Source organism: Pseudomonas sp. UF-293, from assembly GCF_058245595.1.
In genome coordinates this window covers 1-51,035 of sequence record NZ_JBSICA010000035.1, presented here as the reverse complement: position 1 = coordinate 51,035, position 51,035 = coordinate 1, and the positions used below count along the sequence as shown (strand labels likewise).

Sequence of the window (51,035 nt, the reverse complement as noted above, 5' to 3'; positions counted from 1 at the left end):
CTGAGCGCTCTGAAATTAAGGGCGCAATGGACTAGCAACCGCAAGACCAAGGCGACAGTTACCTTGACACGTACCGGCTTGTAAAAAAGTAAGTCGCCGTAAGGGCGAAACCCTAAGCCGCCGTTACCGCAGCAACGGATATACACACCAAACCAACCAATAACCGCCCACAAAAAAAACGCCCCAATCTCTCAACCAGGGCGTTTTCTTGAAGCTTGCAGCTTGAAGCTTACATCTGATCTCTTAGTGCGAAACCGCCCCACTCGCCCCCAACCCAGTCTGCGAACGCACAAACTGCGGGAAGAACAGCGCGCGCTCGTTATCCGCAGCCGCCGACTTGTCAGTGATCGAGAAGAACCAGATCCCCACAAACGCAATGATCATCGAGAACAGCGCTGGATACTCGTAAGGGAAGATCGCCTTCTCGTGATGCAGAATCTGCACCCAGATGGTCGGGCCGAGGATCATCAGACCAACAGCACTGACCAGACCCAGCCAGCCACCAATCATCGCGCCGCGAGTGGTCAGCTTCTTCCAGTACATCGAAAGCAGCAGTACCGGGAAGTTGCAACTCGCCGCGATCGAGAACGCCAGGCCAACCATGAACGCAATGTTCTGGCTTTCGAACAGAATACCCAGACCAATCGCCAGTACCGCCAGCGCGATGGTGGTGATCTTCGACACGCGAATCTCATCCTTCTCGTTGGCCTTGCCCTTCTTGATCACACTGGCGTACAGGTCGTGAGAAACCGCCGAAGCACCCGCCAAAGTCAGACCGGCCACCACTGCCAGAATGGTTGCGAACGCCACCGCCGAAATGAAGCCGAGGAAGATGCTGCCGCCGACCGCGTTGGCCAGGTGCACCGCCGCCATGTTGTTGCCGCCGAGCAAAGCGCCCGCTGCATCTTTGAACGCCGGGTTGGTGCTGACCAGCAGGATCGCGCCGAAGCCGATGATGAAGGTCAGAATGTAGAAGTAACCAATGAAACCGGTAGCGTACAGCACGCTCTTGCGCGCTTCCTTGGCGTCACTCACGGTGAAGAAGCGCATCAGAATGTGCGGCAGGCCAGCGGTACCGAACATCAGTGCCAGACCCAGCGAGAACGCCGAGATCGGATCCTTGACCAGACCGCCCGGGCTCATGATCGCTTCACCCTTGGCATGCACCTTGATCGCTTCGGAGAACAGCGTGTTGAAGTCAAAGCCGACGTGCTTCATTACCATCAGCGCCATGAACGAGGCACCGGACAGCAGCAGCACAGCCTTGATGATCTGCACCCAAGTGGTCGCGAGCATGCCGCCGAACAGCACGTACATGCACATCAGCACACCGACCAGAATCACCGCAACGTGGTAATCGAGGCCGAACAGCAGCTGGATCAACTTGCCGGCACCGACCATTTGCGCGATCAGGTAGAACGCCACCACCACCAGCGAGCCACAGGCGGACAGGGTGCGAATCTGGGTTTGCCCGAGGCGGTAGGACGCCACGTCGGCAAAGGTGTATTTACCCAGGTTGCGCAGGCGCTCGGCGATCAGGAACAGAATGATCGGCCAGCCGACGAGGAAGCCGATCGAGTAGATCAGGCCGTCGTAGCCGGAGGTGAACACCAGGGCGGAAATACCCAGGAAGGACGCCGCCGACATATAGTCACCAGCGATCGCCAGACCGTTCTGAAAACCGGTGATCTTGCCGCCCGCCGCATAGTAGTCGGCGGCCGAGTTGTTTTTCTTCGAAGCCCAGTAGGTGATGTACAACGTCGCGCCGACGAAGGCCACGAACATCAGGATCGCCGGGATGTTCAGCGGCTGCTTGGCCACCTCCCCCGTCAACGCGTCAGCCGCCCAGACACTCGGCGCGAAAGCCGCAACACTCAATAGAGCCAGTAGACGCCGGATCATTGCTGAGCCTCCTTGAGAATCGCATTGTTCAGGTCGTCGAACTCGCCATTGGCGCGGCGCACGTAGATGCCGGTCAGGACGAAGGCTGAAATGATCAGGCCGACACCGATCGGGATGCCCCAGGTGATCGAGGATTCAGGACTGAGTTTCGCCCCGAGCACGTGCGGCCCGTATGCGATCAGCAGGATGAATGCGGAGTACAGCCCAAGCATGATTGCCGAGAGAATCCAGGCGAATCGTTCCCTTTTCTGAACCAGCTCCTTGAATCGGGGACTGTTTTGAATCGAGAGGTAAATGCTGTCGTTCATTGTTTTTATCCTCGCAGCACAAATTATTGTTGGAACGTAGCTAATGTATGCGGCTGCGAGAGAGGTTCCAGACGACCTTAGTAGTAGATGGCCATGATGTTCTGGCCATTTTCAAGCACACACAAAAACAACTGTGGGAGCGAGCCTGCTCGCGAAGGCGTCCTATCGGTCGATATCGCATCAACTGACAGATCGCATTCGCGAGCAGGCTCGCTCCCACAGGTGCGTGACGGTGTTTAAATTATTTGGTCCAGTCAGCTACACGATCCGGGTGTTTGGCCACCCAGTCCTTGGCGGCTGCATCAGGCTTGGCGCCGTCCTGAATCGCCAGCATGACCTCGCCGATTTCATCTTTCGACGCCCACTGGAAGTTTTTCAGGAACTTGGCCACTTCCGGCGCCTTGGCTTCCAGGCCTTTGCTGCCGATGCTGTTCACGGTTTCAGCCTGGCCATACACGCCTTTCGGGTCGTCGAGGAAGCGCAGTTTCCACTTGGCGAACATCCAGTGCGGCACCCAACCGGTGACAGCGATGGATTCGTTTTTCTTCTCGGCGCGGGTCAGCTCGGCAATCATGCCGGCGCCGGAACTGGCCTTGAGGCTGTACTTGTCCAGACCATAATCCTTGATCGCCTGATCGGTCTTGAGCATTACGCCTGAACCGGCATCGATACCGACGATGCGGTTTTTGAAGCTGTCGTCGGTTTTCAGGTCTTCAATCGATTTGGCTTTGACGTACTCGGGCACGATAAGGCCGATTTTTGCATCCTTGAAGTTCGGGCCGTAATCGACGACCTGATCCTTGTTTTTCGTCCAGTAGTCACCGTGGGTCACGGGCAGCCAGGCCGACAGCATGGCGTCGAGTTTGCCGGTGGCCACGCCCTGCCACATGATCCCGGTGGCGACGGCTTGCAGCTTCACGTCATAACCGAGTTTCTGCTTGATCACTTCGGCCGCCACGTGGGTGGTCGCGACGCTGTCGGACCAGCCGTCAACGTAACCGATGTTCAGGGTCTGTTTTTCAGCGTTGGCGAAAGTGGAACTCATCGCAAGCACCAGAGCGGCACCTGCGCCTAAAAGTCGTCGCATCTTCATCGTTTACTTCCCCGAAATGCTGCGCCCGACGGATGCCGGGCATCGTCAACGTATTGTTATGGTGCACAGCGCCCCCATCACGCCGGACCTCACACACCGAACATCAGCCGATTTTTCAAAAAGGGTACTGATGGTTTGATCATCAACCTCAAGCGGCAGTCGACCTGCTCTGTCAGCGACCTCAAGGCAGCGAGAAACGACATCAGAAAGCCATTAATCAAGCGAGATTAATTGACGCCAGACAATCCGCCCGAACTTTGCATGTACAACGCCAGCCAGCCACCTGCCCTTCTATAAATGCAGGTAACATGCGTCGCTTTGCAGCCACTCGGCCTGACCATGTCCGCGACGTCCCGATTTCCTTTTTTTCCTTATCTGTTCGCCTGCCTGCTCGGGCTGTTGGCCCTTGGCGGTTTCTGGTATGGCCTCGGCCAACCGGTGATCCTGCCGGACGCTGCAACGCCGACACACAAATTGCAGTGCGCTTCCTATACGCCGTTCGACAAGGACCAATCGCCGTTCGACGTGCCGTTCAAATTGCGCCCCGAGCGCATGGACGCCGACCTCGCGTTGCTGGCGACGCGCTTTGAATGCATCCGCACCTACTCAATGACCGGCCTCGACGCCCTGCCCGATCTTGCGCGCAAACACGGTCTGAAGTTGATGATCGGCGCCTGGGTCAATAGCAACCCGGTCGACACCGAGCAGGAAGTCGAGTTGCTGATCAAATCGGCCAACGCCAACCCCGACGTGGTTTCAGCCGTAATCGTCGGCAACGAGGCACTGCTGCGCAAAGAGGTCACCGGCGCGCAATTGGCCCGGCTGATCAACAAGGTCAAAAGCCAGGTCAAGCAACCGGTGACTTACGCCGACGTCTGGGAATTCTGGCTCAAGCACCCGGAAGTCGCGCCGGCTGTGGATTTTCTGACCATCCACTTGCTGCCGTACTGGGAAGACGATCCGTCGAACATCGACGTGGCGCTGCGGCATGTGGCGGATGTGCGTCAGGTGTTCGGCCACAAATTTGCGCCCAAGGACGTGATGATTGGCGAAACCGGCTGGCCGAGCGAAGGCCGTCAGCGCGAGACCGCCGTGCCGAGCCGGGTCAACGAGGCGAAATTCATCCGTGGATTCGTGGCGATGGCCGAGCAGGAAGGCTGGCGTTACAACCTGATCGAAGCCTTCGATCAACCGTGGAAGCGCGGCAGTGAAGGCGCCGTTGGCGGCTATTGGGGGCTGTTCGATGCGGATCGGCAGGACAAGGGCGTGCTCGCCGGGCCGGTGAGCAATGTGCCGCACTGGAAAGAATGGCTGGCGGTCGGCGGATTGATTTTCCTTGGCACGCTGATGCTTGGTGGACGCGTGCGCAGCACACGTTCGGCGCTTGTCCTGCCACTGCTGGGCGCTGTCGCGGCGTGCTCGATTGGCGCCTGGGGCGATCTGGCTCGATTGACCACACGGTTTGCCGGTGAATGGCTGTGGGTCGGCTTGCTGACCGGGTTGAATCTGTTGGTCCTCGCGCATGCGACGTTGATGTTGAGCGCGCGTAACGGTTGGCGGGCAGGCGCATTCGACTTCCTCGAACGGCGCGCCGGCTGGCTGGTCGCGGCGGCCGGTTTTGCCGCTGCGGTGATGATGCTGGAGATGGTCTTCGATCCGCGTTATCGCAGTTTCGCCAGCACGGCGTTCGTCCTGCCGGCGCTGGTCTACCTGTGCCGCCCAGTGAGCGTGCCGCGTCGGGAGATTGCTCTGCTGACCTTTATCATCGGCGCCGGGATTGCACCGCAGTTGTATCAGGAAGGGATTCTGAATCAGCAGGCGTGGGGTTGGGCGCTGGTGAGTGGCTTGATGGTGGTGGCGTTGTGGCGCTGCCTGCGGGTGCGTAGAGGCTGAGCAAGAGCAAGAGCAAGAGCAAGATCAAAAGATCGCAGCCTTCGGCAGCTCCTACAGGTGTACGGCATGCCACTGTAGGAGCTGCCGAAGGCTGCGATCTCTTCTGTCACGCGCTGCGTGAAGATCTGACCAGGCGCAACCCGGCAATCACCACCGCAAACACTGCCAGGGTCGTGTTGTACAACGCCAGCGCCGGCAGACCGAACACCAGCGCCAGCACGGCCAGCCACCACCCTGCCCGTCCAGACACGACAAACGCCAATACTGCCGCGCCCACCGCCGCCCAGCCCAACACCTTGAAATGAATCATCAGCCCCAGATTCGAACGCACCACGCATTGCCAACGACTGGCCTCATCGACACAGATGCCCACCCACTGCCCGTCTTCCATGAAGCCATAGCGCGCGGCATAACTGGCGGCCAGCCACAGCGGCAACAAAACGAGCAGCACAATCACGGGCAAGCGGCGGGACATGGAGCACTCCAATCTACGGAAATCGGCGGCCAGCTTAATCTGCCGACCGGCATTCGCAAGCACTAACAACTGTTAACTGTTCAGCAAGCCCTCGCAACGTGTATCGTCCAGCTACTATTACCCCGAATTCCGCCTGTTTGGTGCCGCAGCATGGCACTTTGGCGCACGGCCGGTGGTCATAGCCTGCGAACTTCAATCGGCACCTTCCTCTAAGGGATCTAGTCATGCTCCGTTCCTTGCGCTTCGCCGCGCTGTTCAGCGGCCTTATCTTGAGTGCGTCCGCGCTGGCGGTGGATATCGACGCCGCCAGCTATGGCTACCCGCTGACCAACCCGTTCGAGGCGACGATCGCCACGACACCACCGGACCTGCGTCCGGAGTTGCCGCTGGACGACGACATCAATCAAACGGACCGCAGCCTCACCCTGCGCCCGGAGCGTGAATTCCAGCTGCCGGACAATTTCTGGGCAGTGAAGAAGCTCACTTACCGCATCGCCACGCAGGACAAACCGGCGCCGCTGATCTTCCTGATCGCCGGCACCGGTGCGCGCTTTGACAGCACGCTCAACGAATACCTGAAAAAGCTGTATTACAAGGCCGGCTATCACGTCGTGCAGTTGTCGTCGCCGACCAGCTTCGACTTCATCAGCGCCGCCTCGCGTTTCGCCACTCCGGGCGTGACCAAGGAAGATGCCGAAGACATGTACCGGGTGATGCAGGCCGTGCGGGCGCAAAACCCGAAACTGCCGGTCACCGAGTATTACCTGACCGGTTACAGCCTCGGCGCCCTCGATGCTGCGTTCGTCGCGCATCTGGACGAGACCCGCCGCAGCTTCAACTTCAAGAAAGTCCTGCTGCTCAACCCGCCGGTCAACCTCTATACCTCGGTGACCAACCTCGACAAGCTGGTACAGACCGAGGTCAAGGGCATCAACAACAGCACGACGTTCTACGAACTGGTACTGACCAAGCTGACCCGCTACTTCCAGCAAAAAGGCTACATCGACCTCAACGATGCGCTGCTGTATGACTTCCAGCAGTCCAAGCAGCATCTGACCAACGAGCAGATGGCCATGCTCATCGGCACGTCGTTCCGCTTTTCGGCGGCCGACATTGCCTATACCTCGGACCTGGTCAATCGTCGCGGCCTGATCACCCCGCCGAAATTCCCGATCACCGAAGGCACCAGCCTCACGCCGTTCCTCAAGCGTGCGCTGCAATGCGACTTCGACTGCTACATCACCGAGCAGGTTATTCCGATGTGGCGCGCGCGCACCGACGGCGGCAGCCTGCTGCAACTGATCGATCAGGTCAGCCTGTATGCGCTCAAGGATTACCTGCACGACAGCCCGAAAATCGCCGTCATGCATAACGCCGACGACGTCATCCTCGGCCCTGGCGACCTGGGCTTCCTGCGTAAAACCTTCGGTGAGCGCCTGACCGTTTATCCACTGGGCGGCCACTGCGGCAACCTTAACTATCGCGTCAACAGCGACGCCATGCTGGAGTTCTTCCGTGGCTAAATATCTCCTGCTGATTGCAGCGTTCCTCTGTGCAGGCGTGGCCCAGGCCGACAACAGTAAAGCCGACGCACCGGTGGTGGTCGACAGCGACGGCTTCAAGGAACCGCTGACCAAACTCAAGTTCAACCCGGGCCTGGACCAGCGCGAGTTCGAACGTTCGACGCTCAACGCGCTGAACGTCTATGACCCGCTGGAATCGTGGAACCGCCGGGTCTACCACTTCAACTATCGCTTCGACCAGTGGGTGTTCCTGCCGGTAGTCGACGGTTACCGCTACATCACGCCAAGCTTTGTGCGTACCGGGGTGAGCAACTTCTTCAACAACATTGGCGACGTGCCGAACCTGGTCAACAGCTTGTTGCAGTTCAAGGGCCAGCGCTCGATGGAAACCACCGCGCGCCTGTTGCTCAACACCACGATCGGCATCGCCGGCCTGTGGGACCCGGCCACCGCCATGGGCTTGCCACGGCAGAACGAAGACTTCGGTCAGACCCTGGGCTTCTACGGCGTACCGGGCGGCGCCTACTTCGTACTGCCGATTTTCGGGCCGTCGAACATTCGCGACACTGCAGGTCTGGCCGTGGATTACACCGCCGACACCGCGATCAACTTCCTCAATGTCGCCGAAGTCAGCTCCAACCACCCGGAAGTTTGGGCCTTGCGTGCGATCGACAAGCGTTACCAGACCAGCTTCCGCTACGGTCAGATGAACTCGCCATTCGAGTACGAGAAAGTGCGTTACGTGTACACCGAAGCGCGCAAGTTGCAGATTGCCGAGTAAATCGGCTGCCGCAAATCACTGTGGGAGCGAGCCTGCTCGCGAACGCGGAGTTTCAGTCAACATCGATATTGACTGAACTACCGCATTCGCGAGCAGGCTCGCTCCCACATTTGTTATGTGTTGCTGATTAACCCTTCAGCGCTTTCCACAGCTTGCCGACAACCGAAACCACCGCCAACACCACCGCGCCGGCAATAATCCCCGCAACGCCATTGAGCAACATCGGCACGGCAAAGCCGGCACTGCCCGCCGCTGCGCCGACGCCTTCGATCCAGTGATGCAGCACCGGCACGCCGTGGGTCAGGATGCCGCCGCCGACCAGGAACATCGCCGCCGTGCCGACCACCGACAGGGTTTTCATCATGTACGGTGCGGCGCTGAGAATGCCGCCGCCGATGTTTTTCGCCATCTGCCCCGGTTTCTGCGTCAGCCACAGGCCCAGATCGTCGAGTTTGACGATGCCCGCCACCAAACCGTAAACGCCCACGGTCATGACGATGGCGATGCCGGACATGACCACCACTTGCTGAGTCAGCGAGGCATCTGCCACGGTACCGAGGGTGATGGCGATGATTTCCGCCGAGAGAATGAAGTCGGTGCGAATCGCGCCTTTGATCTTGTCCTTCTCGTACGCCACCAGATCGGTCGCCGGGTCGGCCACAGCCTCGGTCAGCTGCGCATGGCCGGCTTCGTCTTCCTCTTTGCTGTGCAGAAACTTGTGCGCGAGCTTCTCGAAACCCTCGAAGCACAGGTACGCACCACCGACCATCAGCAACGGCGTCACCAGCCAGGGCACGAAAGCGCTGATCGCCAACGCCGACGGCACGAGGATCAGTTTGTTGACAAACGAGCCCTTGGCTACCGCCCAGACCACGGGAATTTCCCGCTCGGCGCGCACGCCCGAAACCTGCTGGGCATTGAGCGCAAGATCGTCACCGAGCACCCCAGCGGTCTTCTTCGCGGCCATTTTTGTCATCAATGCAACGTCATCCAGAACGGTGGCGATGTCATCGATCAGCACCAGCAAACTGCTTCCTGCCATGAATCCTGTTTCCTTCTGTGTATGAATGTTGCCAAGCATAACGCGACCGCCGGCCACAGGCTGCATTGTTGAGCGCCGCTCAAGGCCGGTGCTACCATGCGCCACCGCCAGAACAGGCAAGGAACCACCGGGTTTATGAGCACAATCCGCGAGCGTAACAAAGAACTGATCCTGCGCGCCGCCAGCGAAGAGTTTGCCGACAAGGGCTTCGCGGCGACCAAAACCAGCGACATCGCCGCCAAGGCGGGATTGCCCAAGCCCAACGTCTATTACTACTTCAAATCCAAGGAAAACCTCTATCGCGAGGTGCTGGAAAGCATCATCGAGCCGATTCTGCAGGCCTCGACTCCGTTCAACCCCGACGGCGTGCCGAGCGAGGTGCTGAGCGGCTACATCCGCTCCAAGATCCGCATCTCCCGCGACCTGCCCTACGCCTCCAAGGTGTTCGCCAGCGAAATCATGCACGGCGCCCCGCACCTGAGCGCCGACCTGGTCGAGCAGCTAAATGCCCAGGCCAAGCACAACATCGCCTGCATCCAGAGCTGGATCGACCGCGGCCAGATCGCCCCGATCGACCCCAACCACCTGATGTTCAGCATCTGGGCCGCGACCCAGACCTACGCCGACTTCGACTGGCAGATTTCTGCGGTGACCGGGAAAGACAAGCTTGATGAGGCCGATTATGAAGCGGCGGCGCAGACGATCATCCGACTGGTGTTGAAGGGGTGTGAGCCGGATCAGTGAGATCGGGGGAACCGCTTCGCGAGCAGGCTCGCTCCCACAGGGGTTGTAGTGTTCAGACATTTTGTGTCCAACCCAAATCCACTGTGGGAGCGAGCCTGCTCGCGAATGGCCGCACCGCAGATCTCGACTCATAACCAAATCGAATCCCACAACGGATAGTCGCCAAGGCTTTCGACCAACCCGGCCCGTAATGGGTTGGCAATGACATACCGAGCCATCATCACCAGATTCTCTTCCTTACGCAGTGCGCGGTCATGGAAACCAGGTTGCCAAAGGCTGGACTTTCGACCGGTCGAAAGCTTTACCGCTTTTGTACTGAGGGACTTCGTTCGCTGCATCAATTCGCCGAGCGAGCCGTTCTTCAATTCAATCAGCCAGTGAAAATGATCGGGCATTACGACCCAAGCCAGAGAATTGGCCAGTCCCGTTTCCTCAGCTGCCCGGAATTGACTTACGAGCAATCTGCCAAGGAAGAAATCGCTGAATACGGGTTCTCTCCCGGCAGTATTGGCGGTCAGAAGGTAAATGCGGTTGTGTTCTGAATAGCGTCCGATGCGCAAGCGATGTGAAGCAGATAAACCCGGCATTCCGTTGCCTTTTCATATGTTGATCATAAGAAGGCTAGCCGTGGAGATGGCGAAGGGAGTGCCAAGTTTTTAGCAAGATATGTAGCGAGGATCGTATTCGCGAGCAGGCTCGCTCCCACAGGGGATTTTTGGGGTTCAGACATTTTGTGTCCAACCCAGATCCAGTGTGGGAGCGAGCCTGCTCGCGAAAGCGCCTATTCAGAAACTGACATTCAAACAGCCACCCCGCCATCCGCCCGCAAATCCAGCGCCTCCACCGCTCTTATCGCGACCTGCTCATCCACATCCGACAAGTCCCCGCTGATCCCGATCGCGCCGAGCACTTCACCCGCCTGATTGCGAATCAGCACGCCACCCGGTGCCGGCACTACGCTGCCCTGCCCCATGCTGTTCAACGAAGAAAAAAAGGCCGGGCGTTGCTGGGCGTCCTGGGCGAGCAGGCGTGAGCCTTTGCCCAGGGCGATGGCGCCCCAGGCTTTGCCGATGGCGATGTCCGGGCGCAGCAGGCTAGCGCCGTCTTCGCGTTGCAGGGCGATCAGGTGGCCGCCGGTGTCGAGCACCGCGATGGTCAGCGGCGCGGCGTTGATGCCGCGTCCTGCGTTGATGGCTTCGCTGACCAGGTTGACTGCGACTTTCAAGGTTAAAGCGCTCATGGTGCCGTCCTCATTTTGTTATAGGGAAAGTCGTGGGACTGCGCGTTTGTGCCGCAGTCCAATGACACAAATAGAACACAATGAGTTATTTTTTTGTATACAATAATTCTCGAAAAGCGCCACATGCGACGAAAAGCCACAGCACAAAGGGCTTCCGACGAATGAAACAGGCGCTTGAGAAAATGGATTGACCTGCGCCGTCCGCCGTGAATACACTCTGCGCAAAGCCACTTGTATACAATTACAAAACGTAAAGAGGCACAAAACCATGAGCAAAATGAGAGCAATCGAAGCCGCCGTTCTGGTGATGCGCCGTGAAGGGGTTGATACCGCTTTTGGCATCCCGGGCGCAGCGATCAACCCGCTGTACTCCGCCTTGCAGAAGGTCGGTGGCATCGATCACGTCCTTGCTCGCCACGTTGAAGGCGCCTCGCACATGGCCGAGGGCTACACCCGCACCAAGGCCGGCAACATCGGCGTGTGCATCGGCACGTCCGGCCCGGCCGGCACCGACATGGTCACCGGGCTCTACAGCGCCTCGGCCGACTCGATTCCAATCCTCTGCATTACCGGCCAGGCACCCCGCGCCCGGATGCACAAGGAAGATTTCCAGGCTGTCGACATCACCAGCATCGTCAAGCCAGTCACCAAGTGGGCAACCACCGTTCTCGAACCGGGCCAGGTGCCTTACGCGTTCCAGAAAGCCTTTTATGAAATGCGCTCCGGGCGTCCAGGCCCGGTGCTGATCGATCTGCCGTTCGACGTGCAGATGGCCGAGATCGAATTCGACATCGATGCTTACCAACCGCTGCCACTGGCCAAACCGACCGCGACCCGCGTGCAGGTCGAGAAGGCTCTGGCTCTGCTGGACCAGGCCGAGCGTCCATTGCTGGTAGCCGGTGGCGGCATCATCAATGCCGACGCCAGCGACCTGCTGGTCGAGTTCGCCGAGCTGACCGGCATCCCGGTCATCCCGACCCTGATGGGCTGGGGCACCATCCCTGACGATCACCCGCTGATGGTCGGCATGGTCGGTCTGCAGACGTCGCACCGCTACGGCAACGCGACGATGCTCAAATCCGACGTGGTGCTGGGCATCGGTAACCGTTGGGCCAACCGCCACACGGGTTCGGTTGACGTGTACACCGAAGGGCGCAAGTTCATTCACGTCGACATCGAAGGCACGCAGATCGGCCGCGTGTTCACGCCGGATCTGGGCATCGTTTCCGACGCCGCTGCCGCGTTGACCGTGTTCATCGAAGTGGCGCGTGAATGGCAAGCCGCCGGCAAGCTGAAGAATCGCAGCGCCTGGCTGCAGGATTGCCAGCAGCGCAAGGCCAGCCTGCATCGCAAGACCCACTTCGACAACGTGCCGGTCAAACCACAGCGCGTTTACGAAGAAATGAACCAGGTGTTCGGCAAGGACACCTGCTACGTCAGCACCATTGGTCTGTCGCAGATTGCAGGCGCGCAGTTCCTGCACGTCTACAAGCCGCGTCACTGGATCAACTGCGGCCAGGCCGGCCCGTTGGGCTGGACCATTCCGGCGGCGCTGGGCGTGGTGAAGGCCGATCCGAACCGCAAAGTCGTGGCCCTGTCGGGGGACTATGATTTCCAGTTCATGATCGAAGAACTGGCGGTCGGCGCTCAGTTCAAACTGCCGTACATCCACGTCGTGGTGAACAACTCGTACCTGGGCCTGATCCGTCAGGCCCAGCGCGGGTTCGAAATGGACTACTGCGTGCAGCTGTCCTTCGATAACCTCAATGCGCCGGAACTCAACGGTTACGGGGTTGACCACATCGCAGTCGCCGAAGGCCTCGGCTGCAAGGCACTGCGTGTGTTCGAACCGTCGGAAATCGCCCCCGCCCTGCGCAAGGCCGAACAGATGATCGAAGAGTTCAAGGTGCCGGTGATCGTCGAGATCATTCTGGAGCGTGTGACCAACATCTCCATGGGTACCGAGATCAACGCGGTCAACGAATTCGAAGACCTGGCACTGGTCGGCAATGACGCGCCGACGGCGATTTCGTTGCTCGATTAACTGCTGACTGCTCTCCCTGTGGGAGCGAGCCTGCTCGCGAAGACTGCTTCATATCCGACAAGGATGTCGGCTGACAGATCGCTTTCGCGAGCAGGCTCGCTCCCACAGGGGACCTCACAAGATTTACGGGAGACCACCATGCCGCGTTTCGCAGCCAACCTGTCCATGCTGTTCACCGAACAGGATTTCCTTGCCCGTTTCGACGCCGCCGCCAAGGCCGGTTTCAGTGGCGTGGAATACCTGTTCCCGTACGACTTCAGCTCGGCTGAAATCAAGGCAAAACTCGAGGCCAACGGGCTGACCCAAGTGCTGTTCAACCTGCCGGCCGGTGACTGGGCCAAGGGCGAGCGTGGCATCGCCTGCCTGCCGGACCGGGTCGAAGAGTTCCGCGCCGGGGTCGATCTGGCGATCGCCTACGCACAAGTGCTGGGCAACACCCAAGTCAACTGCCTGGCCGGTATCCGCCCGCAAGGCGTTGACGATGCCACGGTGGAAAAGACCTTTGTCGCCAACCTCAAATACGCCGCCGACAAGCTGCAAGCGGTGGGTATCAAACTGGTGATGGAAGCGATCAACACCCGCGACATTCCCGGTTTCTACCTGAACAACACGGCGCAGGCCCTGTCGATTCGCGAACAGGTCGGCAGCGCCAACCTGTTCCTGCAATACGACATCTATCACATGCAAATCATGGAAGGCGATCTGGCCCGCACCCTGCAATCGCACCTGGGCGAGATCAACCATGTGCAGCTCGCGGACAACCCGGGGCGCAACGAGCCGGGCACCGGTGAGATCAACTACCGCTTCCTGTTCGAACACCTTGATCGCATCGGTTATCAGGGTTGGGTTGGCTGCGAATACAAGCCGTTGACCACCACCGAAGCGGGCCTGGGCTGGTTGAAATCGCACAACGCAATCTAAGAAACACAGCAAATCCCCTGTGGGAGCGAGCCTGCTCGCTCCCACATGAAAAGTAGCTCCCCTATTTGCTTGAGCACGACAAAAACAAGAGGATTTTCTCATGGCTAAAATCGGATTCATCGGCACCGGCATCATGGGCCACCCAATGGCGGCGAACCTGCAGAAAGCCGGTCACAGCCTGTTCCTGTCGCAACACCACGACGCCGCGCCGGCCGATCTGCTCGCCGCTGGCGCCGTCGCCCTGGCCAACCCGCGCGAAGTGGCGCAGGAAGCCGAATTCATCATCGTCATGGTTCCGGACACCCCGCAGGTCGACGACGTACTGTTCCGCGCCGACGGCGTTGCGGCCGGTATCGGTAAAGGCAAAGTGGTCATCGACATGAGCTCGATTTCGCCGACCGCGACCAAAGCCTTCGCCGCCAAGATCAACGAGAAAGGCGCGCAATACCTTGATGCACCAGTGTCCGGCGGTGAAGTCGGCGCCAAGGCCGCGACCCTGAGCATCATGGTCGGCGGCGACGCCGATGCCTTCGAACGCGCCCTGCCGCTGTTCCAGGCCATGGGCAAGAACATCACCCTGGTCGGTGGCAATGGCGACGGCCAGACCGCCAAAGTGGCGAACCAGATCATCGTCGCCCTGAACATCCAGGCCGTGGCCGAAGCCCTGCTGTTCGCTTCGAAGAACGGTGCCGATCCAGCCAAGGTGCGCGAAGCACTGATGGGCGGTTTCGCTTCTTCGAAGATCCTTGAAGTGCACGGCGAGCGCATGATCAAGGGCACCTTCGACCCAGGCTTCCGCATCAGCCTGCACCAGAAGGACCTGAACCTGGCCTTGCAAGGCGCCAAGGAACTGAACATCAACCTGCCGAACACCGCCAATGCCCAGCAAGTGTTCAGCACCTGCGCGGCCATCGGTGGCAGCAACTGGGACCACTCGGCGCTGATCAAGGGCCTGGAACACATGGCCAATTTCTCGATTCGCGACAATAAATAAAGCCTGCACAAAACCCTGTGGGAGCGAGCCTGCTCGCGAAAGCGGCTTAACATTCAACATCCATGTTGGCTGACATACCGCGTTCGCGAGCAGGCTCGCTCCCACAAGGGACCTGAGTCGCCCATTCGAATAACAAGAATTCCGGGAGCCCGCCATGTCGGTCGATCCGCAACAACTGCTGCGCGAGCTGTTTGCCACAGCCATCGACGCGGCCCATCCGAACCAAGTCCTCGAAGCCCATTTGCCTGCCGATCGCAGCGGTCGCGTCATCGTCATCGGTGCCGGCAAAGCCGCTGCCGCCATGGCGCAAGTGGTCGAGCGCTGCTGGGAGGGTGAAGTCACCGGCCTGGTGGTGACCCGCTACGGCCACGGCGCTCCGTGCGAAAAAATCGAAGTGGTCGAAGCCGCGCATCCGGTGCCGGACGCCGCCGGCCTGGCTGTGGCCAAACGCGTGCTGGAGCTGGTCAGCAATCTCAGCGAAGACGACCGCGTGATCTTTCTGCTCTCCGGCGGCGGCTCTGCCCTGCTCGCCCTGCCAGCCGAAGGCATCACCCTTGCCGATAAGCAGTCGATCAACAAAGCCCTGCTCAAATCCGGCGCAACCATCGGCGAGATGAACTGCGTGCGCAAGCACCTCTCAGCGATCAAGGGTGGGCGTTTGGGCAAGGCCTGCTGGCCGGCGACGGTTTACACCTACGCGATTTCCGATGTGCCCGGCGACCTCGCCACGGTCATCGCGTCCGGGCCGACCGTGGCCGATCCAAGCACTTCGGCCGAAGCACTGGCGATCATCAAGCGCTACGGGATCGACATTCCCGCCTCCGTGCGCACTTGGCTGCAAAGCCCGGAATCGGAAACGGTCAAACCCGGCGACCCGAGTCTGGCGCGCAGTCATTTCCAGTTGATCGCCCGCCCGCAGCAATCGCTGGATGCCGCTGCGGTGAAATGCCGTCAGGCCGGTTTCAGCACCTTGATTCTCGGCGACCTCGAAGGCGAGGCCCGCGAAGTGGCGAAGGTCCACGCCGGCATCGCCCGACAGATCATCAATCACGGCCAGCCACTGGCGGCGCCGTGCGTGATTCTTTCTGGCGGTGAGACCACGGTAACCGTGCGCGGCAATGGCCGTGGCGGGCGTAACGCCGAATTCCTCCTCAGCCTGACCGACAGCCTCAAGGGCCAACCCGGCGTCTACGCGCTGGCCGGCGACACCGATGGCATCGACGGCTCGGAAGACAACGCCGGCGCGATCATGACCCCGGACAGCTACGCCCGCGCCGCCGCCCTCGGTTTGAGCGCCAGCGACGAGCTGGATAACAACAACGGTTATGGCTACTTCCAGGCGCTCGATGCGCTGATCGTCACCGAGCCGACCCGCACCAACGTCAACGACTTCCGCGCCATCCTGATCCTTGAGAACTGCAAATCATGACGCCTGATAAAAAGGTCAAAATCCTCGCCACCCTCGGCCCTGCCGTCGACGGCATCGACGATATCCGCGAGCTGGTCGAGGCCGGGGTCAACATCTTCCGCCTGAACTTCAGCCACGGTGATCACGCCGACCACGCCAAGCGCTATCAGTGGATCCGCGAAGTCGAGCGTCAGCTCAACTATCCGCTGGGCATTCTGATGGACCTGCAGGGGCCGAAACTGCGCGTCGGCAAGTTCGCTGACGGCAAGGTGCAATTGCATCGCGGTCAGGCGTTCCGCTTGGATCTCGATGCGACACCGGGCGATGAGCGCCGGGTCAACCTGCCGCATCCGGAAATCATTGCCGCGCTGGAAGCGGGCATGGATCTGCTGCTCGACGACGGCAAGCTGCGCCTGCGCGTGGTCACCAAGTACGCCGATGCGATCGACACCACCGTACTCAACGGCGGCGAACTGTCCGATCGCAAAGGCGTGAATGTGCCGCAAGCGGTGTTGGACTTGAGCCCGCTGACCGCCAAGGATCGCCGCGACCTGAGTTTCGGTCTGGAACTGGGCGTGGACTGGGTCGCGCTGTCGTTCGTACAGCGCCCGCAGGACATTGTCGAAGCCCGCGCGTTGATCGGCGACAAGGCATTTCTGATGGCGAAAATCGAGAAGCCTTCGGCAGTCGAGCAACTGCGTGAGATTGCTGAGTTGAGCGACGCGATCATGGTCGCGCGAGGAGATCTGGGCGTTGAAGTGCCGGCGGAAAGCGTGCCGCAGATTCAGAAAAACATCATCACCACCTGCCGAGAACTCGGCAAACCGGTGGTAGTAGCGACGCAGATGCTCGAGTCGATGCGCTTCTCCCCTGCCCCGACCCGCGCCGAAGTGACCGACGTCGCCAACGCCGTCGCCGAAGGCGCCGATGCGGTGATGCTCTCGGCGGAAACCGCGTCCGGCGAATACCCGCTGGAAGCCGTGCAGATGATGAGCAAGATCATTCGTCAGGTTGAGAACGGCCCGGACTATCAGACCCAGCTCGACGTCAGCCGGCCGAAAGCCGAGGCGACGGTTTCCGATGCGATCAGTTGCGCAATCCGCCGGATCAGCAACGTGCTGCCGGTGGCGGTGCTGGTCAATTACAGCGAGTCCGGCGCCTCGACGCTGCGTGCATCGCGCGAGCGGCCAAAAGCGCCGATCCTCAATCTGACGCCGAACCTGCAAACCGCGCGGCGCTTGAGCGTGGCGTGGGGCATTCATTCGGTGGTCAACGATCGCCTGCGTCAGGTCGACGAAGTCTGCTCGACGGCGCTGGAGATTGCCCAGGCGCAAGGTATGGCCGAGCGTGGCGACACATTGCTGATTACCGCAGGCGTACCTTTCGGGCAGCCGGGGTCGACCAACTCGCTGCGCATTGAGACGTTGATTTAGCGCCTGTACCGGCCTCTTCGCGAGCAGGCTCGCTCCCACCGTTGATTTGTGTGCACCACAAACTCAATGACTGGACGCAGATCCATGTGGGAGCGAGCTTGCTCGCGAAGCAGGCGCCTCGGTTTCCCTGACTTTCAGAACTGCCATGCCTGCCAATCATTTCAACACCCACTGCCCCGACTGGGCCGAGGCTTTGCTCAACGGTTTCAGTCAGATTTTCTTCCAGCGCCATCCGCTGTGCGGCCTGCTGTGCCTGTTGGCGATTCTGCTGACCGCGCCGGTACTGTTCGCCGGCGCGCTGCTTGGTGGCGTTGCTGGTCTGCTCACCGCGCAGCGGCGCGACTACGCCAAGGCCGATCGCCAGGCCGGGTTGTTCAGCTACAACGGCGTGCTGCTCGGCCTGCTGCTGAGCCTGTATTTCCCGTGGTCGCCGCTGCTGCCGCCGTTGATTCTTGCGGCGGGCGGCTTGAGCGCGATGCTCACTCAGCAATGGCTCAAACATGTGTACCGCAGTCGCTCCATACCGGCCTACACCTCGCCGTTCGTGGCGATCAGTTGGGTGCTCCTGATGTTTGCCGAACCGGCCACGCCGATGGCATCGCCCGACCTGAACACGACAAATCTGCTGGCCGCTGAACTGCGCGGATTTGGCCAGGTGATGTTTCTTGACCATCCATTGGCCGGAGCGTTGATCGCCGGGGGTTTGCTGCTCGCCGATCGCCGCGCTTTTTGCTGGGCATTGCTGGCTTCGGCGATCGGCCTCGGCTCCAGTCTGCTGCACCACGAAGCGTCCGCCGCATTGCTCGGGCTCGGCGGCTACAACGCCGTACTCGCAGCCCTCGCCTTCAGCGCGCAACGGCAACATCCGTGGCTGCCGCTGCTGGCAATTGTCCTGGCGTTGCTGGTGACTCCGTTGTTTGCTGCCATGGGACTGGCGACGCTGACCGCGCCGTTCATCCTCGCCTGCTGGTTGATCCGGGCTGGCATTCAGATGTTGGGCAAAGCGTCGCTGGCGCATGAGCCTTGCGCTCACGGGGACAATCACCCTAGGCTGCGCTGATCTTCGATTCAGGCGTTATCCATGGACAGCAGCAACAATTGGCGCGAACGGCTCTACGTCATGATTTTCCAGAGCGACACCCCGGCCGGGCGTCGCTTCGACGGCATCCTGCTGTTGATCATCCTCGCCAGTCTGGTGATCGTGATGCTCGACAGTATCGACAGCATTCATCGCAATTACGCCGACGTTCTGGCCTATATCGAGTGGGGCTTCACGGCGATCTTCCTCGGCGAATACATCCTGCGTCTGTACTGCTCACCCAAGCCGCTGCGCTATGCCTTCAGCTTTTATGGCCTGGTGGACCTGCTGGCGATCGTGCCGGGCATCCTCGCGCTGTACTACAGCGATGCGCAGTATCTGCTGATCATCCGCATCATTCGGATGCTGCGGATTTTCCGTGTGCTCAAGCTCAGCCCGTATCTCAAGCAAGCCAACTATCTGATGTCGGCGCTGCGTGGCAGCAAGCAGAAAATCGTCGTGTTTCTGGTCAGCGTGTGCACGCTGGTGACGGTGTTCGGCACGCTGATGTACGTGATCGAAGGCCCGGAACATGGCTTCACCAGTATTCCCAAAGGCATCTATTGGGCGATCGTCACCCTGACCACTGTGGGCTTCGGCGACATCGTGCCGAAGACGCCGCTGGGCCAGGTGATTTCCTCGCTGGTGATGATCACCGGTTACTCGATCATCGCCGTGCCCACGGGGATTTTTACCGCTGAGCTGGCCAACGCCATGCGCGGAGAGCAGCTGCAACATGACTGCCCGGGCTGCCAGAAAAAGAGCCATGAACAGAGCGCAGCGTTCTGTTCGCGCTGCGGCAGTCAGCTGTTCAAGAAAGTGGAATAAGCACAGAGCTTTTTAATCTTTAAGCGACTATGCGAGGCCCGCTATAGTCGCTGGCAAATCGCCTCATTATTGACACGACACCCCACAGAACAAGGAATGCGCAGTGAAAAAACTCTTTGGCGCCTCACTTCTCGCCGCCGGCCTGGCCTTGGCCAACATCGCTCAGGCAGCACCGACGCTGCTAAACGTTTCCTACGACGTGATGCGTGATTTCTACAAAGACTACAACGCTGCTTTCCAGAAGCACTGGCAAGCCGAGCACAACGAAAACATCACCGTGCAGATGTCCTTCGGCGGCTCGAGCAAGCAGGCGCGCTCGGTGATCGACGGCCTGCCGGCTGACGTCATCACCATGAACATGGCCACCGACATCAACGCCCTCGCCGACAACGGCAAACTGGTCCCGGACAATTGGGTCACGCGCCTGCCCAACAACAGCGCGCCGTTCACCTCGGCGACGGTGTTCATCGTCCGCAAGGGCAACCCAAAGGCCTTGAAAGACTGGCCAGATCTGCTCAAGGATGGCGTGCAAGTGATCGTGCCCAACCCGAAAACTTCGGGTAATGGCCGCTACACCTATCTGTCGGCCTGGGGCTACGTGCTGAAAAACGGCGGCGACGAGAACAAAGCCAAGGACTTCGTCGGCAAGCTGTTCAAGCAGGCGCCGGTGCTCGACACCGGTGGCCGCGCCGCCACCACCACGTTCATGACCAACCAGATCGGCGACGTGCTGGTGACCTTCGAAAACGAAGCGGAAATGATCGCTCGCGAGTTCGGTCGCGATCAGTTCGAAGTCATCTACCCGACTGTCTCCGCAGAAGCCGAGCCACCGGTTTCGGTGGTCGACAAAGTGGTCGACAAGAAAGGCTCGCGTGCTGCAGCTGATGAGTATCTGAAGTACCTGTGGTCGCCGGAAGGGCAGGAAATCGCGGCGGCCAACTACCTGCGTCCGCGTGATCCGGCGGTGCTGGCGAAATACACCGACCGTTTCCCGAAAGTGGATTTCCTCTCGGTGGAAAAGACGTTTGGTGACTGGCGTACGGTGCAGAAAACCCACTTCAATGATGGTGGGGTGTTTGATCAGATTTATACCGGGCAGTAAGGCTTGATCTGAAAAATCAAAAGGCGACCCACCGGGTCGCCTTTTTGTTGCATGGGAATACCGGTCATTACACTGCGTAATAACAGTTATCATCCGAAAACGTCTTCTGCCATCCCACGTTGTCCATTAGCCTCAGCGCTTTCCTGTGCCCGACCCGAGATTCCCTATGACCACCACTCCTCACGCATTGACCCGAGGCATGGTCCTGCTGTTCGCGTTCTGCTGCGGCGCCATCGTTGCCAACATCTACTACGCACAACCGATCATCGGCCTGATTGCGCCGGACATCGGTCTCTCCGACACCATGGCCAGTTTCATCGTCTCGCTGACCCAGATCGGTTACGCGTTGGGCCTGTTCTTTCTGGTGCCGCTGGGGGATCTGCTGGAGAACCGTCGGCTGATGATCATCACCACGGTCGTGGCGATCGCCAGTCTGCTTGGCGCCGCGTTCACTGAACAGCCGAACGTATTTCTGCTGATCTCGCTGCTGGTCGGGTTCAGCTCGGTGTCGGTGCAGATCCTGATTCCGCTGGCGGCGCATCTGGCGCCGGAAGAGTCCCGTGGTCGCGTGGTGGGCGGCATCATGGGCGGTTTGCTGCTGGGTATTCTGTTGGCGCGACCGGTGTCGAGCGTGGTCGCCGATCACCTCGGCTGGCGCGCCATGTTCATGATCGCCGCAGCATTGATGGCGGCTATCAGCGTGGTGCTGGCGCTGACCGTGCCCAAGCGCCAGCCGGATCACAGCGCCACCTATGGCCAGTTGATCGGCTCGCTGTGGACACTCCTGCGCCAGCAACCGGTACTGCGTCAGCGGGCGTTTTATCAGGGCTGCATGTTTGCCACGTTCAGCCTGTTCTGGACCGCCGTGCCGCTGGAACTCGCGCGCAACCATGGCCTGTCGCAAAGCGAAATCGCCATCTTCGCTCTGGTGGGGGCCATCGGTGCCATCGCCGCGCCAATCAGCGGCCGCCTCGCCGATGCCGGTCACACACGCATCGCCTCGCTACTGGCCATGCTGTTTGCCAGCCTGAGCTTCCTCCCTGCTTTCATTCACCCGGCCTACAGCGTCATTGGCCTTGCCGTGACCGGCGTGGTGCTCGACTTCTGCGTGCAGATGAACATGGTCCTGGGCCAACGCGCGGTGTACTCGCTGGACGCGAAAAGTCGTGGCCGCTTGAACGCGCTGTACATGACCAGCATCTTCATCGGCGGCGCCTTCGGCTCGTCGGTCGCCAGCGCGGTGTACGAGCATGGCGGCTGGTTGTGGATCGTGATTGTCGGCAGCGTCTTTCCGCTGTTGGCGTTGCTGCGGTTTTTGAGCACTTCACGACGCGCTTCATTGGCCACCGCTTAAGGCGTCAAAAGCTTCGCGAGCAGGCTCGCTCCCACAGGTTTTGGGTGACTTCCAAATCACTGCAATACACAAAACCAGTGTGGGAGCGAGCCTGCTCGCGAAGGCGTCAGTTCAGATCATGTTTGCACCGACTGACACACCGCTTTCGCGAGCAGGCTCGCTCCCACAATTGGACGTACCTTCAATACCGAACCAGTTTTTCCATCGCCGCATCCGCCAGAAACGAGGAGCGGCTTTTGACGTTATGCTCGCGTACATAGCGATCAATACGCTGAATCACATAGCCGGGCAGCGTAACGTTGACCTTTTCGGTCTTGCCCAGGTACGGCGAGATATCCAGCTCCAGCATGCCCCAGCCCATCTCGGCAAAATCCGGATGATTGCGATGCGCCGCTGCCGAGGTCGGCATCGGAATCGCCTGACCGGCCGCCGCGATCTCCTGCAGCATGAGGTGAGCCACTTCCACGGCCGCGTTGTAGGCCTCCTCAAAGCTGTCCCCGGCCGTGACTGCGCCGGGAATATCGGGGATCTGAATGCCGATGGCAGTGTTCTCGTCACCCCACTCGATGCAGATGGGATATTGCATTACGGATCTCCTTCATGACGGTTTGGCGGGCTGAATAACCCCGCGCGCCGCCGAATGCTTTTGACTGTCCCCAGCGGTAAATCCTTTTTCGGATGCGGGACGGCAATCGTGTTCGGGTTGTAACGATGAGTGAAGATGTGATGACTGCCCGCAACCCGATCCAGCGTCCAGCCCGCCTCCTCCAGCTCCTTCATCAATAGCCTGCTCTGCACCAACCGCCTCCTTGGCCTGGCCCATTAAAAGTAACTCTAGAGTTATCTTTACTCAAGCACAGAATGGGACGGGGTGATGGTTGGTAGTTTTACAAGGTGTGATTCAAACGGCAAAAAAAACGGCGATCCCAGGATCGCCGTTTCTCTCACTGCCCGAACTTCTTCCCCAACCCCGGCGGGACGCCGTGGATGTTGGTGTCTTCCCACGGGCCGTTGGGGCTGACCGAGCGGCTCCAGCCGTTGTTCCAGCGGTAGTAGGTGCGCTGGCGGTAGAAGGTGTTGGTCTGGTCGTCGAGGACGTAGACGCCGAGCTTCTGGTCCCAGTGGCTGTTGCCGCCCGGTGGCGGGGCGAAGCTGGCTGAGGTGCGGGGCACGGGCTTGGCGGGTTTGGCCGGGATGCTCTTGCCGGGAGTCGGCGAGGTCGACGGGGTCGGGCTCGGTTGCGAGGGCGGGATCGGCGGCAGGCTGGTGGTCGGTTCCGGGCGTTGTACCGCACATGCACTCAAGCCCAGGGCCAGTGTGAGGACTGTGATGCGGGCGATGGTGTGCATGGCGGTGCTTTCCTGTTGGGTCCGGTTACTTGTCCGGGCTGTCGATAGTCAGTTTTTGTGGCGCGGTAGTGCTGCTGGCCAGTGGGCCGCTGCGACCGATCCACTCACCGGCAGTCGGTTGACCGGCTCGTGAGATGCGCGCAACCAGTTGGACTTCAGGGAAGTTGGACAGTTTCAACTGCGGCATCATTGCATCGGCATCGCCCAGTTCGACGGTCACCGGCAGGTCAGCCACGGTCAGGCGTTTGGCCGCCAGCGGCGCCGGTGGGCCAGAAGTGGCACGGGCGAAGATGAACACACTGTCGCCCGGTTGCACCTTGCTCTTGAGTTCGCTGGCCAGATCAACGCTGACTTTCAGCAATGCAGCTTTCGGCGCCGGTGCCTCGGCAACCTTGCCACCGCTGGCTTTCAGGCGTTCGGCGGCACGTTCGATGCCGCCTTGCAGCGCAGCGCGAGAGTTGTCATCCGGCGGCAGTTGCGCAAGCAGGCGATTCCAGTAATCGATGGCTTCTTGATAACGCTCGCCTTCGAACGCAGCGATGCCGAGCAGGCCGAGGCTGGTGACTTCTTTCGGATCGGCCTTCAGCGCTTCGTCGGTCAGTTTCTGAATCTTTTCCGACCACTTTTTACCGTCAGCAAAATACTGCGCCTGCGCCCACTGGCCGAGCAGCTCCGGCTGGCGACCGGCGAGGTTGGCGGCGCGTTCGAACATCTTCGCCGCGTCTGCCGGGCGGTCCTGAGCCATGTAGGTACGGCCGAGGAAATACAGACCTTCGGCGGAATCCGGTTGTGCGGCAACCGCACGCTCCAGACGCTGGGTCATCTGTTCCATCGACTGCGGTGCCTGAGCGAATTCGCGGGTCAGTTCGACCTTGTCGGCGGCGCCGAAATGCAGGTACAGACCGAGGCCCAGCACCGGCACCAGCACGGCGGCCAGCAGCGGCAGCGGCTTACCCAAGCGCGAGACACGCGGCGCGGCGGCGCCTTCGGTGTCAGCGAGCAATTCACGCGCGGCTTCTGCGCGGCCGCTGTCCAGTTGCGCGGCGTCGAGCACGCCTTCGGCCTGCTGCGCTTGCAGCTCGGCAACCCGTTCCTGGTACAGCGCAACGTTCAACGCGGTGCGATCTTCTTCCCGCTGAGCGCGGCGTTCGCGCAGTACCGGGATCAGCAGAAAACTCAGGGCGACCAGAAGCAAAAGCCCTGCGGCGAGCCAGAAATCAATCATTCTTGGTTTTTATCCAACAGTTGGTCGAGGCGCTGACGTTCTTCGGCAGACAGCGATGACGGCGTTTCGGCGCGTTGCCCGCGCCGCCTGCGCACGATCAGCGCGATCACCACGAAACCACCGAGCAGCAGCCCGGCCGGGCCGAACCACAGCAGCGCAGTCTTGGCATTGAGCGCCGGTTTGTAGCGGACGAAATCACCGTAGCGATCGACCATGAAGTCAATGATCTGCTGATTGTCCTTGCCCTCCCCCAACATGCGGAAAATCTCTTTGCGCAGGTCGGCGGCGATCGGCGCGTTGGAGTCGGCAATGTCCTGGTTCTGGCATTTGGGGCAGCGCAGTTCCTTGGTCAGTTCGCGGAAACGCTCGCGGTCGCCCTCGTTGGCAAATTCGTAGGTATCGATGGCCGCGTGGGCGACACCGGCCAGGCTCAAACCCAACACGACCGCAGCGAGAAAACGCTTCATGGCTTGGCCTCATCGACCAGCGCCTGATACTTGGCCGCGAGTTTTTCGCGCCAGACCTGCTCGTCGATCACTCCGACGAACTTGTCGCGGATGATGCCTTTGGCGTCGATGAAGAAGGTTTCCGGCGCGCCGTAGACACCGAGGTTGAGGCCCAGCGAACCTTCGTCATCACGAATATCCAGCGCATACGGATTGTGGAACTCGGCCAGCCACTTCAACGCGTCGGCGTTGGTGTCCTTGTAGTTGATGCCGTAGATCACCACACCGCGCTCGGCGAGCTTGTTCAGCACCGGGTGCTCGACCCGGCAGGAAATGCACCAGGTGCCCCAGACATTGACCAGCGCCGGTTTGCCGAGGATGTCGGCTTTGGTCAGCGTCTTGTCACCCTGCACACTCGGCAGGGAAAACTCCGGGAACGGCTTGTTGATCATCGCCGACGGCAGCTCTGCCGGATCCAGGTACAAGCCCCGATAGAGAAACACCGCCACCAGCAGGAAAATCGCCAGCGGCAACAACATCAACCAACGTCTCATACCGCCGCTCCCGTCATGCCCAGTGCTTCGCGAACTTTGCTTTTCACCTTGACCCGATAACGCCGATCCAGCGCCGCCAGCAAACCACCCAATCCGGTGAGCAAGCCGCCGAACCAGATCCAGCGCACGAACGGTTTGACGTGTACGCGCACGGCCCAGGCGCCGTTATCCAGCGGCTCGCCGAGGGCGACGTAGAGATCGCGGGTGAAACCGGCATCGATGCCGGCTTCGGTCATCACCGAGTTCTGCACGGTATACAGACGTTTTTCCGGGTGCAGTACGCTGATTTCCTTGCCGTCGCGAATGACGCGGATGGTGCCTTTGTCGGAGGTAAAATTCGGCCCCTCGAAATGCTTGGCGCCTTCGAAGACGAACTGATAGCCGGCCAGATCCATCGACTCGCCCGGCGCCAGACGCAGGTCGCGCTCGGCACTGTTCTGGCTCGACAACACCACGCCCAGCGCGCACACGGCGATGCCGAGGTGGGCGATCTGCATGCCCCAATAGCTGCGGGTCAGCGTCGGCAAACCTTTGATCAGACCTTTGTGGCGAGTCTTGTCGAACAGATCGCGCACGCCAGCGAGCAACACCCACGCCGCCAGCAGGAACGTCGCAATCACTGCCCAGTTGAAATCGCCGTAAGCCACGCCGGCCACCACGGCCAGTGCAACGCTGCCGAGCAGCACCGGAGTGAGCATGCTCGCCAGCCATTTCACTGGGGTGTCCTTCCAGCGCACGATCACACCGATCGCCATGACCAGCATCAGCAAGGCCATCAACGGAATGAACAACGCATTGAAGTATGGCGGGCCGACCGACAGCTTGGCGCCGCTGATGGCATCAAGAATCAGCGGATACAAGGTGCCAAGGAGGATCATCGATGCAGCGACAACCAACACCAGGTTGTTGCCCAGCAGCAAAGTCTCGCGTGACCACAGATTGAAACCGACCTGACTTTTCACCACTGGCGCACGCAGTGCGAACAGCGTCAGTGAACCGCCCACCACGAACAGCAGGAAAATCAGGATGAACACGCCGCGCTCGGGATCCGAAGCAAACGCGTGCACCGAGGTCAGCACGCCCGAGCGTACGAGGAAAGTGCCGAGCAGGCTCAACGAAAACGCGGCGATCGCCAGCAACACCGTCCAGCTCTTGAACACGCCACGTTTCTCGGTGACCGCCAGCGAGTGAATCAGCGCGGTGCCGACCAGCCATGGCATGAACGAGGCGTTTTCCACCGGGTCCCAGAACCACCAGCCGCCCCAGCCGAGTTCGTAATACGCCCACCACGAACCGAGGGTGATGCCGATGCCCAAAAACGCCCAGGCGACGATGGTCCACGGCCGCGACCAGCGCGCCCACGCCGCATCGAGACGCCCGCCGAGCAGCGCGGCGATGGCAAATGCGAAGGCCACGGAGAAACCGACATAGCCCATGTACAGCATCGGCGGATGCACGATCAGGCCGATGTCTTGCAGCAACGGGTTGAGGTCGCGACCGTCAGCGGGAATCTGCGGCAGGATCCGCGAAAATGGGTTCGAGGTAAGAATCAGAAACAGCAGGAAACCGGTGCTGATCATGCCCATCACCGCCAGGACGCGGGCGAGCATGACTTGCGGCAACTGCCGGGAGAACACCGACACAGCGAAGGTCCAGCCGCCGAGGATCAACGCCCACAGCAGCAGCGAACCTTCGTGGGCGCCCCACACCGCGCTGAATTTGTAGTACCAGGGCAGCGCGCTGTTGGAGTTCATCGCCACGTAGCCGACGGAAAAATCGTCGGTCATGAACGCGTAGGTCAGGCAGCCAAAGGCAAACAGCAGAAAGGCAAACTGGCCCCACGCCGCCGGTTGCGCCAGGCTCATCCACAAGCGGTCGCCGCGCCATGCGCCGAGCATCGGCACCACCGCTTGAACCAGTGCAAAACACAGCGCAAGGATCATCGCCAGATGGCCCAGCTCAGGAATAAACAGTGCGGCGGCCATCGATCAACCCTCCTTCACAGGCGTCGGTGCGGATTGACCGCTGTCCTTCAGCGCTTTGGTCACTTCCGGCGGCATGTACTTCTCGTCATGCTTGGCCAGCACTTCATCGGCGACCACCACACCATCGGCGTTGAGCTTGCCGAGGGCGACGATGCCCTGCCCTTCGCGGAACAGATCCGGGAGGATGCCGCGATAGGCGATGGTCACCGATTTGTTGAAATCGGTGACGACGAATCTGACGTCCAGCGAATCCTTTGAGCGTTGCAGCGAACCGGCCTCGACCATGCCGCCGGCGCGGATGCGCGTGTCCTGCGGCGCTTCGCCGTTGGCGATCTGCGTCGGTGTGTAAAACAGATTGATGTTTTCCTGCAGCGCGCTCAGGGCCAGGCCGACAGCAGCGCCCACTCCGACCAGAATCGCCAGAATGATGATCAGACGTTTTTTGCGCAGCGCATTCACTTGCCGTTCTCCCGGCGCAGACGACGCGCCTCTTGTTGCAGATAACGCTTGCGCGCCGCAATCGGCGCCACCACGTTCAGGGCCAGCACCGCCAGGCAGATGCCGTAGGCCGACCAGACATACAGGCCGTGATGGCCCATGGCGAGAAAATCGCCGAATGAAGCAAAACTCATCGCGCCGCCTCCAGACTCTGCTGCACTTCGGCTTTTACCCAACTGGCGCGGGCTTCGCGTTTGAGCACTTCAAGACGCATGCGCAGCAACAGCACAGCGCCAAAGAAGCAGTAGAAGCCCAGCACCGTCAGCAGCAGCGGCAACCACATTTCCGCCGGCATCGCGGGTTTTTCCGTAAGGGTGAACGTCGCGCCCTGGTGCAGGGTGTTCCACCACTCCACCGAATATTTGATGATCGGAATGTTGATCACGCCAACGATCGCCAGCACCGCGCAGGCCTTGGCGGCGCTGTCACGGTTGCTGATGGCGTTGCCAAGCGCGATCACGCCGAAATACAGAAACAGCAGAATCAGCATCGAGGTCAGGCGCGCATCCCACACCCACCAGGAGCCCCAGGTCGGTTTGCCCCAGATGGCCCCGGTGACCAGCGCCACGGCGGTCATCCACGCACCGATCGGTGCGGCGCATTGCAGAGCAACATCGGCGAGTTTCATCTTCCACACCAGCCCGACCACGCCGCACACTGCGAGCATCACGTAGATCGATTGGGCGAGCATCGCTGCAGGTACGTGGATATAAATGATGCGGAAGCTGTTGCCTTGCTGGTAATCCGGCGGCGCGAACGCCAGGCCCCAGACCACACCAATGCCGATCAGCAGCAACGCTGCGATGCTCAACCACGGCAGGAACTTGCCGCTGATGCCGTAGAACCACTTGGGCGAGCCGAGCTTGTGAAACCAGGTCCAGTTCATACTGTTTCCATCACGGTTGCCGCTCATCATCGCGAGCTGGCAAAGGGTCATGCCTTTCTTCTGGAAGAAGTGGTCAATTTTTGACCAGGCCTCATTATTATTCGCCGACGCTGATTTTCAGGCCAGCGGCTATTGCAAAGGGTGTCAGGGTGATCGCCAGCGCTGTGAGGCTGGCCATCCACAACAGGTAGCCGGTCGCCGGCATGCCTTGCAGCGCCGCTTGCAACGCGCCGCTGCCAAGGATCAACACCGGGATGTACAACGGCAGAATCAGCAGCGCCAGCAACAGCCCGCCGCGCTTCAGGCCGACCGTCAGCGCCGCACCGACTGCGCCGAGCAGGCTCAACACCGGCGTGCCGAGCAGCAACGACAGCAGCAGCACCGGCAGGCACGCGGCCGGCAACCCGAGCATCAACGCCAGCAACGGCGACAGCAGCACCAGTGCCAGACCGGAGAACAGCCAGTGTGCCAGCACCTTGGCCAGGACCAGAAGCGGCAGCGGGTGCGACGAAAGGACCCACTGTTCCAGCGAGCCATCTTCGAAATCACTGCGAAACAGTCCGTCCAGCGACAGCAGGACCGACAACAACGCCGCCACCCAGACTAACCCCGGGGACAGGTTTTGCAAGACTTGAGTTTCCGGGCCGACGGCCAGCGGGAAAAGTGCAATGACGATGGCGAAGAAAATCAGCGGATTGGCCAGCTCCGCCGGGCGGCGGAACAGCAGTCGCGATTCGCGGGCAAGCAGCAGGCCGAAGACACTCATAGCGCCCATTTCCCCAGATCGACGTCGCGGTAACCGGCCGGCATGCGGCTCAGCGTATGGTGGGTGGTCAGCACCACCAGGCCGCCGCGTTCGCAATGCGCGGCCAGATGTTCTTCCAGCTGGGCGACACCCTGCTTGTCCAGCGCGGTGAAAGGTTCGTCGAGTATCCACAACGGCGGGCTATCCAGATACAACCGCGCCAGCGCCACACGGCGCTGCTGGCCGGCGGACAGGCTGTGGCAGGGAACGTCTTCGAAACCGCGCAATCCTACCGCTGCCAGCGCCTGCCAGATCGCCTCGCGTTCGGCGGGATGATGCAGGGCGCAGAGCCAGGAAAGGTTTTCTTCAGGAGTGAGCAGATCCTTGATCCCGGCGGCGTGGCCGATCCACAACAGATTGCGCGCCAGTTCGCTGCGTTGTTCGTTCAGCGGCTGACCATTGAGCAGCACCTGGCCGTCGGTGGGTTGCATCAAACCGGCGAGCAGACGTAAAAGACTGGTCTTGCCACTGCCGTTGGGGCCGCTGATCTGCACCATGTCGCCGCTCGCCAGGCGCAATTCGAGGTTTTCGAAAAGCAGCCGCAGATCGCGTTCACACGCCAGGGCAACGGTTTGCAGGACAGGACTGGTCAAGGGATCACGGGCCTTATACGGTTCAAGTCGGCTCTAGAACGGCCGTTAAAGAGATGCAGCATAGATGCTTTGATCGCTCGATCTGACGAGCTGGATCAAACAATTGCCAGGTTTTTTGAACGAAGCGCACGACGCGCGGCATTATACATGCCGTGCCTTACTCTCAAGAGCGCAATTTCCTCAGGTTGTGTCCGCGTATGACAGGCGAAATGAACATCCTCCCGCTCCCTCCGACCGCGCCGGCGAGCGCTCGCCCGCAGATGGGTGAGCTGCTCAAGCTGCTGACGCCGGTCGAGGGATTGATAGGCGCCGGGCAAAGCGCCAAGGCCGAGGTGTTGTCGCTCAAGCAGGCCGATCAGACCTTTGAATTACTGCTCAAAGTGACCCTCGACAGCGGCCGCCAGACCACCGTGCAGGCCAGCAGCAATCTACCGTTGCCGCAGGGCACCAATCTGGCGATCACTCAGCCGTCGGCCGGCAATCTGGCGATCACCGTACAGCAAGCGATCGCCAGCAGCGTCGCCACCCTCACCCGCATCGATACCGCGCAATTGCCCGCCGGCACCTTGCTGCAAGGCAAAGTCGTGACCTCGCAGGCCCTGCCGCAGACGCCGGGGCAAGCGGCGGTATTTCGCTCGATGGTCACCCTCCTCAACACCGCGTTGAGCGGCAGCACCTTGACCGTCGACAGCCCGCAACCGCTGCGCATCGGCACCCTGTTGTCGGCGCAGGTGCAGGATGCGCAAACCCTCAAATTCGTGCCGCTGAGCAGCCGTCAGGAGCAACTGGCGGTCAGTCAGCAGTTGCTCGGCCAGCAAAGTCGCCAGGGCTCGCTCGATGGTCTGCTGAAGATGTTGCAAAATCTGCCGCCGGCCACTGACCAGACCTCGGCCGATCTGCGCGCGGTGGTCGACAAGTTGCTCGCCAGCCTGCCCGACTTGCAGCAAATGAGCAGTGCCAAAGGCATGGCGCTGGCCTTGGCGAATAGCGGTGCGTTCCTCGAAGCGAAACTGCTCGGCGGACAAAACCCTACCCTCGCCCCGGACATGAAGGCCGACCTGCTCAAGCTGATCGCGCAACTGACGCCGGGCCTGCCGAGCAATACCAGTTTCAACGCGATCATCGCCGCCAACACCTTGGCGCAGGCGCTGCCAAGTTTCGTCCGGAACGCCCTCGGCACCCTCGGCCAGGTCAGCGCCAAACCGCTGCCGAGCAGCTTTCCGCTGCCCGAACGACTGCTGGCAAAACTGGAAGGCGAAGGTGATCTCGAACAACTGCTGCGCCTCGCTGCCGCAGCGGTGTCGCGCCTGCAGAGCCATCAACTGTCTAGCCTGGAACAGACCGGCGTCACTGACGATGGCCGCCTGCTCAGCACCTGGCAGCTGGAAATCCCCATGCGCAATTTGCAGGACATCGTGCCGCTGCAGGTCAAGTTCCAGCGTGAAGAAGCGCCGGAGCGCGAACCGCAATCGCATGAGCGCCGCGAAGAACGCGAACCGAAACAGCAACTGTGGCGCGTCGATCTGGCCTTCGACATGGAGCCGCTCGGGCCGCTGCAGATTCAGGCGCAACTGATCGCTGGCAGCCTGTCCAGTCAGCTGTGGGCTGAGCGTCCGTACACCGCCGACCTGATCGAAAACAATCTGTTTGCCTTGCGCCAGCGCTTGCTCGATTCCGGGCTCAACGTCGGCGACCTCGACTGCCACCACGGCACCCCGCCGCAAGGCAACCAAACCCGCCTCGAACACCGCTGGGTCGACGAAACCGCATGAACGATTCCACTGCCCCACGCCAGGCCATCGCCCTCAAATATGACGGCAACCACGCCCCGACCCTCACCGCCAAGGGGGACGATGAACTGGCCGAAGAAATCCTGCGCATCGCCCGCGATTGCGAAGTGCCGATCTACGAAAACGCCGAACTGGTGCGCCTGCTGGCGCGGATGGAACTGGGCGACAGCATCCCCGAAGAGCTTTATCGCACCATCGCCGAGATCATCGCGTTTGCGTGGAATCTGAAAGGCAAATTCCCCGAGGGACAAGCCCCCAACGCGCCGATGGTCGAGAAGGACATCACCGCGCGCGGGGATGATTATTGAGGTTTCAAAGACGCCTTCGCGAGCAGGCTCGCTCCCACATTTACCGTTAACAAATGTGGGAGCGAGCCTGCTCGCGAATAGCGCTTTTGATATTGCTTGAAGCTTGCCGCTAGAAGCTTCTAGCTGCTCTTGTGCAACTTGCGCATCAACTCCGCCTCAGCCTGGGTCAAGCCGCACGACTGAGTCAGTTCATCGACGCTGGCGCCCATGCCCACCAGTTTCGCCGCTTGGGCGAATGACAGGCTCGATGGGTCGCGTTGTTCCAGCGCAACGATCTTGTCCGGCAACGGGCTCACCACTGCGCGCAACTCGTGCAGGGCTTCGCCCATGCGCACGTTACCGTTCTGGTAGTCGTCGACGCGTTTGGCCAGCTCCTTGATGCGCTGATCACGCAGCGCATCACCCTGGGCCTGCTGCGCAGCGATTACCCGCTGCGCCTTGATGTACGAGACGAACATCGCCAGCGTACCGGCCCAGAACAGGAACAGAACAATTACCGCAACCTCGAGAATCAAATCAGATGCTCTCCAGTTCCGACCATTCTTCTTCGCTCATCATCTTGTCCAGCTCGACCAGAATCAGCAGCTCGTTGTTCTTGTTGCACACGCCCTGGATGAACTTGGCCGATTCTTCGTTACCGACGTTCGGTGCGGTTTCGATTTCCGACTGACGCAGGTAAACCACTTCGGCGACGCTGTCGACCATGATGCCAACGACTTGCTTGTCGGCTTCGATGATGACGATACGGGTGTTGTCGCTGATCTCGCCGCTGTGCAGGCCGAAGCGCTGACGGGTGTCGATCACGGTGACCACGTTGCCGCGCAGGTTGATGATGCCCAGCACATAGCTCGGCGCACCCGGTACCGGGGCGATCTCGGTGTAGCGCAACACTTCCTGCACGCGCATCACGTTGATGCCGTAGGTTTCGTTATCCAGTTTGAAGGTCACCCATTGCAGGATCGGATCTTCAGAACCTTTTGCATTCGACGCCTGACTACTCATACCCTGACCCCTCGAAAAAACCGCCCTGGGCGGTGTGTGTTCTGTGTGGTGGCGTTGAAAAATGCCATCGCCTGATTGTTATGTCGGCTGCTTTGTCGGTTTATGTAGCGGCTTGTTGCCGCTCAAGTGCTTTGCCCCGCCGCTGGCGATCAACTCGGCCAGCGCGGACACGTCAAGCAATGCACACATGTGCTCGATCACGGTGCCGGCGAGCCATGGCCGCTGACCCCGGTGACTTCTCCATTTGATCTCATTCGGGTCCAGGCGCAACGAGCGGCTGACCTGATGCACCGCCAGCCCCCACTCGTAACCCTGTACCGAAATCACGTATTGCAGGCCCTGTCGGAAGTCATCGCGGTAGCGATCCGGCATGACCCAGCGCGCCGTGTCCAAAACTTTCAGGTTGCCGGCCTGGCTCGGCAGAATTCCGAGGAACCACTCCGGCTGACCAAACAGCGGCGTCAGCTCGTGGCCGGCCAGCGAATAGATCGAGCCGAGGCACACCAGCGGCACCGCCAGGGTCAGCCCGGCAACATCGAACAGCAAGCATTCGAAGGCTTCGGCGGCCCACGCCGGACGGCCATCGGGCTCGACCGGTGGCGGCGGATTGTTCGGTGGCAGATGCACTTCGACCAGCGGCGGGACCAGCACCTGCGGTTCGGCCACTGGCGGCGCGGGTTCTGGCTCCGGCTCGGGTTCCGGCACGGTCAATAACTGCGTTTGCAGCAGCGGCGTCAGGGTCGACAGCGGCGCGCGCGGTTCGTCGATCAGGGCGACCGGTGCCTTGGCAACAGGCGCAATGGCGGGCGCGGCAACCGGGACGGCAGATTTCTGCGCATCGCGGGCCTGCTCTTCCAGCACGGCGGCCTGGAACTCGTCCATGGCTTCGGTGCTTTCCACCGCTTCAGGCTGCGCCTGCTCCATGACTGGCGGCTGCGCTTCGACTGGCGCAGGCAAGTCCTCGGGGAGGTCCAGCAGCAGGTCTTCCAGATAGGACTGCAAGGCCTGTTGCGGACGTGACGTCAGCTTCACCGGCCGGTTCATGCGCGACTCCCTGTAGGAGCTGCCGAAGGCTGCGATCTTTTGATCTTTTCAGGAGCACTGACAGGCCAGATCAAAAGATCGCAGCCTTCGGCAGCTCCTACACGAATAAGGATCATGCTCAGGCCACCTGCGGAACAAGTTGCTGCGCGAGCAGGTGTTTGAGCAGCGCGCGATAGGCCAGCACGCCACGGCTCTTGCCGTCGAATTGCGAAGGCGTGACGCCCGCCCGGCTGGCGTCGCGCAGACGGGTGTCGACCGGGATATAGCCGTGCCAGATGTCTTCGGGGAATTTGTCACGCAGCACGCGCAAAGTGCCCATCGAGGCCTGCGTGCGGCGGTCGAACAGGGTCGGTACGATGCTGAACGGCAACGGCTGTTTGCGCGAACGGTTGATCATCGCCAGGGTGTTGACCATGCGCTCCAGACCTTTCACGGCCAGGTGCTCGGTCTGCACCGGGATCACCAGTTGCTGGCTCGCCGCGAGGGCGTTGACCATCAGCACACCGAGCAACGGCGGGCTGTCGATGATTGCGTAATCGAAGTCCTGCCACAGCTGCGCCAGACTCTTGGCGATCACCAGGCCCAGGCCACTTTGCCCCGGTGACTGTCGCTCAAGGGTGGCCAGTGCGGTGCTCGATGGCAGCAGGGAAATGCGTTCGTCGCTGGTCGACAACAGCAACTGCCCCGGCAGGCCTTGCGGCACGCTGCCCTTGTGCAGAAACAGGTCGTAGTTGCTGTGCTCCAGGCTGTCGGGGTCGTAGCCGAAATAGCTGGTCATCGAGCCGTGCGGGTCGAGATCGACCACAACCACGCGCTTGCCCGCCTCGGCCAGCAACCCGGCTAGAGCGATGGAAGATGTGGTTTTACCGACACCACCCTTTTGATTGGCGACTGCCCAGACTCTCATTCAGTTCGTTCCTCCCGGCCAGATTGGCTGGCCGAGACATGCTTCAGCGTGTTAATGCGGGCGACGGAGAATTGACGGCACTCTCGCGTCCCGGCGTCTTGACCGGGGTCGGTGCAGTTTGTGTGCCAGCGCGCTTCAACGCCGCATCCGGTTGCGCATTGGCGGTTCCGGTGCCGGTGAGGCTGCGGCGCACATCGAGATTGCGCGAGACCACCAGTACCACACGACGGTTCTTCGCCCGGCCTTCGACCGTGGCGTTGTTGGCCACTGGCTGGAATTCGCCGTAGCCCACCGATGCCAGTCGCCCAGGATTTACACCCTGCATGGCGAGCATGCGCACGATGCTCGCCGAACGCGCCGAGGACAGCTCCCAGTTGGTCGGGTACTGCGCGGTGCGGATCGGTTGATCGTCGGTGAAGCCTTCGACGTGGATCGGGTTGTCGAACGGTTTGAGGATCGCCGCAACCTTGTCGATAATGTTGAACGCGATGTCGCTCGGCATGGCGTCGCCGCTGCCAAACAACAGGCTGGAATTGAGCTCGATCTCGACCCACAACTCGTTACCGCGCACGGTCATCTGGTTGGAGCTGATCAAATCACCGAAGGCGGCGCTGATGTCATCGGCGATGCTTTTCAAAGGATCGCTGGCCCCGGAAATACCGGCGTCGACCTGCTCGGCATCCTTGACCAGCGGCTTGGCCGGGGTCACGGTTTTCGGTCGTTCGTCGCCGATCGGAATCGGTTTGAGCGAGCGGTCGGAGTCGGTAAATACGCCGATCAGCGCTTCGGAGATGACTTTGTACTTGCCTTCGTTGATCGACGAAATCGAGTACATCACCACGAAGAACGCGAACAACAAGGTGATGAAATCCGCGTAGGACACGAGCCAGCGCTCGTGGTTAACGTGTTCTTCCTGGTGGCGACGACGAGCCATGAGGTTATTCCCTTAGTCCATGAAGCCTTGCAGCTTCAACTCAATGGAACGAGGGTTTTCACCTTCGGCGATCGACAGAATTCCTTCCAGCAACATTTCGCGATAACGCGACTGCCGCAACGCGATGGACTTGAGCTTGGCCGCGACCGGCAAGAGGATCAGGTTGGCACTGGCCACGCCGTAGATGGTCGCGACGAACGCCACGGCAATGCCGTTACCCAGTTGCGACGGATCGGCGAGGTTGCCCATCACGTGAATCAGGCCCATCACCGCACCGATGATGCCGATGGTCGGCGCATAGCCGCCCATGCTTTCGAACACTTTGGCTGCTTCGATATCGCGGGATTCCTGGGTGTAGAAATCCACTTCGAGGATGCTGCGAATGGCTTCCGGCTCGGCGCCGTCGACCAGCAGTTGCAGGCCCTTGCGCGAGTAGCTGTCGGGTTCGGCGTCGGCCACGCCTTCGAGGCCAAGCAAGCCTTCCTTGCGCGCCGTCAGGCTCCAATTGACCACGCGGTCGATGCCGCCGGCCAGGTCGACACGCGGCGGAAAGAAGATCCAGGCGAGAATCTGCATGGCGCGCTTGAACGCGCTCATCGGCGATTGCAGCAGCGCGGCACCGACCGTGCCGCCCAGCACGATCAGCGCCGCCGGGCCGTTGGCCAGCGCGCCGAGGTGGCCGCCTTCAAGGTAGTTGCCGCCGATGATGGCGACGAACGCCATGATGAGGCCGATAAGGCTGAGAACATCCATCAGATACACGCCTCGACGATGTGCTTGCCGATGTCGTCCAGACCGTACACCGCGTCAGCCAGATCGGCTTTGACGATGGCCATCGGCATGCCATAAATCACGCAACTGGCTTCGTCCTGCGCCCACACCGAACTGCCGCCCTGCTTGAGCAGACGCGCGCCTTCGCGGCCGTCGGCGCCCATACCGGTGAGGACCACTGCCAGAACTTTGTCGCCGTAGGACTTGGCTGCAGAACCGAAAGTGATGTCCACGCACGGCTTGTAATTCAGACGCTCGTCGCCCGGCAGAATCTTCACCGCGCCACGGCCGTCGATCATCATCTGCTTGCCACCCGGCGCCAGCAGCGCCAGGCCCGGACGCAGGATGTCGCCATCTTCGGCTTCCTTGACGCTGATGCGGCAGAGCTTGTCGAGACGTTCGGCAAACGCTTTGGTGAACGCCGCCGGCATGTGCTGGATCAGCACGATCGGTGCCGGGAAATTCGCCGGCAATTGCGTCAGTACACGTTGCAGCGCGACCGGGCCGCCAGTCGAAGTGCCGATGGCTACCAGTTTGTAGGCTTTGCGTTTCGGTGCCGGCGACGAAGCGCTGGCGGCGGATGCACGGGCAGGCGCTGGCGCAGGCGCCGGACGTGCAGGGACAGGGCTGCTGTGGTTCGTGTGGCTGCCGTAGCTCGACGCTGCCGGAGCAGGCGTCGGCGCTGGCGCAGCGGCGGGAGCCGGCGCGCTGTAGGCACTGAAACGACGATTGCTGCGCGAGATGCTGTGGACTTTCTCGCACAGCAGTTGCTTGACCTTCTCGGGGTTGCGCGAGATGTCTTCGAAATTCTTCGGCAGGAAATCCACCGCGCCGGCGTCCAGCGCATCGAGGGTTACCCGTGCACCTTCATGCGTCAGCGAGGAGAACATCAACACCGGGGTCGGGCAGCGCTGCATGATGTGCCGCACTGCCGTGATGCCGTCCATCATTGGCATCTCGTAGTCCATGGTGATCACGTCAGGCTTGAGGGCCATGGCCTGATCGATCGCCTCTTTACCGTTGGTGGCCGTGCCGACCACCTGGATGCTCGGATCCGCCGAAAGAATTTCCGAGACGCGGCGGCGGAAAAAACCCGAATCGTCCACCACCAGGACTTTGACTGCCATAAACACTCCATTAGGTGCAGCGGCGCGTCATCGCGCCGCCGCCCCGGATTCAAATACGCTTTGTGGCGTAACGCTTGAGCATGCTTGGAACATCGAGGATCAGCGCAATGCGGCCGTCACCGGTGATGGTGGCGCCGGACATGCCTGGAGTGCCCTGGAGCATTTTGCCCAATGGCTTGATGACCACTTCTTCCTGGCCGACCAGCTGATCGACGACGAAGCCGATCCGCTGAGTGCCCACCGAAAGAATCACCACATGGCCTTCGCGCTGCTCTTCGTGAGCGGCGGAGCTGACCAGCCAGCGCTTGAGGTAAAACAATGGCAGCGCCTTGTCGCGCACGATCACCACTTCCTGACCGTCGACCACGTTGGTGGTCGACAGGTCGAGGTGGAAGATTTCGTTGACGTTGACCAGCGGGAACGCGAACGCCTGATTGCCGAGCATGACCATCAGGGTCGGCATGATCGCCAGAGTCAGCGGCACCTTGATGACGATCTTCGAACCCTGGCCCTTGGTCGAGTAGATGTTGATCGAACCGTTGAGCTGGGAAATCTTGGTCTTCACCACGTCCATGCCGACACCACGGCCGGACACGTCGGAGATCTCGGTCTTGGTCGAGAAACCCGGAGCGAAAATCAGGTTGTAGCACTCGGTATCGCTCAGGCGATCGGCCGCGTCCTTGTCCATCACGCCGCGTTTCACCGCGATCGAACGCAGGACGTTCGGGTCCATGCCTTTGCCGTCGTCGGAGATCGACAGCAGGATGTGGTCGCCTTCCTGCTCGGCCGCCAGCACCACGCGTCCGCCACGGGCCTTGCCCGATGCTTCACGTTCTTCCGGCGACTCGATGCCATGGTCGACGGCGTTGCGCACCAAGTGGACCAGCGGGTCGGCCAGAGCCTCGACAAGGTTTTTGTCGAGGTCGGTTTCTTCACCCACCAGTTCCAGGTTGATCTCTTTCTTCAGCTGACGTGCGAGGTCGCGAACCAGACGCGGGAAGCGCCCGAAGACCTTCTTGATCGGCTGCATCCGCGTTTTCATCACGGCGGTCTGCAGGTCAGCGGTGACCACGTCGAGGTTCGACACGGCCTTGGACATGGCTTCGTCGCCGCTGTTGAGGCCCAGCCGCACCAGACGGTTACGCACCAGCACCAGCTCGCCGACCATGTTCATGATCTCGTCGAGCCGTGCGGTGTCGACGCGTACGGTGGTTTCCGCTTCGCTGGCCGGTTTTTCTGCCGGGGCAGCAGCTGGCGCACGGGCCGCAGCCGGTGCAGCAGCGGCGGCCGGTTTCGGCGCCTCGGCTTTCGCTTCAGGCTTGGCCGCAGGCTTCGGCGCAGCAGCGGCAGCCGGAGCTTTCGCCGCTGGCGTGGCGACGCTCGACGCAGAGCCGGCAGTCGCAGCGCTGGCGTCAAACTTGCCTTTGCCGTGCAGTTCGTCGAGCAGCGATTCGAATTCGTGATCGCTGATCAGGTCACTGCCGGCCGCAGCGGCTGCCGGTGCAGCAGGTGCTGACGGAGCCGAAGCGATAGCCGATTCCAGCGCGTCAACGGCGAAGTTGCCCTTGCCATGCAACTGATCGAGCAAGGCTTCGAATTCGTCGTCGGTGATGTCCGAGCTGTCGCCCGCAGCAGGCGCGGCCGGAGCCGCCGGTGCTGGCGCCGGAGCGACCGCATCGACAGCAAACTGGCCCTTGCCGTGCAGCTGATCGAGCAGCGATTCAAATTCGGCGTCGGTGATTTCATCGCTCGCCGCCGTGTCGGCAACCGGCGCTGGAGCAACAACAGCAGCCGGGGCCTCGGCCTGGGCCTTGACGGCATTCAGCGAGTCCAGCAGTTGTTCGAATTCGTTATCGGTGATGTCTTCCGATGCGCTTTCAGCGACCGGTTCTTCCACCGCTTCTACCGGTGCAGCAACGGCTTCATCCGCCGATTGCGGCTCGGCCAGACGCGCCAGCGCGGCCAGCAGCTCCGGCGTGGCGGCGGTGATCGGTGCACGCTCACGGACTTCGCTGAACATGCTGTTCACCGCGTCCAGTGCTTCGAGCACCACGTCCATCAGTTCTGCATCAACGCGACGCTCACCCTTGCGCAGGATGTCGAACACGTTTTCGGCGATGTGACAGCACTCCACCAGCTCATTGAGCTGAAGGAAGCCGGCGCCCCCTTTTACAGTGTGGAAACCGCGAAAAATTGCATTGAGCAGATCTGCATCATCCGGACGGCTTTCCAGCTCGACCAGTTGTTCGGACAGTTGCTCAAGAATCTCGCCGGCCTCAACCAGGAAATCCTGAAGGATCTCTTCATCGGCGCCGAAGCTCATTAATGGGGTGCTCCTACAGGTCTAAAAACCCAAAAAACCTGAAATTCCGAAACTCTAGAATCCAAGGCTGGATAACAAATCGTCCACATCGTCCTGACCGGACACAACGTCTTCTCGTTTATCGGCATGAATCTGCGGACCTTCACCCTGCGAGAGATGTTTTTGTGGATCTTTTTCAGCAAGCATTGCAGCGCGGTCATGTTCGATGCCCGCAAAGCGGTCGACCTGACTGGCCATGAGCACGAGTTTGAGCAGATTGCTTTCGACTTCGGTGACCAGTTGGGTCACACGCTTGATCACTTGACCTGTGAGGTCCTGGTAATCCTGAGCCAGCAGGATGTCGTTGAGGTTGCTCGACACCGCACGGTTGTCCGTGCTGCTGCGTGACAGAAAACCGTCGACCCGGCGCGCCAGTTCGCGGAACTCTTCAGCCCCGACCTCGCGACGCATGAAGCGGCCCCAATCGGCGCTCAACGTCTGCGCTTCATCAGCGAGACTGTTGACCACCGGCGTGGCGCTCTCCACCAGATCCATGGTGCGGTTGGCCGCGGCTTCCGTCAGCTTGACCACATAGCCCAGGCGTTCGGTGGCGTCGGTGATTTGCGACACTTCCTCGGCCTGCGGCATGTGCGGATCGATCTGGAAATTGACGATCGCACTGTGCAGTTCACGTGTGAGCTTGCCCACTTCCTGATACAGGCCGCGGTCACGGGTCTGATTGAGCTCATGGATCAGTTGCACCGCGTCGCCGAACTTGCCTTTTTCAAGGCTCTCGACCAGTTCGACCGCGTGTTTTTTCAGGGTCGATTCGAAATCGCCCTGTGATGATTCGTTATGCTCCATAGCTCCCCCGCGCATTCATCAGCCGATGCGTTCGAAAATCTTCTCGATTTTGTCTTTCAACGCTTGAGCCGTGAAAGGTTTGACCACGTAACCGTTCACACCGGCCTGAGCGGCCTCGATGATCTGCTCGCGCTTGGCTTCAGCAGTCACCATCAACACCGGGAGGTGCTTGAGTTTTTCATCGGCGCGCACGTGACGCAGCAGGTCGATACCGGTCATGCCAGGCATGTTCCAGTCCGTTACCAGAAAGTCGATGCTGCCGCTGTTGAGCACCGGAATGGCAGTGGTGCCATCGTCGGCCTCGACGGTGTTGGTGAACCCAAGATCGCGCAGCAGGTTCTTGATGATCCGCCGCATCGTTGAGAAGTCATCAACGATGAGGATTTTCATGTCTTTGTTCAATTCGACCTCCAAGCAGTCTTAAACGCGCCCAGCACCTGGACGCGCCACTTCAATCAATCGGCATAGCACTCGAAGTTTGTCTGGAGCACAACGGATCGAGACCGGCGCCGTTCATCACCGCACCAGCCTCGTTTCGCAGTGTCCCCACACTGCCTTCAGCGCGCTCGCCACTCCCCCAAACGCCCCCGCAGACGGGCCGCGCACTGGCTGTGTAACTGGCTGACCCGCGATTCACTGACGCCAAGGACTTCACCGATTTCCTTAAGGTTCAGCTCTTCGTCGTAGTACAGCGCCAACACCAGTCGCTCACGCTCCGGCAAATTGGCAATCGCGTCCGCCAGCGCCGCCTGGAAGCGTTCATCTTCCAGATCGCGTGACGGCTCCATATGAGCACTCGCGCCATCCTCGTGCAGCCCTTCGTGTTCGCCGTCCTGCAGCAGGTCGTCGAAACTGAACAGGCGACTGCCCAAGGTGTCATTCAGAATCCCGTAGTAATCGTCGAGACTCAATTGGAGTTCGGCCGCAACCTCGTGATCTTTAGCGTCACGGCCGGTTTTAGCTTCAATCGAGCGAATCGCGTCGCTGACCATCCTGGTATTACGGTGAACCGAGCGTGGCGCCCAGTCACCTTTGCGCACTTCATCGAGCATCGCGCCGCGGATTCGAATGCCCGCGTACGTTTCGAAACTGGCGCCTTTGCTGGCGTCGTATTTGGTCGAGACTTCCAGCAAACCGATCATCCCGGCCTGGATCAGGTCTTCGACCTGCACGCTTGCCGGCAGGCGCGCCAGCAAGTGATAGGCAATGCGCTTGACCAGTGGCGCGTAGCGCTCGATCAATTCGTATTGCGCGTCACGCGCCGACTTTTTGTAAAGATTCATGCCACTGGCGGTCATATCACAGGCCCTGCGGTTTGCTGCACGAGACGCTCGACGAAAAATTCCAGGTGCCCGCGCGGGTTGGCCGGCAGCGGCCAGGTGTCGACCTTCTGGGCAATGGCCTTGAAGGCCAGCGCGCACTTGGAACGGGGAAAGGCTTCGTAGACGGCGCGCTGCTTCTGCACCGCTTTGCGCACGCTTTCGTCGTACGGCACGGCGCCGACGTATTGTAGGGCGACGTCGAGGAAGCGATCCGTGACCTTGGTCAACTTGGCGAACAGGTTGCGCCCTTCCTGCGGGCTCTGCGCCATGTTGGCCAGCACGCGGAAGCGGTTCATGCCGTAGTCGCGGTTGAGCAACTTGATCAGCGCGTAAGCGTCGGTGATCGAAGTCGGCTCGTCGCAGACCACCAGCAACACCTCTTGCGCGGCGCGTACGAAACTGACTACCGAGTCACCAATGCCCGCAGCGGTGTCGATCACCAGCACGTCGAGATTGTCGCCGATGTCGCTGAACGCCTGGATCAGGCCAGCGTGTTGCGCCGGGCTCAGGTGCACCATGCTCTGCGTGCCGGAGGCCGCCGGCACGATGCGAATCCCGCCCGGGCCCTGCAACAGCACGTCGCGCAGTTCGCAACGGCCTTCGATGACGTCGGCCAGTGTGCGCTTGGGTGTCAGCCCCAGCAGAACGTCGACGTTGGCCAGGCCCAGGTCGGCGTCCAGCAGCATGACCCGACGGCCAAGCTCTGCCAGCGCCAGCGACAAGTTCACTGACACGTTAGTCTTGCCGACGCCACCTTTGCCGCCGGTCACCGCGATCACCTGTACGGGATGCATGCTGCCCATGTTATTTCTTTACCTTGTCTTGCATAGACGGAGGCCACATTACTGGCTGCGCGTTCACGATCGGAACAATGCGTGGCAGACCATCGATGTAGGTACAAAAACTGTTCATGATTACCTCAGCCAACCTGCTTGGTCGGGCTGTGATAGATATCAGCGAACATGTCAGCCATGGCTTCTTCGCTGGGTTCTTCCTGCATTTGCACGCTGACGGCGCGGCTGACCAGTTGATGACGGCGCGGCAGATGCAGATCATCCGGAATCCGTGGGCCATCGGTCAGGTACGCGACCGGCAATTCATGACTGATCGCCAGGCTCAACACTTCGCCGAGACTGGCCGTTTCATCCAGTTTAGTCAGGATGCAACCGGCGAGCCCGCAACGCTTGTAACTGTGATAAGCGGCGGTTAGAACCTGTTTCTGGCTGGTGGTTGCCAGGACCAGATAATTTTTTGAGCGAATGCCACGCCCGGCCAGGCTCTCGAGCTGCATGCGCAACGCCGGATCACTGGCTTGCAGCCCGGCAGTATCGATCAAAACCACGCGTTTGCGTAGCAGTGGATCCAATGCCTGCACCAGCGACTGGCCGGGATCGACGTGCGTCACCGGCACGTTGAGGATGCGCCCGAGGGTTTTCAGTTGTTCCTGCGCGCCGATGCGGAAGCTGTCCATACTGACCAGCGCAACATTCTGCGCGCCGTACTTGAGCACATAACGCGCGGCGAGCTTGGCCAGCGTGGTGGTCTTGCCCATGCCGGCGGGGCCGACCATGGCAATCACACCGCCCTCTTCCAGCGGCTCGACTTCCGGTACGGCAATCATCCGCGCCAGGTGCGCCAGCAGCATGCGCCAGGCCTGACGGGGTTCTTCGATATCGGTGATCAGCGCCAACAGGTCGCGCGACAGCGGGCCGGACAGGCCAATACGCTGCAGACGGCGATACAGATTGGCCTGGGCCGGACGGCTGCCTTGCAGCTGATTCCAGGCCAGGGTGCCGAGTTGCACTTCCATCAACTCGCGCAGGCTGTTCAATTCAAAACGCATCGAATCCAGCGCACGCGGATCGACACCTGCCGAGGCCTGCGCAGGTGCTGCGGCCGGACGCGTCGGTGCGGCGTAGGTCGGCTCGCTCAGCGGCTCGGCAGCGGTCAGCGGCAGGCCTGCGGTCAATGGCAGCCCGGCAAACAATTGCTGATTGGTGTTGCCGTCGGCTTCGCCACGCAGGCTCAGTTCGGCCTGGGCGGTGACGATGCGCGACTGGGTCTTGCGCAGCTCGTCTTCGAGTTCCATGTTCGGAACCCGTGGCGCCAGCGCCGACAATTTGTAATCCAGAGCCGCCGTCAACTCGACGCCGCCGGCAATGCGGCGGTTGCCGATGATGGCGGCATCAGCGCCCAGCTCATCGCGAACCAGCTTCATGGCCTGACGCATATCGGCGGCGAAAAAACGCTTAACTTGCATAAACCACTACCTCAGCCGTTGGGCCCTACTGTCGCAACGATGGTCACTTGCTTGTTGTCCGGTACTTCCTGGTAGGCCAGCACATGCAGCCCTGGCACCGCGAGGCGACCGAAGCGCGAGAGCATCGCGCGAATCGGGCCTGCTACCAGCAGGATCACCGGTTGGCCTTGCATTTCCTGACGCTGGGCCGCTTCGATCAACGAACGTTGCAGCTTCTCGGCCATGCTCGGCTCCAGCAGGACGCCCTCTTCCGAGCCTTGTCCTGCCTTCTGCAGACTATTGAGCAATATCTGTTCCAACCTTGGTTCCAATGTGATCACAGGCAGCTCGGACTCAGTACCTACAATGCTTTGGACGATTGCACGGGATACGCCGACCCGCACAGCGGCGACCAGCGCGGCGGTATCTTGACTCTTCGCGGCGTTGTTCGCGATCGCTTCGGCGATGCTGCGGATGTCGCGCACCGGCACGTGCTCGGCGAGCAGCGCTTGCAGAACCTTGAGCAACTGCGACAGCGAAACCACGCCCGGTACCAGCTCTTCTGCCAGTTTCGGCGAGCTCTTGGCCAGCAATTGCATGAGTTGCTGCACTTCCTCGTGGCCGATCAGCTCACTGGAGTGCTTGTACAGAATCTGGTTCAAGTGCGTGGCGACCACGGTGCTGGCGTCGACCACGGTGTAGCCGAGCGATTGCGCCTGGGCGCGCTGGCTGATTTCGATCCACACCGCCTCTAGGCCGAAAGCCGGATCTTTGGCGTTGATCCCGTTGAGCGAGCCGTAGACCTGGCCCGGGTTGATCGCCAGTTCGCGATCCGGGTAGATCTCGGCCTCGGCCAGAATCACCCCCATCAGGGTCAGGCGATACGCGCTCGGCGCCAGATCGAGGTTGTCGCGGATGTGCACGGTCGGCATCAGGAAGCCCAGATCCTGCGAGAGCTTCTTGCGCACGCCCTTGATCCGCGCGAGCAATTGCCCACCCTGATTGCGGTCCACCAGAGGGATCAGGCGATAGCCGACTTCCAGACCAATCATGTCGATCGGCGTAACGTCGTCCCAGCCCAGTTCTTTGGTTTCCATGGCGCGCGCCGGCGACGGCAGCAGTTCCTGCTGACGCTTGACCTCTTCCAGCGCCACGACCTTGGCAACGTTCTGCTTCTTCCAGAACAGGTACGCGCCGCCTGCGGCCAGCGCAGCCATGCTCAGGAAGGAGAAGTGCGGCATGCCCGGCACCAGGCCCATCACTGCCATCAAACCAGCGGCCACGGCCAGCGCTTTCGGCGAGGCGAACATCTGGCGGTTGATCTGCTTGCCCATGTCTTCCGAGCCGGACGCACGGGTCACCATGATCGCCGCTGCTGTAGATAACAACAGTGATGGCAATTGCGCCACTAAACCGTCACCGATGGTCAGCAAGGCGTAAACCTTGCCCGCATCGCCGAAGCTCATGCCGTGCTGGAAGATACCCACGGCCATGCCGCCAATGAGGTTGATGAACAGAATCAGCAGGCCGGCGATGGCGTCACCGCGGACGAACTTGCTGGCACCGTCCATCGAACCGTAGAACTCGGCCTCTTGGGCGACTTCCTGACGGCGCGACTTGGCTTGATTCTGGTCGATCAGGCCGGCGTTGAGGTCGGCGTCGATCGCCATTTGTTTGCCGGGCATCGCATCGAGGGTGAAGCGCGCGCTCACTTCGGAAATCCGCCCGGCACCCTTGGTCACCACGACGAAGTTGATGATCATCAGAATCGCGAAGACCACGATACCGACCACGTAGTTACCGCCGATCACCACCTCACCGAAGGCCTGAATCACCTTACCGGCAGCGGCGTGGCCGTCCTGACCGTGGAGCATCACCACCCGCGTCGAGGCCACGTTCAACGCCAGGCGCAGTAGCGTTGCCACCAGCAGAATGGTCGGGAACACAGCGAAATCCAGCGGCCGCAGCGCATACACGCAGACCAGCAGGACGACGATCGACAGGGCAATGTTGAAGGTGAAGAAGACGTCGAGCAGGAACGGCGGCACCGGCAACATCATCATCGCCAGCATGACCAGCAGCAACAACGGCACGCCCAGATTGCCTCGACTGAGGTCGGCAACGTTGGTGCGTGCTGTATTGAATAACTGAGTGCGATCCACCGGTTTTCCCCGTTCCTTTAAAGCAAACTTTTGACGCCCCGAACGGGCGCAGGGCGGCTACTGCAAGAAGCTTTCCAACTTTTGCGGTGGATTGAAAACGAGCGGATTTGGCGGGGGGATTTGTTGAAGTCGCAATGACCCCTTCGCGAGCAAGCCCGCTCCCATAGGTGCCGAGGCACCACAAAACTTGCCGCTAGCATGCACCCTTTGTGAGACATGTCTTGCTCGCGACGATGATCACTTGGGAGGCCGCTTCTCAAGTGGATCAGGGATAAAACCATGCCGCCCTGCTTATCAGTCGAATGCAGGTCGATCATGCGTGATCGTCGATCTGAAAGAGGGTCACAACTGTCAGACCTGACAGGTGGCAGGCGCGCGAACCTATGGCCTACTGCGAGTCTCCCAAGGCTCAAGGATCCCGGCCATGAACCACTCAACCGATGTAGCTGCGTTCCAACTTGAATTGCCCAACGAAAACATCGTGATGATCAAGGGCCTGCATGGCCTCAGGCTCAGTCCGGATGCTTCTTTGTTGTATTTTGTGTCCACCTACGACGGCAGCATCAGCTATATCCGTGCCATGGATACTCGAACCCACGCCATCGTTCACAGCTATTCGCCAAAAGTGGGCGGTGAACAGTTGGCAAGCCTGACACCCGACGGCTCTCGGGCATATGTCCACAGTCGCTACTCGCAGCATATTTGGCAGATCAACACCCAAACCCATAAATTGAGCCAAGGCGCCGATCTCGGAGGCAGTACGCCTTTTATGGTGGGAAGTTCAAACGGCCGAACCCTTTACGCCTGCGGCACTCTGGAACCGCATTCAGTAAAAGGGTTTCTGAAAGCAATCGACGCCTCCACCCAGACAGTCACCCAGACACTGGTGATCGAACCATGGCCTTACGAACTTGCAGCCAACCCCAAGCAACCGCGTTTGTACCTGGCCAATGTGGGTGATGCGCAAGCCAATGCCGACCCTACAGCCATTGACGTAATCGACACCGATAGCTGGAGGCTCGTAGCAAGAATCTCGATCCCCGGACTCGCGTACTCAATGGCACTGAGCCCCGACGGCGCTCACCTGTACGTCGCTGACATAACATCCAGTCAAATTTTGCTGATTGATACGGCAACGCATAAGGTCATAAAGGCTTCCTCGAGCGAGAAATCCCCCCGGCACGTATCGGTCAGCGCAGACGGCAAACAGATATTCGTCGTGTCATACACCTCCGGTCGCATATGGGTTCTGGATGCCGGGAGTCTGGAGGCTGTGCGTTTTATTGATACAGGCAAGACCGATCTGAGGGAGGTATTGGCAACCGCTGCCAACGGCATGTATGTGCTTTATCAGGAGTGAAAGAAAAGATCGCCGACTTCGACAATGGCTACAGGGCTGTCGAACGCGGCGATCTTCAGCTCAAATAATCTTGAAATACGACCCATTGCGGGACGGATTTATATAACCACTCCGCTGACCGGCATGTCCCTCGCGAGCAGGCTCTCCCACCTTGTGGAACGCATTTCCTTGTGGGAGCGAGCTCGCGAAGGGGCCAGTGAAGGCAGCGCAAATCGCCTTTTAAACTCAGGTGTTTAAAAGACACCTGCAGACACGGTCTCAAGGCTACAAATCCTTGCGCCATTACTTACAGCCAAGCCAGAATCCGCCGGCTTGTGCGCCTTGGGGGGCGGGTTCTATTGTGGTCCGATCGCTGACGAATCAGCGATCGGGTTTAGCGACTCGAACTCAAGTCAAAGGTGCATCAGCGTTCCAGGCTTCGTTGCGGATCTGTATTGTCGCGATTTCGTCATGGTGGCTGTATGCGGGAGACCTTCGAGTCTGCCGGGTGCCTTTGACCGGTTCGCTAACCCGCGTACAGCCGCCACCCTCCCTGTTTAGCGACAGGTTGTAGCAGCTCCACTTCAAAGGAGCTTCACCATGATCAAACCAACAACCAACCCACCCGAATCCGACCCCACCTCCCCCTACGAATCCCTCGACGCAAAAAAACTCCACCAAGCCGCCGACCGCGCACTCGACCACTACCTCTGCCCACCCGGCTCGACCCCACCGCCGTTCAGTCCCCGCGCCATGTACGCCGTCACCGCCGACACTAAAAACGAAGACCTGCTGGCCAACGCCTGCGAAACCCTCGCCTCGGCCAAAACCGTCGCCCAGGAATTTGCCGGGCTGGTAAAGCCATCGCAGCGGCGGACGCTGATGGGGATGGCGCAGTTGATCATGCTCGGGGAACTGGCGGTGAATCGGGTGCTGGATAACCTGGAAATGCCGCAATAGCATGGCTTACCGCTGATCGTTCCCACGCTCCCGCGTGGGAATGCAGCCCGGGACGCTCCGCGTCCCCTCCACAGCCGAACGCGCAATCTTGGTGGATGCATGACTTTGCCGGGAGTGGCCGTGCTGATAGCCGTCGGATAGGGTTTTTCTCCGACGGAGATGTCAGCTATCGGGATCAAGCCGATAACCGTTACTCCTGCGTTTTTTATGCCTACGAACGGACGCACGGCTGCCGCAAAAAGCATTCCAACCTTCAGGGGGTAGAAAACAGAGAGTTATCGGAGCATCCGGTAAACGCTCGATTGCGCGGGCCGGACTTAGTGCAAAGCACTTGCCCATAAACCCACGCTATCGCCACATCGCGAGCAAGCTCGCCCCTACAGATTGGTAAAAAAACCGCAAAACCAGAGCTGAAAGGATCAGATGCTCAGCACCTATGTCAGAAGTCGTGCCCAGGCCCGGCGGGGAGTTTAAATGCACCCACCCGCCAATCGACCGCTAACACAACAAGCTAGATGACTATTCCGGCCAGATTGTTATAACCAAAATTGATTCCTCCGTCCTCACCGCCGTTGTTGAGGTTTTTCCTCCACCAATGGTTGCTGGAATGAATCTCACCGGACCAGAACGCACTATTGAGATCGGGAGAAGGCGAGGCCGACCAACCAACGAAATAGGCGACGGAAGGTTGATGGGCTGCGTAGGATGCCCAGAACTGACGCAGTTCGTCCATTACCGGAAAGCGCAGGCCGTGCGCTGCGAGGACAGCGGGGCCGTTATACATATTGTGGTTACCGCCAGGGCAAACCCATACTCTGATGCCCGAGATAGTCACCGTATGAGTGGCTGTTCGGCCCTTGCTGTCCGTGGCCGTCATAACTGCCTGCCCGTTCCCGACTGGCACCACCCTGCCGTTCTGATCAATCACGGCGACGTTAGCGTTGCTGGATGAATAGCTATAACCCGGCTCCCCCCCCGTCGCTGTGCGTGTATAGGTCGCATGAGCTGGCGGATTGGTTGGCGGCCGTCCCCGGGCAACGTGGTAAGTGGTCAGGGAGAGAGCGACATCCTGCCCAAAACTTAGTGGCGGAACGGGGGATTTCACTTCGAACGACCAGACATTCGACACCGGATTACTGCCATAGAGCGCTCTGGCGGTAATGCTGTGAGTACCGACACCCACTGAGAAGCTGACCTCTCCCCATCCACCGCTGCTATTGACCGGTGCGTTCTGTTTCACGTTACCGTTATCGCGAACTTCGACGCTGGCATTTATTGACGCACTGCCACTGACATACACGGTGGTTGCAGTGGTCGTGCTGCCGGGAGAAATGTTGTTACCCTGAGAATCTCTCACCCTGGTAACACTTGGCGTGACAGCTGCCGCCACGGTAAAGGTCCGCGCCGCCGACACCGGATTACTGCCGTACAACGCCTTGACCGTGATGCTGTGAGCGCTG

At 60.4% G+C, this 51,035-nt stretch carries 51 protein-coding genes; 17 read left to right on the top strand and 34 right to left on the bottom strand.

Annotated features, from left to right (window positions below; all coding sequences use genetic code 11):
* Positions 1 to 243 precede the first annotated feature (243 nt).
* The 3 genes from AC4IHP_RS24715 to AC4IHP_RS24705 all read right to left on the bottom strand — a co-directional run bounded on the left by AC4IHP_RS24715 (position 244) and on the right by AC4IHP_RS24705 (position 3,303).
* Complete coding sequence (locus tag AC4IHP_RS24715; RefSeq protein WP_007919906.1) at positions 244 to 1,902, bottom strand: cation acetate symporter; 1,659 nt, start codon at positions 1,900 to 1,902, stop codon at positions 244 to 246.
* Positions 1,899 to 2,210, bottom strand: a complete 312-nt coding sequence (locus AC4IHP_RS24710) for a DUF485 domain-containing protein (protein WP_016771016.1) — start codon at positions 2,208 to 2,210, stop codon at positions 1,899 to 1,901. Before AC4IHP_RS24710 ends, AC4IHP_RS24715 begins: the two co-directional genes overlap by 4 nt.
* 241 nt (positions 2,211 to 2,451) lie before the next feature.
* A complete protein-coding gene (locus AC4IHP_RS24705; RefSeq protein WP_039763645.1) occupies positions 2,452 to 3,303 on the bottom strand; it encodes a glycine betaine ABC transporter substrate-binding protein in 852 nt (283 codons plus the stop codon).
* A 297-nt stretch (positions 3,304 to 3,600) separates the two neighbouring features.
* Here AC4IHP_RS24705 and AC4IHP_RS24700 point away from each other — a divergent pair, with 297 nt between their 5' ends.
* Complete coding sequence (locus AC4IHP_RS24700) at positions 3,601 to 5,196, top strand: glycoside hydrolase family 17 protein (protein ID WP_490832963.1); 1,596 nt, start codon at positions 3,601 to 3,603, stop codon at positions 5,194 to 5,196.
* Between the two features lie 106 nt (positions 5,197 to 5,302).
* Here AC4IHP_RS24700 and AC4IHP_RS24695 read toward each other — a convergent pair whose 3' ends face one another.
* Positions 5,303 to 5,671 carry a hypothetical protein gene (locus AC4IHP_RS24695; RefSeq protein WP_490832962.1) on the bottom strand — a complete coding sequence of 123 codons (369 nt, stop codon included), beginning with the start codon at positions 5,669 to 5,671 and terminating at the stop codon, positions 5,303 to 5,305.
* Between the two features lie 224 nt (positions 5,672 to 5,895).
* Here AC4IHP_RS24695 and AC4IHP_RS24690 point away from each other — a divergent pair, with 224 nt between their 5' ends.
* Complete coding sequence (locus AC4IHP_RS24690; protein WP_490832961.1) at positions 5,896 to 7,194, top strand: serine/threonine protein kinase; 1,299 nt, start codon at positions 5,896 to 5,898, stop codon at positions 7,192 to 7,194.
* Positions 7,187 to 7,975 carry an MlaA family lipoprotein gene (locus tag AC4IHP_RS24685; protein ID WP_024012144.1) on the top strand — a complete coding sequence of 263 codons (789 nt, stop codon included), beginning with the start codon at positions 7,187 to 7,189 and terminating at the stop codon, positions 7,973 to 7,975. The genes AC4IHP_RS24690 and AC4IHP_RS24685 overlap by 8 nt, the downstream gene beginning before the upstream one ends.
* A 127-nt stretch (positions 7,976 to 8,102) precedes the next feature.
* Here the strand turns inward: AC4IHP_RS24685 and AC4IHP_RS24680 are convergent, their stop codons facing one another.
* A complete protein-coding gene (locus AC4IHP_RS24680) occupies positions 8,103 to 9,017 on the bottom strand; it encodes a DUF808 domain-containing protein (protein ID WP_460117545.1) in 915 nt (304 codons plus the stop codon).
* Between the two features lie 135 nt (positions 9,018 to 9,152).
* Here AC4IHP_RS24680 and AC4IHP_RS24675 point away from each other — a divergent pair, with 135 nt between their 5' ends.
* Entirely contained in the window at positions 9,153 to 9,761 is a 609-nt protein-coding gene (locus AC4IHP_RS24675) for a TetR/AcrR family transcriptional regulator (RefSeq protein ID WP_051600396.1), read from the top strand.
* 128 nt (positions 9,762 to 9,889) lie between these two features.
* Here AC4IHP_RS24675 and AC4IHP_RS24670 read toward each other — a convergent pair whose 3' ends face one another.
* Both AC4IHP_RS24670 and AC4IHP_RS24665 read right to left on the bottom strand, forming a co-directional pair.
* Positions 9,890 to 10,348 carry an REP-associated tyrosine transposase gene (locus AC4IHP_RS24670; RefSeq protein ID WP_434768188.1) on the bottom strand — a complete coding sequence of 153 codons (459 nt, stop codon included), beginning with the start codon at positions 10,346 to 10,348 and terminating at the stop codon, positions 9,890 to 9,892.
* Positions 10,349 to 10,560: 212 nt separating this feature from the next.
* Complete coding sequence (locus tag AC4IHP_RS24665; RefSeq protein WP_130927505.1) at positions 10,561 to 11,001, bottom strand: GlcG/HbpS family heme-binding protein; 441 nt, start codon at positions 10,999 to 11,001, stop codon at positions 10,561 to 10,563.
* A gap of 268 nt (positions 11,002 to 11,269) precedes the next feature.
* Here AC4IHP_RS24665 and gcl point away from each other — a divergent pair, with 268 nt between their 5' ends.
* The 9 genes from gcl (at position 11,270) to AC4IHP_RS24620 (ending at position 22,163) form a co-directional block, all read left to right on the top strand.
* Positions 11,270 to 13,045: a glyoxylate carboligase gene (gcl, locus tag AC4IHP_RS24660; RefSeq protein ID WP_042607573.1), complete on the top strand. Its 1,776-nt coding sequence runs from the start codon at positions 11,270 to 11,272 to the stop codon at positions 13,043 to 13,045.
* Between the two features lie 138 nt (positions 13,046 to 13,183).
* Positions 13,184 to 13,966: a hydroxypyruvate isomerase gene (gene hyi / locus AC4IHP_RS24655; RefSeq protein WP_056783872.1), complete on the top strand. Its 783-nt coding sequence runs from the start codon at positions 13,184 to 13,186 to the stop codon at positions 13,964 to 13,966.
* Positions 13,967 to 14,066: 100 nt separating this feature from the next.
* Positions 14,067 to 14,960, top strand: a complete 894-nt coding sequence (locus AC4IHP_RS24650; protein WP_041479609.1) for a 2-hydroxy-3-oxopropionate reductase — start codon at positions 14,067 to 14,069, stop codon at positions 14,958 to 14,960.
* A 154-nt stretch (positions 14,961 to 15,114) separates the two neighbouring features.
* Positions 15,115 to 16,389: a glycerate kinase type-2 family protein gene (locus AC4IHP_RS24645; RefSeq protein ID WP_490832960.1), complete on the top strand. Its 1,275-nt coding sequence runs from the start codon at positions 15,115 to 15,117 to the stop codon at positions 16,387 to 16,389.
* The gene (pyk, locus tag AC4IHP_RS24640; RefSeq protein ID WP_490832959.1) at positions 16,386 to 17,801 is read left to right on the top strand and encodes a pyruvate kinase; all 1,416 of its coding nucleotides are present in this window, start codon (positions 16,386 to 16,388) and stop codon (positions 17,799 to 17,801) included. The genes AC4IHP_RS24645 and pyk overlap by 4 nt, the downstream gene beginning before the upstream one ends.
* A 145-nt stretch (positions 17,802 to 17,946) precedes the next feature.
* Entirely contained in the window at positions 17,947 to 18,861 is a 915-nt protein-coding gene (locus tag AC4IHP_RS24635; protein ID WP_490832958.1) for an urea transporter, read from the top strand.
* A 21-nt stretch (positions 18,862 to 18,882) separates the two neighbouring features.
* Positions 18,883 to 19,707 (top strand): ion transporter, encoded by an 825-nt coding sequence (locus AC4IHP_RS24630; RefSeq protein ID WP_041479613.1) that lies wholly within the window; start codon positions 18,883 to 18,885, stop codon positions 19,705 to 19,707.
* Positions 19,708 to 19,810: 103 nt separating this feature from the next.
* Positions 19,811 to 20,809, top strand: coding sequence for a sulfate ABC transporter substrate-binding protein (locus AC4IHP_RS24625; protein ID WP_460117531.1), 999 nt, complete (start codon positions 19,811 to 19,813; stop codon positions 20,807 to 20,809).
* A gap of 166 nt (positions 20,810 to 20,975) precedes the next feature.
* Positions 20,976 to 22,163: an MFS transporter gene (locus tag AC4IHP_RS24620; RefSeq protein ID WP_490832957.1), complete on the top strand. Its 1,188-nt coding sequence runs from the start codon at positions 20,976 to 20,978 to the stop codon at positions 22,161 to 22,163.
* A 181-nt stretch (positions 22,164 to 22,344) separates the two neighbouring features.
* On the opposite strand, the gene AC4IHP_RS24615 is transcribed toward AC4IHP_RS24620, so the two are convergent.
* The 12 genes from AC4IHP_RS24615 to ccmA form a co-directional block, all read right to left on the bottom strand.
* Entirely contained in the window at positions 22,345 to 22,749 is a 405-nt protein-coding gene (locus AC4IHP_RS24615) for a type II toxin-antitoxin system HicB family antitoxin (protein WP_016771035.1), read from the bottom strand.
* Complete coding sequence (locus AC4IHP_RS24610) at positions 22,749 to 22,961, bottom strand: type II toxin-antitoxin system HicA family toxin (protein WP_073472735.1); 213 nt, start codon at positions 22,959 to 22,961, stop codon at positions 22,749 to 22,751. Before AC4IHP_RS24610 ends, AC4IHP_RS24615 begins: the two co-directional genes overlap by 1 nt.
* A gap of 146 nt (positions 22,962 to 23,107) precedes the next feature.
* Positions 23,108 to 23,512 (bottom strand): hypothetical protein, encoded by a 405-nt coding sequence (locus AC4IHP_RS24605; protein ID WP_073472737.1) that lies wholly within the window; start codon positions 23,510 to 23,512, stop codon positions 23,108 to 23,110.
* Between the two features lie 25 nt (positions 23,513 to 23,537).
* Positions 23,538 to 24,737, bottom strand: a complete 1,200-nt coding sequence (gene ccmI / locus AC4IHP_RS24600; protein WP_490832956.1) for a c-type cytochrome biogenesis protein CcmI — start codon at positions 24,735 to 24,737, stop codon at positions 23,538 to 23,540.
* Positions 24,734 to 25,204: a cytochrome c-type biogenesis protein gene (locus AC4IHP_RS24595; RefSeq protein ID WP_122747440.1), complete on the bottom strand. Its 471-nt coding sequence runs from the start codon at positions 25,202 to 25,204 to the stop codon at positions 24,734 to 24,736. The genes ccmI and AC4IHP_RS24595 overlap by 4 nt, the downstream gene beginning before the upstream one ends.
* Positions 25,201 to 25,737: a DsbE family thiol:disulfide interchange protein gene (locus AC4IHP_RS24590; RefSeq protein WP_016771042.1), complete on the bottom strand. Its 537-nt coding sequence runs from the start codon at positions 25,735 to 25,737 to the stop codon at positions 25,201 to 25,203. Before AC4IHP_RS24590 ends, AC4IHP_RS24595 begins: the two co-directional genes overlap by 4 nt.
* Entirely contained in the window at positions 25,734 to 27,722 is a 1,989-nt protein-coding gene (locus AC4IHP_RS24585) for a heme lyase CcmF/NrfE family subunit (protein WP_460117518.1), read from the bottom strand. The genes AC4IHP_RS24590 and AC4IHP_RS24585 overlap by 4 nt, the downstream gene beginning before the upstream one ends.
* A 3-nt stretch (positions 27,723 to 27,725) precedes the next feature.
* The gene (ccmE, locus tag AC4IHP_RS24580; RefSeq protein WP_123442833.1) at positions 27,726 to 28,181 is read right to left on the bottom strand and encodes a cytochrome c maturation protein CcmE; all 456 of its coding nucleotides are present in this window, start codon (positions 28,179 to 28,181) and stop codon (positions 27,726 to 27,728) included.
* A complete protein-coding gene (gene ccmD, locus AC4IHP_RS24575) occupies positions 28,178 to 28,354 on the bottom strand; it encodes a heme exporter protein CcmD (protein ID WP_016771045.1) in 177 nt (58 codons plus the stop codon). The genes ccmE and ccmD overlap by 4 nt, the downstream gene beginning before the upstream one ends.
* Positions 28,351 to 29,106, bottom strand: coding sequence for a heme ABC transporter permease (locus AC4IHP_RS24570; RefSeq protein WP_039763713.1), 756 nt, complete (start codon positions 29,104 to 29,106; stop codon positions 28,351 to 28,353). Before AC4IHP_RS24570 ends, ccmD begins: the two co-directional genes overlap by 4 nt.
* 97 nt (positions 29,107 to 29,203) lie before the next feature.
* Positions 29,204 to 29,872, bottom strand: a complete 669-nt coding sequence (gene ccmB / locus AC4IHP_RS24565) for a heme exporter protein CcmB (protein WP_039763615.1) — start codon at positions 29,870 to 29,872, stop codon at positions 29,204 to 29,206.
* Complete coding sequence (gene ccmA, locus AC4IHP_RS24560) at positions 29,869 to 30,504, bottom strand: cytochrome c biogenesis heme-transporting ATPase CcmA (RefSeq protein WP_490832955.1); 636 nt, start codon at positions 30,502 to 30,504, stop codon at positions 29,869 to 29,871. The genes ccmB and ccmA overlap by 4 nt, the downstream gene beginning before the upstream one ends.
* Positions 30,505 to 30,701: 197 nt before the next feature.
* Between ccmA and fliK the strand changes: the two genes are divergently transcribed.
* Together fliK and AC4IHP_RS24550 are read left to right on the top strand one after the other, a co-directional pair.
* Entirely contained in the window at positions 30,702 to 32,276 is a 1,575-nt protein-coding gene (gene fliK, locus AC4IHP_RS24555; RefSeq protein ID WP_490832954.1) for a flagellar hook-length control protein FliK, read from the top strand.
* A complete protein-coding gene (locus tag AC4IHP_RS24550; RefSeq protein WP_490832953.1) occupies positions 32,273 to 32,602 on the top strand; it encodes an EscU/YscU/HrcU family type III secretion system export apparatus switch protein in 330 nt (109 codons plus the stop codon). The genes fliK and AC4IHP_RS24550 overlap by 4 nt, the downstream gene beginning before the upstream one ends.
* Positions 32,603 to 32,721: 119 nt before the next feature.
* Here the strand turns inward: AC4IHP_RS24550 and AC4IHP_RS24545 are convergent, their stop codons facing one another.
* From AC4IHP_RS24545 to flhA, 14 genes are all read right to left on the bottom strand, one after another.
* Entirely contained in the window at positions 32,722 to 33,117 is a 396-nt protein-coding gene (locus AC4IHP_RS24545; RefSeq protein WP_042607551.1) for a DUF2802 domain-containing protein, read from the bottom strand.
* A 1-nt stretch (position 33,118) separates the two neighbouring features.
* Positions 33,119 to 33,604: a chemotaxis protein CheW gene (locus AC4IHP_RS24540; protein WP_016771050.1), complete on the bottom strand. Its 486-nt coding sequence runs from the start codon at positions 33,602 to 33,604 to the stop codon at positions 33,119 to 33,121.
* Between the two features lie 78 nt (positions 33,605 to 33,682).
* Positions 33,683 to 34,648, bottom strand: a complete 966-nt coding sequence (locus AC4IHP_RS24535; RefSeq protein ID WP_490832952.1) for a CheW domain-containing protein — start codon at positions 34,646 to 34,648, stop codon at positions 33,683 to 33,685.
* 118 nt (positions 34,649 to 34,766) lie between these two features.
* Positions 34,767 to 35,555 (bottom strand): ParA family protein, encoded by a 789-nt coding sequence (locus AC4IHP_RS24530; protein ID WP_039763606.1) that lies wholly within the window; start codon positions 35,553 to 35,555, stop codon positions 34,767 to 34,769.
* Positions 35,556 to 35,598: 43 nt separating this feature from the next.
* The gene (gene motD / locus AC4IHP_RS24525; protein ID WP_016771054.1) at positions 35,599 to 36,489 is read right to left on the bottom strand and encodes a flagellar motor protein MotD; all 891 of its coding nucleotides are present in this window, start codon (positions 36,487 to 36,489) and stop codon (positions 35,599 to 35,601) included.
* 12 nt (positions 36,490 to 36,501) lie between these two features.
* Positions 36,502 to 37,242: a flagellar motor protein gene (locus AC4IHP_RS24520; RefSeq protein ID WP_039763601.1), complete on the bottom strand. Its 741-nt coding sequence runs from the start codon at positions 37,240 to 37,242 to the stop codon at positions 36,502 to 36,504.
* Positions 37,242 to 38,387, bottom strand: a complete 1,146-nt coding sequence (locus AC4IHP_RS24515) for a protein-glutamate methylesterase/protein-glutamine glutaminase (RefSeq protein WP_460117500.1) — start codon at positions 38,385 to 38,387, stop codon at positions 37,242 to 37,244. Before AC4IHP_RS24515 ends, AC4IHP_RS24520 begins: the two co-directional genes overlap by 1 nt.
* Positions 38,388 to 38,436: 49 nt before the next feature.
* Positions 38,437 to 40,710, bottom strand: a complete 2,274-nt coding sequence (locus AC4IHP_RS24510) for a chemotaxis protein CheA (RefSeq protein WP_490832951.1) — start codon at positions 40,708 to 40,710, stop codon at positions 38,437 to 38,439.
* Positions 40,711 to 40,764: 54 nt separating this feature from the next.
* Positions 40,765 to 41,553 carry a protein phosphatase CheZ gene (locus tag AC4IHP_RS24505; RefSeq protein WP_016771058.1) on the bottom strand — a complete coding sequence of 263 codons (789 nt, stop codon included), beginning with the start codon at positions 41,551 to 41,553 and terminating at the stop codon, positions 40,765 to 40,767.
* Positions 41,554 to 41,571: 18 nt separating this feature from the next.
* Positions 41,572 to 41,943: a chemotaxis response regulator CheY gene (locus tag AC4IHP_RS24500; RefSeq protein WP_024012118.1), complete on the bottom strand. Its 372-nt coding sequence runs from the start codon at positions 41,941 to 41,943 to the stop codon at positions 41,572 to 41,574.
* A gap of 167 nt (positions 41,944 to 42,110) precedes the next feature.
* On the bottom strand, positions 42,111 to 42,851 hold the full coding sequence (gene fliA, locus AC4IHP_RS24495) for an RNA polymerase sigma factor FliA (RefSeq protein ID WP_016771059.1): 741 nt from the start codon (positions 42,849 to 42,851) through the stop codon (positions 42,111 to 42,113).
* A complete protein-coding gene (fleN, locus tag AC4IHP_RS24490) occupies positions 42,848 to 43,678 on the bottom strand; it encodes a flagellar synthesis regulator FleN (protein WP_016771060.1) in 831 nt (276 codons plus the stop codon). Before fleN ends, fliA begins: the two co-directional genes overlap by 4 nt.
* A gap of 116 nt (positions 43,679 to 43,794) precedes the next feature.
* Complete coding sequence (gene flhF / locus AC4IHP_RS24485) at positions 43,795 to 45,135, bottom strand: flagellar biosynthesis GTPase FlhF (RefSeq protein WP_415763314.1); 1,341 nt, start codon at positions 45,133 to 45,135, stop codon at positions 43,795 to 43,797.
* Between the two features lie 11 nt (positions 45,136 to 45,146).
* A complete protein-coding gene (gene flhA, locus AC4IHP_RS24480; RefSeq protein WP_016771062.1) occupies positions 45,147 to 47,276 on the bottom strand; it encodes a flagellar biosynthesis protein FlhA in 2,130 nt (709 codons plus the stop codon).
* Between the two features lie 424 nt (positions 47,277 to 47,700).
* Between flhA and AC4IHP_RS24475 the strand changes: the two genes are divergently transcribed.
* Together AC4IHP_RS24475 and AC4IHP_RS24470 are read left to right on the top strand one after the other, a co-directional pair.
* The gene (locus AC4IHP_RS24475) at positions 47,701 to 48,636 is read left to right on the top strand and encodes a YncE family protein (RefSeq protein WP_490832950.1); all 936 of its coding nucleotides are present in this window, start codon (positions 47,701 to 47,703) and stop codon (positions 48,634 to 48,636) included.
* Positions 48,637 to 49,215: 579 nt separating this feature from the next.
* The gene (locus AC4IHP_RS24470) at positions 49,216 to 49,575 is read left to right on the top strand and encodes a DUF6124 family protein (protein WP_490832949.1); all 360 of its coding nucleotides are present in this window, start codon (positions 49,216 to 49,218) and stop codon (positions 49,573 to 49,575) included.
* Between the two features lie 511 nt (positions 49,576 to 50,086).
* On the opposite strand, the gene AC4IHP_RS24465 is transcribed toward AC4IHP_RS24470, so the two are convergent.
* The coding region (locus tag AC4IHP_RS24465; RefSeq protein ID WP_490832948.1) for an immunoglobulin-like domain-containing protein at positions 50,087 to 51,035 on the bottom strand (949 nt) is incomplete at its 5' end.

What these genes read in the sequence shown, in the direction of transcription:
- AC4IHP_RS24715 (WP_007919906.1), bottom strand. Translation starts at nt 1,902, where the DNA reads ATGATCCGGCGTCTACTGGCTCTATTGAGTGTTGCGGCTTTCGCGCCG.
- AC4IHP_RS24710 (WP_016771016.1), bottom strand. Translation starts at nt 2,210, where the DNA reads ATGAACGACAGCATTTACCTCTCGATTCAAAACAGTCCCCGATTCAAG.
- AC4IHP_RS24705 (WP_039763645.1), bottom strand. Translation starts at nt 3,303, where the DNA reads ATGAAGATGCGACGACTTTTAGGCGCAGGTGCCGCTCTGGTGCTTGCG.
- AC4IHP_RS24700 (WP_490832963.1), top strand. Translation starts at nt 3,601, where the DNA reads ATGCAGGTAACATGCGTCGCTTTGCAGCCACTCGGCCTGACCATGTCC.
- AC4IHP_RS24695 (WP_490832962.1), bottom strand. Translation starts at nt 5,671, where the DNA reads ATGTCCCGCCGCTTGCCCGTGATTGTGCTGCTCGTTTTGTTGCCGCTG.
- AC4IHP_RS24690 (WP_490832961.1), top strand. Translation starts at nt 5,896, where the DNA reads ATGCTCCGTTCCTTGCGCTTCGCCGCGCTGTTCAGCGGCCTTATCTTG.
- AC4IHP_RS24680 (WP_460117545.1), bottom strand. Translation starts at nt 9,017, where the DNA reads ATGGCAGGAAGCAGTTTGCTGGTGCTGATCGATGACATCGCCACCGTT.
- AC4IHP_RS24675 (WP_051600396.1), top strand. Translation starts at nt 9,153, where the DNA reads ATGAGCACAATCCGCGAGCGTAACAAAGAACTGATCCTGCGCGCCGCC.
- AC4IHP_RS24670 (WP_434768188.1), bottom strand. Translation starts at nt 10,348, where the DNA reads ATGCCGGGTTTATCTGCTTCACATCGCTTGCGCATCGGACGCTATTCA.
- AC4IHP_RS24665 (WP_130927505.1), bottom strand. Translation starts at nt 11,001, where the DNA reads ATGAGCGCTTTAACCTTGAAAGTCGCAGTCAACCTGGTCAGCGAAGCC.
- gcl (WP_042607573.1), top strand. Translation starts at nt 11,270, where the DNA reads ATGAGCAAAATGAGAGCAATCGAAGCCGCCGTTCTGGTGATGCGCCGT.
- hyi (WP_056783872.1), top strand. Translation starts at nt 13,184, where the DNA reads ATGCCGCGTTTCGCAGCCAACCTGTCCATGCTGTTCACCGAACAGGAT.
- AC4IHP_RS24650 (WP_041479609.1), top strand. Translation starts at nt 14,067, where the DNA reads ATGGCTAAAATCGGATTCATCGGCACCGGCATCATGGGCCACCCAATG.
- AC4IHP_RS24645 (WP_490832960.1), top strand. Translation starts at nt 15,115, where the DNA reads ATGTCGGTCGATCCGCAACAACTGCTGCGCGAGCTGTTTGCCACAGCC.
- pyk (WP_490832959.1), top strand. Translation starts at nt 16,386, where the DNA reads ATGACGCCTGATAAAAAGGTCAAAATCCTCGCCACCCTCGGCCCTGCC.
- AC4IHP_RS24635 (WP_490832958.1), top strand. Translation starts at nt 17,947, where the DNA reads ATGCCTGCCAATCATTTCAACACCCACTGCCCCGACTGGGCCGAGGCT.
- AC4IHP_RS24630 (WP_041479613.1), top strand. Translation starts at nt 18,883, where the DNA reads ATGGACAGCAGCAACAATTGGCGCGAACGGCTCTACGTCATGATTTTC.
- AC4IHP_RS24620 (WP_490832957.1), top strand. Translation starts at nt 20,976, where the DNA reads ATGACCACCACTCCTCACGCATTGACCCGAGGCATGGTCCTGCTGTTC.
- AC4IHP_RS24615 (WP_016771035.1), bottom strand. Translation starts at nt 22,749, where the DNA reads ATGCAATATCCCATCTGCATCGAGTGGGGTGACGAGAACACTGCCATC.
- AC4IHP_RS24605 (WP_073472737.1), bottom strand. Translation starts at nt 23,512, where the DNA reads ATGCACACCATCGCCCGCATCACAGTCCTCACACTGGCCCTGGGCTTG.
- ccmI (WP_490832956.1), bottom strand. Translation starts at nt 24,737, where the DNA reads ATGATTGATTTCTGGCTCGCCGCAGGGCTTTTGCTTCTGGTCGCCCTG.
- AC4IHP_RS24595 (WP_122747440.1), bottom strand. Translation starts at nt 25,204, where the DNA reads ATGAAGCGTTTTCTCGCTGCGGTCGTGTTGGGTTTGAGCCTGGCCGGT.
- AC4IHP_RS24590 (WP_016771042.1), bottom strand. Translation starts at nt 25,737, where the DNA reads ATGAGACGTTGGTTGATGTTGTTGCCGCTGGCGATTTTCCTGCTGGTG.
- AC4IHP_RS24585 (WP_460117518.1), bottom strand. Translation starts at nt 27,722, where the DNA reads ATGGCCGCCGCACTGTTTATTCCTGAGCTGGGCCATCTGGCGATGATC.
- ccmD (WP_016771045.1), bottom strand. Translation starts at nt 28,354, where the DNA reads ATGAGTTTTGCTTCATTCGGCGATTTTCTCGCCATGGGCCATCACGGC.
- AC4IHP_RS24570 (WP_039763713.1), bottom strand. Translation starts at nt 29,106, where the DNA reads ATGAACTGGACCTGGTTTCACAAGCTCGGCTCGCCCAAGTGGTTCTAC.
- ccmB (WP_039763615.1), bottom strand. Translation starts at nt 29,872, where the DNA reads ATGAGTGTCTTCGGCCTGCTGCTTGCCCGCGAATCGCGACTGCTGTTC.
- fliK (WP_490832954.1), top strand. Translation starts at nt 30,702, where the DNA reads ATGACAGGCGAAATGAACATCCTCCCGCTCCCTCCGACCGCGCCGGCG.
- AC4IHP_RS24550 (WP_490832953.1), top strand. Translation starts at nt 32,273, where the DNA reads ATGAACGATTCCACTGCCCCACGCCAGGCCATCGCCCTCAAATATGAC.
- AC4IHP_RS24540 (WP_016771050.1), bottom strand. Translation starts at nt 33,604, where the DNA reads ATGAGTAGTCAGGCGTCGAATGCAAAAGGTTCTGAAGATCCGATCCTG.
- AC4IHP_RS24535 (WP_490832952.1), bottom strand. Translation starts at nt 34,648, where the DNA reads ATGAACCGGCCGGTGAAGCTGACGTCACGTCCGCAACAGGCCTTGCAG.
- AC4IHP_RS24530 (WP_039763606.1), bottom strand. Translation starts at nt 35,555, where the DNA reads ATGAGAGTCTGGGCAGTCGCCAATCAAAAGGGTGGTGTCGGTAAAACC.
- motD (WP_016771054.1), bottom strand. Translation starts at nt 36,489, where the DNA reads ATGGCTCGTCGTCGCCACCAGGAAGAACACGTTAACCACGAGCGCTGG.
- AC4IHP_RS24520 (WP_039763601.1), bottom strand. Translation starts at nt 37,242, where the DNA reads ATGGATGTTCTCAGCCTTATCGGCCTCATCATGGCGTTCGTCGCCATC.
- AC4IHP_RS24515 (WP_460117500.1), bottom strand. Translation starts at nt 38,387, where the DNA reads ATGGCAGTCAAAGTCCTGGTGGTGGACGATTCGGGTTTTTTCCGCCGC.
- AC4IHP_RS24510 (WP_490832951.1), bottom strand. Translation starts at nt 40,710, where the DNA reads ATGAGCTTCGGCGCCGATGAAGAGATCCTTCAGGATTTCCTGGTTGAG.
- AC4IHP_RS24505 (WP_016771058.1), bottom strand. Translation starts at nt 41,553, where the DNA reads ATGGAGCATAACGAATCATCACAGGGCGATTTCGAATCGACCCTGAAA.
- AC4IHP_RS24500 (WP_024012118.1), bottom strand. Translation starts at nt 41,943, where the DNA reads ATGAAAATCCTCATCGTTGATGACTTCTCAACGATGCGGCGGATCATC.
- fliA (WP_016771059.1), bottom strand. Translation starts at nt 42,851, where the DNA reads ATGACCGCCAGTGGCATGAATCTTTACAAAAAGTCGGCGCGTGACGCG.
- fleN (WP_016771060.1), bottom strand. Translation starts at nt 43,678, where the DNA reads ATGGGCAGCATGCATCCCGTACAGGTGATCGCGGTGACCGGCGGCAAA.
- flhF (WP_415763314.1), bottom strand. Translation starts at nt 45,135, where the DNA reads ATGCAAGTTAAGCGTTTTTTCGCCGCCGATATGCGTCAGGCCATGAAG.
- AC4IHP_RS24475 (WP_490832950.1), top strand. Translation starts at nt 47,701, where the DNA reads ATGAACCACTCAACCGATGTAGCTGCGTTCCAACTTGAATTGCCCAAC.
- AC4IHP_RS24470 (WP_490832949.1), top strand. Translation starts at nt 49,216, where the DNA reads ATGATCAAACCAACAACCAACCCACCCGAATCCGACCCCACCTCCCCC.